Here is a 57,671-nt window from a genome sequence, read left to right as displayed (position 1 = left end):
ATCGAAAAGCTCAACAAGCTTCTGCGACCAGCTTCGATTGCTCCCAGTACGAAGTAAACCGAATCGAGATCGTTCCGGAGAACGATACGTTTTGAAAAGCAGGTTGTCTACAGTGCCCAAACTGCCTGCTAGACCGCTCTTCATGCGGTTTTCCGGCACATGGGCAATGCCCAGCTCAATGGCCGCGCGCACCGAACCGTTACGCAACGCCTTGCCTCCAAAATGTACATCGCCTTGTTTCCAGACGCGAAGTCCTGTTAACACCTCGGCAAGCTCTTTCTGCCCGTTTCCAGACACACCGGCAACACCAACAATTTCACCTTCACATACTTGAAAATGAAGCCCATCCAGCACCTTGCGTCCATGATCTGCATACACATCCAAACCACCCACCACAAGCATCGGCTTTCCTTGCGGTTTCTCTCTAACAAACGTGCGGCTTTCAAGGTTCTCCTTGCCGACCATTAACTGCGCCAGATCCCTCTCACTCGTTTCTGACTTCGCCATCGTTGCGATCATCTCGCCTTTACGCATGACCGAAATGCGATCCGCTGCAAACATAACCTCCTTGAGTTTATGCGTCGTCATAATGACGGTCTTCCCTTCATTTTTCATGCGATTCAGCGTCTCAAACAATTGATCTACCTCACCTGGTGTCAACACCGAGGTAGGTTCATCCAAAATAATGAAATCCGCTCCCCGATAGAGCGTCTTCACAATTTCAACACGCTGCTGTTCCCCGACCGACAGCTGCCATATGGGCTGGTCCACCGGAAACGGTAGACCAAAATGCTTGGAGATTGCCTCAATCTCCTCGGACTTTTTAGCGAGCCAACGTGGACCGCGCCAGAACGAAGACGACTCCCCAAGAACAATGTTCTCCGCCGCAGTTAACGTTTGAACAAGTCGAAAATTCTGAAAGACCATGCCAACCCCTAGATTCATCGCATCCTTAGGGGAACGAATCCGCACCTTCTCACCGTGGATAAGAATCTCTCCGCTTGTTGGGCGATATACACCCGAGAGCATGCACATCATTGTGCTTTTACCGGCTCCATTCTCACCTAACAACGCATGAATCTCTCCCGCCTTTGCCCGGAAATCAACATGATGATTAGCCACAACAGAACCAAACTGCTTGACGATCTGGTTCATCTCAACAGAATAACCCTCCGTTTTAAGCAATGAGCCCCCTCCTTCTCGTCCTTTACACACCCCTATATATTCAAAACAGCATCTCCCATTTTGGGATCTGCTGTTTCTGTAAACTATTCTTGGATATCTTATAAGTCCATGCTTTTTGGAAAGTGAATTGCTATGTATCTTACCTCACTATAAGGTTGAGTTAACCCGAACGTCAATTAACATGACATCAAATTTGGGTATCTAACGAAAAACAAACATTTATTTGTGCTCATCACCAAAATCAGTGTCTAATTAACTCACATAGAATTCAAAAAGGAGCACCTCCTTTAACGAAGTTGCCCCTTAAGCCATGCAATGCCAATGAATTACGAAAGGAATATACCACCATAAACGAAACCAGCCACAATCACAAACGCAGGGTGAATCTTCCTCTTTTGAATGAGATAGAAAGCAACTGCGGCAATGCCAATAAACTGCAAGTATCCTATCGTTTTTGTTGATTCCACCATACTGCTCCATGTGACCAACACCATCATGATCGCAATAACAGGTTGAACAAGCAGTGTCATTCCTTTGATTACCGGAGATTGCTTATACTTCTGCAGGATATTCAGCAAAATGATGAGTGCAATAATAGATGGAACAACCGTTACGGCCACGGCAATTAGAACACCGACCCAACCACCGACTTCAAAGCCGACATATGCAGCAATTTTCGTAGCAATTGGTCCAGGCAGCGCATTTCCAAGCGCTAACATGTTCGAGAATTGACTGCTGGTCATCCAAGCATGATTAGGGACAATCTCTTGATACATCAGCGGGATCGACGAGGGTCCTCCTCCGTATCCGAACACATTGGCTAAAAAGAAGCTAACAAGTAAATGCCACCACTCACTCATACACCTTCACCTTTGCCAAGCTGCTTCTTGTTCTTGCTCCACTTGTCCTTTAGCTTATGATGAAAAGCACCATATAGTAAAAACATAAAAATAACGATAGCCGGATGCACAGAGAAAGTCTGCAGCAGCAAGAATGAAATAACAAAAAATGTGAGACCTGCCGCCCAACCCAAGCCTTTTACCGCTTTCTCTCCGAACTCATACGCCATCACGCCTAACATCACCGCAACAATAGGCACAACTGCTGCAATCATGCCTTTAATCACTTGAGAAGTACTAAAGAAATTAATAAACGAATACAACCCCACCATGGCTACACAGGTAGGAACGATGTGCGCCAAAACACCAATCGCCGCTCCCCATCCCCCTTTGAGCCGATACCCAAGATACCCTGCTAGTTTCGTTGCTATCGGTCCGGGAAGTGTATTAGCTATCGCCAGCACTTCCATGAATTCCTCATCCTTCATCCATTGAAATCGCGTAACCGCCTCGTACCGTATCAACGGCACAATCGACGGCCCACCGCCATATCCCAATATCCCCGTCCGGAACATCGCCATACCTATCTGAACATAGGCATTTCCCACTATGTATCACTCCTGTCTCTGTATCACCATTTATAGGGATCTTTGGTCGTAGACCAAAGTCTCTCTACACAAAGTAAACTAAACCTTATTGTAATATAAGTTGAAAGGATTCATTCAATTCTTTTCTCATCTTTGTAAAAATCACAAAGATTCCTCGAATTCTTGGGACTTGACTTGAAATTGGATAAAAGCCATACTATTAGCTGGTTTAACGATGTAAAACATCGCTAAAGCATCAACGATCGTGTTTATCCTAAACATAGCGATATAAAACATCACTAAAATGGATGATTGCCGATTTTTTCTATGTTTAAGCTAGTTTAACGATGTAAAACATCACTATACCAACAATCCTTGTGATAATTCGAACCTTAACGATGTAAAACATCGCTAACTGACTTCGGTACATCAAAGTCTTTGTTAGCCCCTCGGACTCTTATGAGTTCGCTCGGACAAATAGAAAAAACCTTACGAGGATTTCTCCTTGTAAGGTTTTTCGTGTGCTTGGCAACGTTCTACTCTCCCAGAACCCTGCGGTTCAAGTACCATCGACGCTGGAGGGCTTAACGGTCGTGTTCGAGATGGGAACGCGTGGGTCCCCTCCGCCATCATCACCAAACAGTCAAAGCGTGGTTTGCGCCTTGAAAACTAGATACGAAACTTGCGTAAAGGTTTGAATTGCTTAGGTTTTCTGGGCCCCAATCAAGTATTCGGAATTCGCTACAAAGCTTATCTTCACTTGGTTGGGAATTGGTTAAGCCCTCGACCGATTAGTATTCGTCAGCTGCATGCATTGCTGCACTTCCACCTCGAACCTATCAACCTCGTCGTCTACAAGGGGTCTTACATACTGGGAAATCTCATCTTGAGGGGGGCTTCGCGCTTAGATGCTTTCAGCGCTTATCCCCTCCGTACATAGCTACCCAGCGATGCCTCTGGCGAGACAACTGGTACACCAGCGGTACGTCCATCCCGGTCCTCTCGTACTAAGGACAGCTCCTCTCAAATTTCCTACGCCCGCGACAGATAGGGACCGAACTGTCTCACGACGTTCTGAACCCAGCTCGCGTACCGCTTTAATGGGCGAACAGCCCAACCCTTGGGACCTACTTCAGCCCCAGGATGCGATGAGCCGACATCGAGGTGCCAAACCTCCCCGTCGATGTGGACTCTTGGGGGAGATAAGCCTGTTATCCCCAGGGTAGCTTTTATCCGTTGAGCGATGGCCCTTCCATTCGGTACCACCGGATCACTAAGTCCGACTTTCGTCCCTGCTCGACTTGTAGGTCTCGCAGTCAAGCTCCCTTATGCCTTTGCACTCTGCGAATGATTTCCAACCATTCTGAGGGAACCTTTAAACGCCTCCGTTACATTTTAGGAGGCGACCGCCCCAGTCAAACTGCCCACCTGACACTGTCCCCATACCGGTTCACGGTACCAGGTTAGAACTCCGATACGATCAGGGTGGTATCCCAACGGCGCCTCCACCCAAGCTGGCGCTCAGGCTTCAAAGGCTCCCACCTATCCTGTACAGATCGTACCAAAGTCCAATATCAAGCTGCAGTAAAGCTCCATGGGGTCTTTCCGTCTTGTCGCGGGTAACCTGCATCTTCACAGGTATTAAAATTTCACCGGATCTCTCGTTGAGACAGCGCCCAAGTCGTTACGCCATTCGTGCGGGTCAGAATTTACCTGACAAGGAATTTCGCTACCTTAGGACCGTTATAGTTACGGCCGCCGTTTACTGGGGCTTCAATTCATAGCTTCGGAACCGAGGTCCCTAACCACTCCTCTTAACCTTCCAGCACCGGGCAGGCGTCAGCCCGTATACTTCGCCTTGCGGCTTCGCACAGACCTGTGTTTTTGCTAAACAGTCGCTTGGGCCTTTTCACTGCGGCCCCCTCGGGCTATTCACCCTACCGAGGCACCCCTTCTCCCGAAGTTACGGGGTCATTTTGCCGAGTTCCTTAACGAGAGTTCTTCCGCGCGCCTTAGAATTCTCTTCTCACCCACCTGTGTCGGTTTGCGGTACGGGCACCTTCGCCTGGCTAGAAGCTTTTCTTGGCAGTGTGAACTCATGGCCTTCGGTACTTAAAGTTTCCCTCCCCATCACAGCCCAGCCTTAACGGTTAGCGGATTTGCCTACTAACCAGCCTCACTGCTTGGACGAGCATCCATCAGCTCGCGTCACTATCCTTCTGCGTCACTCCATCGCTCATAACGGCTACGGTGGTACAGGAATTTCCACCTGTTGTCCATCGACTACGCCTTTCGGCCTCGCCTTAGGTCCCGACTTACCCTGAGCGGACGAGCCTTCCTCAGGAACCCTTAGGTTTTCGGCGGATCAGATTCTCACTGATCTTTTCGTTACTTATACCGGCATTCTCACTTGTATGCGCTCCACCTGTCCTTACGGTCAGAATTCAACGTACATACAACGCTCCCCTACCCATGCACATAGTGCAAGCCATAGCTTCGGTGGCGTGTTTAGCCCCGTTACATTTTCGGCGCAGAGTCACTCGACCAGTGAGCTATTACGCACTCTTTCAATGGTGGCTGCTTCTAAGCCAACATCCTGGTTGTCTGTGCAACTCCACATCCTTTCCCACTTAACACACACTTGGGGACCTTAGCTGATGGTCTGGGCTGTTTCCCTTTTGACAATGGATCTTAGCACTCACTGTCTGACTCCCGGATTTAAGTTTGTGGCATTCAGAGTTTGACTGGACTTGGTAACCCTTGGCGGGCCCCGCACCCAATCAGTGCTTTACCTCCACAACTCAACATCCGAGGCTAGCCCTAAAGCTATTTCGGGGAGAACCAGCTATCTCCGAGTTCGATTGGAATTTCTCCGCTACCCCCACCTCATCCCCGCATTTTTCAACATGCGTGGGTTCGGGCCTCCAGTGAGTGTTACCTCACCTTCACCCTGGACAGGGGTAGATCACACGGTTTCGGGTCTACGTCCACGTACTAAAGCGCCCTATTCAGACTCGCTTTCGCTGCGGCTCCGCCTTTTCAGCTTAACCTCGCACGGGAACGTAACTCGCCGGTTCATTCTACAAAAGGCACGCCATCACACATATAGAGTGCTCTGACTTTTTGTAAGCACACGGTTTCAGGTTCTTTTTCACTCCGCTTCCGCGGTGCTTTTCACCTTTCCCTCACGGTACTGCTTCACTATCGGTCACTAGGGAGTATTTAGCCTTGGCAGATGGTCCTGCCGGATTCCGACGGGGTTTCACGTGACCCGCCGTACTCAGGATACCTCTAGGGGATTCGTTCGATTTTGGCTACAGGGCTTTTACCTTCTATGCCGGACCTTTCCAGATCACTTCGCCTACCGAACTAACCCCATATCGAGGTCCTACAACCCCAAGGAGCAAGCTCCTTGGTTTGGGCTATTCCGCTTTCGCTCGCCGCTACTGACGGAATCACTTTTGTTTTCTTTTCCTCCAGGTACTTAGATGTTTCAGTTCCCTGGGTATGCCTCCAATGCAGCTATGTATTCACTGCATGGTAACTGCGCATTACCACAGCTGGGTTCCCCCATTCGGACATCCCCGGATCAAAGCCTGCTTACGGCTCCCCGAGGCATTTCGTCGTTCGCCACGTCCTTCTTCGGCTCCTAGTGCCTAGGCATCCTCCGTGTGCTCTTTCTAGCTTAACCTAGAAAAACATTTAAAGAATTTTGCGTAATTGTTACATTACACAACCTAAGTTCTTACTTTACGTTTTGTTTCGTTATCTAGTTTTCAAGGAACAAGTAGTTGAAGGTAAAATTCATCCTTCAAAACTGAACACGAGTGAGTAAGCTGTTTTGTATCCGAAGATACTTGACTGGTCTTATCAAGACCGAGTCTCCATAGAAAGGAGGTGATCCAGCCGCACCTTCCGATACGGCTACCTTGTTACGACTTCACCCCAATCATCTACCCCACCTTCGGCGGCTGGCTCCCTTGCGGGTTACCCCACCGACTTCGGGTGTTGTAAACTCTCGTGGTGTGACGGGCGGTGTGTACAAGACCCGGGAACGTATTCACCGCGGCATGCTGATCCGCGATTACTAGCAATTCCGACTTCATGCAGGCGAGTTGCAGCCTGCAATCCGAACTGAGATCGGCTTATAAGGATTGGCTCCACCTCGCGGCTTCGCTTCCCGTTGTACCGACCATTGTAGTACGTGTGTAGCCCAGGTCATAAGGGGCATGATGATTTGACGTCATCCCCACCTTCCTCCGGTTTGTCACCGGCAGTCATCTTAGAGTGCCCACCCAAAGTGCTGGCAACTAAGATCAAGGGTTGCGCTCGTTGCGGGACTTAACCCAACATCTCACGACACGAGCTGACGACAACCATGCACCACCTGTCTCCAGTGCTCCGAAGAGGGCGCCTATCTCTAGGCGTTACACCGGGATGTCAAGACCTGGTAAGGTTCTTCGCGTTGCTTCGAATTAAACCACATACTCCACTGCTTGTGCGGGTCCCCGTCAATTCCTTTGAGTTTCACTCTTGCGAGCGTACTCCCCAGGCGGCATACTTACTGTGTTAACTTCGGCACCGAGGAATCGAATCCCCAACACCTAGTATGCATCGTTTACGGCGTGGACTACCAGGGTATCTAATCCTGTTTGCTCCCCACGCTTTCGCGCCTCAGCGTCAGTTATAGGCCAGAAAGTCGCCTTCGCCACTGGTGTTCCTCCACATCTCTACGCATTTCACCGCTACACGTGGAATTCCACTTTCCTCTCCTACACTCAAGTCAACCAGTTTTGGATGCGAACCGGGGTTGAGCCCCGGGCTTAAACACCCAACTTAATTGACCGCCTGCGCGCGCTTTACGCCCAATAATTCCGGACAACGCTTGCCCCCTACGTATTACCGCGGCTGCTGGCACGTAGTTAGCCGGGGCTTTCTTCTCCTATACCGTCACACAAAGAGCAGTTACTCTCCTTGCTGTTCGTCTAGGGCAACAGAGCTTTACGATCCGAAAACCTTCATCACTCACGCGGCGTTGCTCCGTCAGACTTGCGTCCATTGCGGAAGATTCCCTACTGCTGCCTCCCGTAGGAGTCTGGGCCGTGTCTCAGTCCCAGTGTGGCCGTTCACCCTCTCAGGTCGGCTACGCATCGTCGCCTTGGTGAGCCGTTACCTCACCAACTAGCTAATGCGCCGCAGGCCCATCTATAAGCCACAGATTGCTCCGTGTTTCATAATTCTCTCATGCGAGAAAACCAGTTATCCGGTCTTAGCTATCGTTTCCGATAGTTATCCCGATCTTATAGGCAGGTTACCTACGTGTTACTCACCCGTCCGCCGCTAGCTTATCCCGAAGGATAAACCCGCTCGACTTGCATGTATTAGGCACGCCGCCAGCGTTCGTCCTGAGCCAGGATCAAACTCTCCATAATAGTAAAACTATTTGAAAGCTTAATTGCTCATTTGCGTTGCTAGCGAGATTTTGCAATCTCTTTTTGAACGATTTCTCGTTCGTGCTTACTCACTCGTTGTTCAGTTTTCAAAGATCAATTTCTTTCGTTTTAATCCTTCGCCCCTCAAAGGCGACTTGATCAATATACCACATCAGCCTATTCGATTGCAAGAACTTTTTTTTTAATTTCTTTCGTTCTTTCGTTCGACCGCCGAAGCGACAAGGAGTAATATAACAAATCCACAAACTGATTGCAAGCTTTTTATGCATTGAAAAATATGGAAATCAAAAAAGCTCCAGTGCGTAATGCACCAGAGCTTGAGGCTATTTAACCTTGGCTTCCAATAAAGATGTAACGAGCTAGGATTAGAATCGCCAGTACCCACATTAACCAGTGAATCGGGTAACGCGTCTGACTTTTGCCACCTAGGTTAGAAACTGCTGCCAAAACTACATACGAAACGATACCGAAGGAGATACCATTTGCAATATTGTAAGTGAAAGGCATCAAAACAATGGTAAGGAAAGCGGGAATCGCCAGAACAAATTCTTGGAAGTCGATCTCACGAATGGATTGAACCATCAGAACACCAACCACGATCAACGCTGCCGCTGTCGCAGAACCAGGAACCAACATGGCAATCGGAGCTAAGAACAGGGCAAGCAAGAAACATACGCCTGTCGTTACCGCCGTTAAACCTGTACGTCCGCCTTCAGCTACACCTGCTGCGCTCTCTACAAAAGCAGTAACCGTACTTGTCCCAACTAACGCACCGCCACTAACACCAATCGCATCCACGAACATGGCCTTACCTACGCGCTTGTTGCCTTCTTCTTTATTCTTCATTATACCAGCGCGATTCGCTGTTCCAACCATCGTACCGAATGTATCAAAAAGCTCAACAAACGTAAAAGTAGCAATAACCGAAACGATCCCCGTTGTCATAATGCCTGCAAAATCAAAATCAGCGAAACGAAGCTTTGTTAAATCAGGAACCCATGTCGTGTCTGCACTAGTCAATGAACCGAGATTAACCATACCCATGAAGTACCCAATGATTGTCGTAGCCAAAATTCCGATCAAGATCGCACCACGAAGACGAAGCACCATAAAGATGGAAATCAACAAGACCCCAACGATTGTTAAAATAACGCCTTTATCTTCTAATGAACCCATGTGGAACACAGTTTCAAATGAAAGTACATCTGTAAATTGATGCGCCTTAATATCTTTGCCGCTTTCAACCGCAACGGTTAAGATCCCGCTGTTTTTGAAACCGATCATGGCGATAAACAAACCAATACCCACAGTAATCGCATGCTTCAGGCTATCTGGAATGGCCACAAGGAGCATTTGACGAACTCTGGTAACGGTAAGAATGATGAAAATAATCCCCGAAATGAATACAGCTGTTAAAGCCATAGAAAACGTAAATTTACCTTGCGAGGTTAAAATGATGGTCGCGAAGTAAGCATTCAAGCCCATTCCCGGAGCTAGCGCTACTGGAAAGTTAACGAATAACCCCATTGCAATCGTCATTACACCCGCAGCAATCGCAGTTGCCAAGAAAATCGAAGTCCAGTCACCGCCGGTTGCACCCGATTTAAAAGCACTGAGAATGTCTGGATTTACCGCCAGAATGTAAGCCATCGTCATGAACGTGGTGATTCCCGCCATGATTTCTGTTCTTACGGTCGTGCCGTTTTGTTTCAATTTAAAAAAGCGATCCATTTTCCTACTCCTCCTAAAACGAATGGTGGGGAACCAAGGATAAACACCCCTGTCGTCCTTCAAGGACGAGCGCGTTTATCAAGGTTGTGCAAAGCAAAAGTTTAAAACATATACTTTCTGGCAACAGCAAAAAACCCGGAATCATAATGCCTGATTCCGGGTACGAAAAAGGAGCTTTCCATATGAGAGCTGCCTTCGATGTGTAAAGGTGCACGTAAAAACTCATACGGATTCCGTTCCTTTTTTTTCGTAGCCAGATCATTTGCGGTGATCTCGTAGAAACTCTCAGGCCAATTCCCAAGATTATACGAAAAACTGTTATCCATAACACATTTTAGTTGGGAAATAACCAGATGTCAATAAAAAAGACGAACGATACAGGGGTATATTTTCCCATAACGTTCGTCTTTTGCTAGTGATTTATATTACTCCCACTCAATTGTAGCTGGCGGCTTAGAAGTGATGTCATAAACGATACGATTCACGTTCTCAACTTCATTAACGATACGAACCGATATCTTCTCAAGCACATCCCAAGGAATACGCGCCCAGTCCGCTGTCATCCCATCAATAGATGTAACAGCACGAATACCTACCGTATAAGAGTAAGTTCTTGCGTCCCCCATAACTCCCACGCTTTTCATGCCTGGAAGTGCTGTGAAGTACTGCCAGATCTCACGATCTAAGCCAGCTTTGGCGATTTCGTCGCGCAGAATGGCGTCGGATTCACGAACGATTTTCAGCTTATCCTCCGTAACTTCACCTAGAACACGAATAGCTAGTCCAGGACCTGGGAAAGGCTGTCTCCAAACGATTGCAGCTGGAAGGCCGCATTCCTCGCCTACTTTACGCACTTCGTCTTTGAACAGTGTTTTGAGCGGCTCGATGAGCTTAAACTTCATATCTTTCGGCAGTCCGCCTACGTTATGGTGCGATTTGATCGTTTGAGCAGTAGCCGTACCGCTTTCCACGATATCTGTGTATAAAGTACCTTGAGCTAGGAAAGTAAAGTCATCAAACTGACTGGATTCCTCTTCGAATACACGGATGAATTCGGTACCGATAATTTTACGTTTTTGCTCGGGGTCGTCTACGCCGGCCAATTTGCCTAGGAAACGTTCACGAGCATCAATTTTGACTACTTTCATATCGAATTTGCCGACAAAAGTGTCCATAACGCTCTCTGCTTCACCTTGACGCAGCAAACCATGATCAATAAACATACACGTCAGACTGAGCGCCGATGGCTTTGTGCAGCAGAATGGCAACAACGGATGAATCCACGCCGCCACTAAGTGCGCATAGCACTTTCTTGTCGCCAACTTCTTGACGAAGCTCTTTGACCATGTCTTCCACGAAACTTGACATCGTCCAGTCGCCGACGCAACCACATACGCCATAGATAAAGTTATGGATCATTTCATTCCCTTGAAGGGAATGACGAACTTCTGGGTGGAACTGTACAGCATGAATGTTGCGCTCACGGTTACTCATTGCAGCAATCGGAAGTGAATCCGTGCTTGCTTCTATAACGAAGCCTTCAGGCAGAACGGAAACGTGATCTCCATGACTCATCCACACGGTTTGTTTGGATTCTAACCCTTTCACTAGCGGGCTTTCATTCGTAAATGCAAGATCTGCCTTGCCATATTCACGCGTATGCGCACGTTCGACTTTACCGTTCAGTTGGTGAGCAATTAACTGCATGCCATAGCAAATACCCAAGATTGGAATACCCAGATCAAAAACTCCTGCGTCAACCGCCGGAGCTCCTTCACCGTAAACGCTCGACGGACCGCCGGAGAACACAATCCCTTTAGGGTTAAGTTCACGAATTTTATCAACAGTTGTATTGTGCGGCAGCAGCTCGCTGTAAACGCCCAAATCACGAATTCGTCTAGCAATCAGTTGATTATACTGGCCTCCAAAATCTAATACGACAATCATTTCACTCGGTTTACTCATTATCCGACCTCCTAGATTCATAGCGATTGAGGTTTAAGGGGCTCCCCTTGTCCACTTATCACTATTTATAGGTACTAATTTTAAACATTAGGTACCTAGGATGTAAAGGGGTTTAATGTGTCTTTTGAATGGCTTTCCAAATCGCGGTAATTTCCCGCTTCGTATAGGTCAGTGAATTGGCCGTATCATAGCGGACACTTTCGTAAATCAAGGCAAACTCGAGCAGTGCTTGTTTCTGCCTTTGATTATTGAAATTTAGCATTGCGACGTACTCTCGCACCGTCTGACTAGCGGATTTTGCGCCGTATTTTCGAAAAAGCTGTATCCATAAACGATCCATATAAGCTGTCAAGGGGTGTGATTTGCCCATCTTGCTTTTGTAAATTGGAAAATACAGCCGTGAATTGACTAGGAACCCTTTTCGCTTAAGCAAAACGAAAATACCTGCAAACAGGAGACAACATCCGATTAGAACAATGAAAGCATCCCTATAAGGCTTTGCAAAATTGACGATTTTATCCTTCGCTGCATGAAGCCACTCACTTGGATTGGTTGTAAACTTAGTAGGCGTAGGAACGTTCATAAGTGAAGCTGTCATCGCCGCTTGTTCCATGGCAGCTGTCGTCAAAGTTTCTCTCGGATGGTCGGGCGAAATACCAGAGAAACCTGGTGTAGGCTCAAACGGCACCCAGCCCATAGAAGGAAAATAAACCTCGACCCATGAATGCGCATCTTGATTGCGAACCATAACTTCCTTAAGCCCATCACCGTCGCTAGATGCTTGCAGTGTCCCTGGAGCGAAACCTTTGACCCAGCGGGCAGGCACCCCGACAGAACGAAGCATAACGACCATCGACGTTGAAAAATGATCACAGTACCCTGTTCGGTCTACGAACAGAAAATGACTGACAAAATCCTCATTGCGGCTTGGATTCGTTGGCTTTTCGAGACTATAGGTATAGGTATTGCTTAAATACTGCTCAATCGCAACCGCTTTGGCATAAGGCGTCAAACGACTCGCTGTCACTTGCTCAGCAATGGCGCGAACAGACCGCGGCAATGAAGATGGAAGCTGAAGATATTCCCCTGCAACATCAGAGGGATAGCTGCCTGTATCGGTATTGAGAATAGATGGATCTTCCTGCACGGGTTGGACGGTTATTTTGTAATATGACAACGGATCCATGATCACGGGCAAAGTCACTTTACCATTAGATTTAGATGTAAGGAGGCTGTTCGATGTTAGCGGTTTCCCCTTCTCGCTCAAAAGCATATCAACATCTAATAGCTTTCCACCCACAAACAATTGGTTATTTGGCGACTTCGTGTTCCATAGAATTTCCTGATTCACAGCCCGACCTGTGAATGGATTAGTAGAAACAAAAGGCTCCAGTGTTTGATTGGGTTCAGTCCATCCTTTGCCGTCGTAGAAGCTTTTGGATTCTCCGCGCCAGTAGGTTAATTCGGATGTTTTAGCCGTGAATACTGGGGTCGTGTCCACCTGGAGTGGACCTCCTAAGGAGGAGTCGTCTTGACCGTATCCAGACCGAGCAAAAGCCCCCTTCCCCCCGGTATCTTCGTTGTAAAGTTCAAATATGCGATCGTATAAATACGCCCAGCTAACAGGTTTCATGAGGGGAGTAGGCTCTGCCTGCCTTGCCGAGTACCACCCTACACTTGCTAGCGCACTTACAACGACCAAGCTGACTACAATCCATTGAAAAAAGCTGCCCGAACGCACCGAAGCGATGCCATAGGTTTGTTCAATTCTAGAGAGATTGAGCAGCGATAACAGAAGTAGTCCATATCCTATTGTGCGCATAATCCCTTGAACCGTATCCGCGCCAAGCACCAACTGTAAGAAGACAAGATAAATGAGCGTGGCCGCAACAAACCAAAGACTGTGCTGCCTCTGCAGCATGAGAGCCTGCACAACGGAAATCAGGAGCGACCAACCTAACAGAAAGAGCAGCGTTCGCATTTGACCACTGATTAGATCGAAATGAGCTTGAACGATATGAACTATATCCTGAGAAATGATCCTCACCAAATCGATGATCCATACTCCGGTTAGAAAGCCTTCACGGTCGAACATAAAGCCAATGAAGAGCAGGATCAGAATGCTTTTGGATGTCCATCCCCACGCATAAGGAACCTTGAAGCAATCTATGGCGATGCAGATCGCAAAAACGACAAGAATGGGACCGATTTGAATGGAGGCATCGGCCATCCAGGCTAGTGGACGGAGCCATTCTGAGAGCAGCAGGAAGAGCAGCAGTGAGATTAGACTGTCTCGAAAAAAGGTATTGGTGATTGGCGATGATGACTGTGCGTTAGAGATGGCGCTTGAATGGAAGATTGGACTTGATGGGATAGCGGCATTAGCGCCTGTAGAAGTGAAAGAGCGCGAGCTCGGCGAGTCTTCGCTTGTGTGTATAGAGCGAGACTTCAAGCGCGACGAGTCTGCGCTTGTGCGCAAAGGGCGTGAAAGAGCGCGGCCATGTTCAAGCGGTTGCATCCGCGACACCTCCTTGCTTTGGCCACTGGCTACGCGGATGCGGCACTTCCGTGAAGCTGCAGCCTACGGCCTGCAGCTGGGAAGCTCCCTCTCGCTCCGCGACCGAGAGGGAGGGCCGCGCGTGCACGTAGATCACGTGCACGGATCGGCGCCTGGTGCCGCTATCTGCGATCGCGCGCACCAGCGCCAAATCCAGCGTCGATGTGATGCACAGCATCGACGCATCCAGCGGCAAGGCCGCCGCCTCTTTCCTGACGAGGTCAGGAAAGGAAAGGGCGGGCTTGCCGCCCACGCTCGCGAGTACTTCGTACGCGAGCGTTAAATCAGGGCGAATCGTCGGCGTGATTCGCCTGCCAATGGAGCTGCTGCTGGCGAAGCCGCAGCTCTCGCGCCCGCCAGCGGCGGCTTCGAAGAAGCCCGCCGCGAGGGCGACGCCCTTCTCCAGCAGCGGCTGCGCCGCCTCAGCTGGACCCGCCGCAGGCGTCGTGTCGAGCAGCAGCATCCGCTTCGCGGAGGATGCTTGCTCGGGGTCTTTGGTCATCAGCCGGCTAAGCCTGGCTGTGGATTTCCAATGGATGCGGTGATAGGGGTCACCGCTGACATAATCGCGAACACCGCTAATCAGCGGTGTGTCGGCTTTGGGGCCACGGACGGTAGGCACATCACCATCCTCGGATTGAAATGTCATGCCTGATCCGGTCAAAGAATCAGGTCTCGGATAAACAACACACCGGTGAAGATCATCGCGATAGGCTTTTCGCACAGCAAAACCAAATAAATCACCGGTCACTGCTTCAAAGCCTGCGAACCGATAAACGCCTCGCATAAGACCCGTCATTTTATAATGGAGGATGAAGGCTGATCGAAACCATGGGAAAACCAGCTTGCTATAGGTCAGCTTCACCCCGCTACCTTCATGAACCCAATTGTCCTTAATAATCATCCAAGGCAGTGGCAAAAACGTACGATGCCCAATCTGCAAAGTGATGGCAATGTCTTCACCAGATACGAAAACCTCGCCTGACAACTGCCGGCTAACGGTGAGTCCATTTAATGCGAATACATAAAATAATCCAGCCTGAATCCAAATTAAAGTCAAACAAATTCCTAAATACCAAGCGGCAAATCCACCTTGCCAATACGCCAAAACAATCGACAGCACACATCCCACAACCAACAGCGACGTCTTACCCCAGCTTCTCATCATTGGCCTACTTCCCCGAGACATAGCGAAGAACAGGCGTTTGTAAGGTGGCTAATAAATCTGTCAAAATCGTCTCCGCAGACTTGCCCGTCATTCGTGCTTCGGAAGTCAGAATAAGCCGGTGTGTCCAAATCGGCAGCACCAAATCCTTGATGTCGTCTGGCACCACGAAGCTTCTGCCCTTCATATAAGCCAACGTTTGCGCAGCGCGCATCAAAGCATAGGATGCTCTTGGACTTGCTCCCAAGTACAAATCAACATGCTCCCTAGTTGCCAAAGCCAGACGCACAATGAAATCTTTTAACGTATTATCGACATGAATCATGGTTGCTTCTCTTTGCAATTGCACAAACTCATCCTGTACGATAACAGGCTTCAAGTGCTCCAGCGGCTGGCGATCCTGTAGGCGATCCAGCATCAGAATTTCTTGCTCAGGCGTCGGATATCCAAGTGACAACTTCATCATAAAACGATCCATCTGTGCTTCCGGCAGCGCATAAGTACCTTCATAGTCCACTGGGTTTTGCGTAGCTAATAAGACGAAGGGTTTAGGCAATTCATAACTCACCCCGTCTATCGTAACCCGCTTCTCTTCCATCGCCTCTAAAAAAGCAGATTGTGTCTTCGGTGAGGTACGGTTGACTTCGTCTGCCAACACGATGGGTGTCATTAAAGGTCCGGGACGAAACTCAAAATCATTCGATTTCACATTAAATACAGATACACCGGTTACATCCGACGGCAATAAATCAGGCGTGCACTGAATTCTCTTAAACTCACAACCAATCGTCCTAGCCAAGGCACGTACAAGCATCGTCTTCCCAACACCAGGAACGTCTTCTAGCAAAAGATGGCCGCCGCTCAGCATAGCAACGAACGCTTTCTCTATCGTCTCTCTCTTTCCAACAATTACTTTCTCTACGTTCATGATCATCCGTTCCACGAGAGGCTGCGGCTGATCGAATATTCGGGTTTTCGACTGCATAGACAAGAAGCCTCCTTTATAAGGGTATGCTTCTAGTTTTTCCAGCCCTCTACTATTTTAGACATTACCCTCCCATGGCAAATAGAGAGTTTTTCAGAAGACTATTATTCTCTTTAAATATATAAAAAGGCCGTAATGCCACAGACACCTCTCGCTTATTAGATTCTATGACCGTATCCGTAATTCGCCCGCCTAGTAAATCTATGGTTTTCCGTAAAGGAACGATGATCTTACCATCCTTGAAATTCATATCAGCTAATGAATAGGTAGCAACGCTATTACCTAGGGTATACAGCCTGATGCTTCTAGTGGATAAATCATATTCCAAATCATAAACACCAAAATGTGCATTCGCTGTCTTCTTATCAGCCTGCCATTCTACTTGCCCGCCCATTTTCTCGATAAGAAAGCGAAGCGGCAGTTCAATCCGATTAGCACGCAGCTGATACGCTGAAGGTTCAATTGCAAAACTGCTGCCTCCGACCACATGAACTTGCAGCGGCAGCGCCGCTTGCGCGGATAGAATTTGTGCCGTTTCTTCTCTGGCTACAATGGTTTGATTGGCAAGATGCTGTTCAGCATCCTTCTGATCTTGATCCGTCTGAATATGGGCTAAAGCATATTGCTGGGTTTCTTTCATCAGCTCTTGGAAATGGGTCAAACTCATGTTTCTCGACCACTTCGACTTCCCCACTGGGAATTGTTTGGGCTTAACCTGAGTCGTAAGGGGAGCGAACGCGTAACCTAATTTTTTGTAATAGCTAATGACTTGAGGCAATACTTCTACCGTTGACTCATGCCCACTGCCGTCATGAAACAGGATGTTGATCTCGTGTTCAAGCGGTGCTCCCTTAATCGTTTGCCAAATTTCATTCACAGGCACATGCACTCTTTTGGAATCACCACTGTCTACATTCCAGTCTGTAACGATATAACCCGCTTGATCCATCAAATAGTAGTAGTACGCATCGAAATTCGTATATGTACCTCCAGGGGCGCGCACCAATTGCGGTCTGGTATCAGCCAAACTGGCAAAGATGTCCTCACTACGCTGGATTTGGTCCCAAAAGGTTTGGAAATCGCTGTACAGCTCTTTATATACATGATTATAGGAATGATTGCCTAATGTATGTCCGTCTTGCACGATTCTTTTGACTAATGCAGGGTGTGCCTGCGCTTGCTCGCCAAGTGCAAAAAACGTAGCTTTCACGTTCTCTTTATCTAAAATATCCAGCACCTGACTTGTCAGCTTGCTAGGGCCGTCATCAAAGGTCAAGTAAACGGTTGGCTGTTCCGGTGTTTCATACGTCTTCTCGCTCTGCGGACGCTTGCCTGTTTTGAGCTTTTGAAAAAGATCTTGCCCTTCTTGTGCTTGTGCTAGTGCGGAGTTTCCATCGCTCTCCGTTGCCATTGCTGGAATTGTAAAGAAAAATAGAGAAACTAGTAAAAGGATTACCACCCAAAGTTGAACTCTTTTCTGTCTGTTGGTCGCACGTTGTACACGAAAACGCATCCGATGATCCCTCCGCTTGTTCTATCATTTTGCTAGCTGATAGATTATATGGGAGAACCCTCAAGAGTATGTCACCATAACAAAAACTACCCCTCTCGGAGTGAGAAGGGTAGTTTTCTAATAAAACAACCGAGCTGTTTTCGTTCGATTTATTGCTAAATTTCTTGTGGTACAGCCTCATTTTTCGTTTGTGTTGCCACGTTAAACAAGGGCCTGCTGCCAATAAGACCAATGAAACTAACGACTAATAAGATTCCGAGCAAAAGAATGGCCATCCTAGCGCCTTGAAAAGAAACAATTTGCGTACAGACTCCAATGAGCAGAACTCGCATCCCCATTCCTACGGTGTTGAAAAAGCTATTCACACGACCGATCAAATGATTTGGAACCATTTCCATCAAAATCGTATTACGCGCTACGCGACTCCCTGCGTTCCCCCATCCGTTCAATGTTTTGAAGAGGAGAAAAATAGAAACAATAGGGAATACATAAAAGAAAACAATCGACAGACTAAAAATGACAAACGAGAGAATCGTCGTATAGTAGGAGCCCAAACGCTGCATAAGCAGCGGGATCGTTAATCCGGCCACGACAGCTCCGATGGCGAAAATCATATCGGCTGTCCCGAGAACATTGGCCCCTCCATGGAGGACACTTGTGATATAGACGGGGTAAAGGTAATTACCGACCATCACACACAGAAACGGCATCAACGCGCAGAGGAAAAACATGACCAATAGCGGTCTCGTTTTCAAATAAGCGAAGCCTTCACTGATATTGGACCACATGGAAACGGCGCCGGTTGCCGTGACAGACCTGTTCTTGATATAAGGAATAAGCAAAAATAGACCAAAGCCCAAAAAGTAAGTCATCGCGTCCGCTAATAGAATCCAGGCAAAATCGATATGATCAATCAGTAGACTCGCCAAGCCGCCCGCGATCATCGATGTGGACTGATTTTGGACCTCGAGTATGGAATTGAGCGTCTTGTACTGTTCCTTCGAGAAGATCTCCTGTGTAAACGCGAACTGGGTTGGAAAGTGAACGTTATAGTACAGAGAACCGCTAAAATAAATGACGATCAGCTGCCACGTTTCGAAGTGGCCTGTACTAAGTCCCCATAGCGCAAATAGCAGTGTGACCGATCCGCCGATCACTTCACTGCCCAGCAGCATTTTCTTCCTAGAAATGCGGTCAATATATACGCCGATGTGCGGCGATAGGAAGAAAAGTATGATGGTTGATGCTAGTGTTGCATAACCAAAGATCTCACTCCCCCCTGCTCGATTCACTAACAGCCACGGCACGCCAATCATGGTTATTCCTGAGCCGATCGAGGATAAGATGTTGGCTATCATGAGAAACGTCATTCTTCGGTCTTTGAGCATGGTCCACATGTGAGAAAAATCCTTTCAAGAACAATAAATATATTTTTTTACATGATGATATACCTTATTTATTCTCCTATGTCGACAAATTCCCTCTCTCAGGATCAAAAGTTACCAAGTTCACGTTATTCCAAGTTGTATTTTGTGCAACAATACATCTACTTCCAGCCGAAGTAGCTAGCTATTGTTGTATTTCGTACAACAATTTGAGCTAAAAACGCCTAATTCTAAGCGATTCTCACCAAATTGTTGTACGCGGTACAACAATTTGCCTATTTGTCCAAAGAAACCGCCATATTGTTGCACAAAATACAACAATACGGCTGGTTAGGACTTTATGAGAAAACCTCTATCGAGGCCATTCAAAGATGAGCGACCGCGTTTAACGAGGAGAGACTTTGGTCTACGACCAAAGATCCCTATAAGCGGAGAGACTTTGGTCTACGACCAAAGATCCCTATAAGCGGAGAGACTTTGGTCTACGACCAAAGATCCCTATATTAGGTTTTATCGCCAATAAGAAAGCGGTTTTCGTGAACCGAAAACTTATACTTTCTTATGTGGTCAAAAAAAACATCGCATTGGCTCGAGCTTGCCCCCTCTATCTACCCTATAGGAAAGCTTCAATCTCCCCAAGGACCATGATTTTACCCGTTCTGGCATCAATATATACAACCATTTTGTTTCCTGCCGGATAGACCGCTTCTACGACCCATCCGTCATAGATGATCCTGTTCGTGTTGTAGTGGAGCACCAGCCCCTTCTTGAAGGTTACTTTCCATTCAGCTTCAGAATCGGGGTCCCTTTCTTTGGCTATTTGCAATGCGGTCTTCTCATCAACTAGCAAAGGGGTGTTGTTCAATGTCTCCCTTAAGCTTGCACGGATAGCAAGAGCAGCCGCCTCAGCATAGGTTAGGTAACCATGGACGCCGAAGCTTTGACCGCTTTGTCCCTCCAAAAGCCCATCTCCGTAGGCAACAGCGATTTTATCGGAGTCAAAAGCATCGCGATAATCGGCAAACGCTTGTTCAGCTTTCATTTTTTCCTCCGCCGTTGCACTTCTTGGATTTTTCCCCAGCTTAGTTATTCCGACTACCGCTCTGTCCCGTAGTATTCCTCCATCCTTGTCATAAGAAAGCGTATACATAAACGCTTTCTCCTTCAGATAGGCAGGCAACGGCAGCCCTGAAACGAGCATTTCGTGCCACAGACCAACAGGAATATTGCGTTCGGCGTTCATCGGATCTTGAAAAGCACGACGCAGCACCTTAAGCATCGGTTTTGGAAGCTTGTTGCTTTGGTAAGCAAACGCCAACTCTTCGCCCAGCCAATGGTTTGCCGGCAGATCCGGCTTGTCATACGCCACTTCACCCATGACCTGATACATCATAGAAATGGCTTCGGCATTCGTCAGCCTATCGTTCGGTCTAAACTTTTCTTTCACTGAATCGTCCAAAATTCCATGAATATACGCGATCTCAACCAGACCACGCTGGTTATCGTTGATATCCTGGAGATCCAGCAGCGCTTTTGCCGGCTTAACTTCTTCCGCAGACCAGCTCCCCGTGAAGTAGGAACCGATCAACAGCTTTACCATCCCTCCGACAGCATTTTCACGGGTAATCCCCGTCCCCTGCCCCAGCCCGTGAACATACATGCTGATCCAGGCATCACGGTTTTTTTCCGGCAAATCCACCGCCATTTTAAGAGCCGTCGCCCAATCATCGAGCAATATAGGTTTATCCAGCTTGCCAGAGTCCAGCACATTTTGCTGAAATGAATCCCACTCTTTCTGCGTGATCGTACCTTGTGTCGAAGCGTTGTCCCTATAAGGCACGATGTATTGCTTGTAATCCTTGAGCTCTTTCATCACCCAATGGGTTTCCTCCACAGCCCCGTACGCGGTACTTCCGTAAGCCATGAAAATAGACAATATCGAAACCATCAGCTTCTTTTTCATCGCTTTCCCCTCTTCACAAGTTTTCTCCCATGCAATGAATTAGACGAAGAATTTGTAAAAAAGTTCCATTGTTCTTTACTGCGTAATAGCAACTATCGTTTGTTCATTATGTATTAGTATTCAATGCCATAACAGCGTCCAGAACGGACTGAACGTGATTCTTAATCCTAACTTTACTCCATTCCTTGACGATATAACCCTCTTCATCTATCAGGAAAGTAGAACGAATTATTCCCATATACTCACGGCCATACAGCTTCTTGAGTGCCCATACACCAAACTTCTCAGCCACCTGATGATCAGGGTCGGAGAGCAATAGAAACGGCAGCTCATACTTCTCAATGAACTTATCGTGGGCTTTCAGCTCATCTGGGCTAATTCCGATCACTTTTACACCGAGCTTTGCAAACTTACCATTATAATCGCGAAAATCACACGATTGCTGGGTACAGGTTGGCGTGTTGTCTTGTGGGTAAAAGTAAATAACCAGCTTCTTCCCTTTGAAATCCTTTAAGGATACTTTCTTCCCGTTGGATGCAGGAAGTGTGAATGCTGGTGCCAAACGCTTAACGGTCTCTATCTCTTTCTTCATCTATGTTCTCTCCTCTATTTAACCACTCTTAGGTATATCCATTATGCGTCATCTGAGGTGAGAACATCAAACCTCCATTTCCAAAAACTCATGAATAGCACAAACCGCTATTTTCCATTACAATGAGGTTTAGAAATTCGACTCAAGTGGAGTGATTCCTATTGTTTAAGCTCTTGCTCATTGAAGATGACGCAACCCTGTTCACGGAGATCAAAGACAGGTTGGCCACATGGTCGTACGATGTCCATGGCATAAAGGATTTTAGCAGAGTGGTTGAAGAGTTTATTACACTAAAACCTGATTTAGTTATCATTGATATTCAACTGCCTAAATTTGACGGGTTTCATTGGTGCCGGATGATTCGGACCCATTCCAATATTCCGATTGTATTCCTGTCTTCACGCGATCACCCCACTGACATGGTCATGTCTATGCAGCTGGGAGCGGACGATTTTATTCAGAAACCTTTTCATTTTGATGTTCTCATCGCGAAAATTCAAGCCATTCTAAGGCGAGTTTATAACTACAACACAGAACCCATCAAGCTCAAAACATGGTGCGGCGCTACCATTGATTACGAGAAAAATATGGTTACAAATCAAGCAGGCTCGATTGAGTTGACGAAGAATGAAATCTATATTCTCAAGCTGTTGATTGAACATAAGAACACGATCGTGAGTCGGGAAGAAATGATTAACAGCTTATGGGATGACCAGCGTTTTGTAAGCGACAATACCTTAACCGTGAATGTCAATCGGCTGCGGAAACGACTAGACGAGATCGGCTTAGGACGCTTTATCGAAACGAAGGTCGGTCAGGGTTACATCGCAGCAGAGGAGTCCCCTTTCCATGATTAAGAAGTATGTTATGGAAAGGAAAAGCTGGATCCTGCTGTTTCTACTCGGGCAAGGACTGCTCCTGTTTATCGCTTATCTCGATTACGAGATTCCTTTCTCCCCTATTCTCTATATTGTTTTTTTATTGACGACCTTGTTTGCTATCTTTCTGATTATCCGCTACAACAAAGAAACGAAGTTCTATAAGAGGTTGGAAGAACGAGAAAACAATCTCGATCTCGCAAGTATCGCCGATGCTGAAAGCCCGTTCGAGCAAATTGTCGAGACTAGTATGACGAGCTTGACCGAGCGGTTGAGTCAAATCGCATCACGGCAACAGGTGGCTTTAGAACAAGAGAAAGATGAGCTGCTGTCCTGGATTCACGAAGTGAAGACACCGCTCACGGCCATGCGTCTCATGATTGACCGCTTGGATGATGAAGCCATGAAAGCTGCTTTGACCTATGAATGGCTGCGAATCCATCTGCTGCTTGACCGGCAGTTCCACCAAAAACGTTTGCCGTCTATGGAGAACGACCTGTATATCGAGTACGTAGATCTTGAAGCGCTTATTTATATGGAGATCAAGACGTTGAAGTCCTGGTGCATCCAAAAAGGAATTGGCTTTGATGTACAATTCGACGTCACGAAAGTGCTCAGCGATGCCAAATGGTTAGCCTTTATTCTACGGCAGCTCTTGACGAACGCAGTGAAATACAGCGACAGCGACTCTTCGGATATCATAGTAAAGAGCTTCCAGCTGCATGAGCGAATGGTGCTCGAGGTAAAAGATCACGGTCGCGGAATCGATCCTAAGGATCTACCGCGTATCTTTGATAAAGGCTTTACTTCTACGACTTGGCACCAAGACAGCGCCGCAACAGGTATGGGCTTATATTTGGCCAAAAAAGTGGCGCAGACCTTGCTCATCCATATAGCTGTACATTCAGAAGCAGGCGAAGGAACAACTTTTACGCTCACTTTTCCACAACCAAATGAAACTGTCCGGATTACGGGCATGTGACAACATTGTCACATGCCTTTCTTCTTTGTTCGTTCAATCGAAGGAAAAAGGATAGGAAGCTTTTTATAATAAAGCTATCGTAGAAGAGGAGTGAATCATATGAACATTTTGGAAGCTGTCAAAATCCATAAAAGCTATGGCAATAAGCTAAATAAGCAAGAGGTACTCAAGGGCCTGGACATCAGCATTGAAAAAGGGGAATTCGTTAGCATCATGGGCGCATCCGGCTCCGGGAAAACAACCCTGCTCAATGTCCTTTCTTCGATTGACACGCTCAGTCAAGGCTCCATTAAAATCGAAGGCCAAGAAATTACGGCCATGAAAGAGAAGCAATTAGCTGAATTCCGTAAGCATCATCTGGGGTTTATCTTTCAAGACTATAACCTGCTGGATACGTTGACCGTTAAGGAGAATATCCTTCTGCCTCTGTCCATTACCAAAGCCTCGAAGCAAGAAGCCGATCACAAGTTTCAAGCGGTAGCAACAGAGCTTGGCATTTTGGAAATTCAGGATAAGTATCCTGGCGAAATCTCAGGCGGACAAAAACAGCGGACTTCTGCTGCTAGAGCATTTGTCCATGAACCAAGTATTATTTTCGCCGACGAGCCCACCGGTGCCCTCGATTCCAGATCCGCTTCGGATTTACTTAACAAGCTAAATGAATTGAATCAACGACGGAAAGCGACCATCATCATGGTTACCCATGATTCAGTTGCCGCCAGCTACAGCAGCAGAGTCATTTTTATTAAGGACGGACAAATCTATACCCAATTATATAAAGGTCAAACCTCTAGGCAGGCCTTCTTTCAAGACATCATGAAGACTCAGGGTGTTCTGGGCGGGGTGCACAATGAGCATTAATCAGCTGATTGTTCAAAACCTGAAGTCCAACATCAAGCATTACTACCTGTATATGTTTGCCTTAATGTTCAGTGTCGCGCTTTATTTCGCATTCGTTACCCTGCAGTATGACCCTGCTTTGGACCAAACCAAAGGCTCCATTAAAGGCGCGGCATCCATTCGGGCAGCTTCCATCCTACTTGTTGCGATTGTCGCTATCTTTAATCTGTATGCTAACAATATTTTCGTGAAAAGGCGCAGTAAAGAAATCGGTTTATTGCAGTTAATCGGTATGACGAAAACCGCGATTTTCCGCATCCTAAGCGTCGAGAACTTTGTCCTATATTTCGGCTCATTAATCGTCGGGACATTTATCGGATTTTCCGTATCTAAGCTCATCTTAATGATTTTATTCCAAATTACAGGCATTAAAGCTGCCGCATCGCTTCACTTTTCAATGCAAGCACTATCCCAGACTCTCGTTGTATTTAGCGCCGTTTATTTGTTGATCATGCTGGTCAACTATATTTTTATTAAAAGACAGAGCATTTTATCGTTGTTTCGCGTCTCTACCTCAACTGAAGTGAAGGTGAAAAGATTGTCAACTTCAGAAGCCATCATGGGGATGGTGGGATTGCTCCTTATTTTGCTTGGCTACTACGTTTCCTCGAAGCTGTTTAGCGGAGATTTCATGACGATGGTTGCCATCTTTTCGGCCATGATCTTTATTCTGGCCTCCGTCATCATCGGAACCTATCTGTTCTATAAGGGGTCTGTCCGATTAATCCTTAACGTCATCCGAAGCAGGAAAAATGGCTATTTAAATGTCGGCGAGGTCTTATCGCTTTCGTCCATCATGTTTCGCATGAAATCGAATGCCTTGTTATTGACTGTCATTACAACCATATCTGCGCTTTCCATCGCCTTGTTGTCTTTAAGCTACATATCCTATTACTCTGCGGAAAAAACGGCCCTAAATAGCGTACCCGCACACTTTGCCATTACGAATGTGGAAGATGCCAACAAATTTAAAGCCGCGTTAGATGATAGTCAGATCAAGCACAAGGATACAGCGATCGAGGTCGTTCAGGTCAAGGCCAATCTAAAGGAAATCTTGGCTTCCAATATGGAAGGCCTTATCCTCGATCCGAGTAACATGACGATTCCTGTTATCAGTGACAAGGACGCGCTATTCGCCGATCTCACTGCCGAACAGACGCTATTTACGGGTACCAATGACATGCTGCAAAAATTTATGAGCCTCAAAGATACCGGCCAAATCCAACTTAGCGGGCAGCATGTTGTTATTCCGCAAACTTATGTAGGCTCTAGGAAGCAATACATCGTTTCTTGGTACTTTTCGAATGGCGGCCTGCCTGTTGCTATCGTTGACGACTCGGTTTTCAAGCGTTTAAAGCAAGATATCGACCCCGCGATTCAAAAAGAGTCATCTCTCTATCTGGGAATTGATATCGAAAATGAGGCAAAGCTTCTCGAAGCAAATCAGATTTATCATGAGTTGGGCTTTGATCAAAATCGTTCTTATGATTCCCGCCAAAACATGGCGAATGACCAGAAAAACAGAATGGGACTCATCATGTTCATCGTTGGCTTCTTAGGACTAACCTTCCTGATTACATCAGGCTGCATCCTTTATTTCAAACAAATGGATGAAAGCGAAGATGAAAAGCCGACGTATACGATTCTACGGAAGCTTGGTTTTACGCAGGACGATTTGTTAAAAGGCATTCAGTTGAAACAAATCTTTAATTTCGGTATCCCCTTAGTCGTTGGGCTGATCCACAGTTATTTTGCAGTTCAGTCGGGATGGTTTCTATTCGGAGCTGAGCTATGGACGCCAATGATCATTGTGATGGTGCTGTATACCGTTTTATACTCAATATTCGGAGTACTATCCGTTCTGCATTATAAAAAGGTGATCCGAAAAGCGCTTTGATTGCAAAAAAGCTGCTACGAGTCGCGAAGACTTCGTGAGCAGCTTATATTTCACCGTATTCCACTTAAGAGATTTGGATTACTTGCTCTCCCAAGTGCTACGATGTAGTCGTTTAGTTCGGTTGTGACTGAATTTTGTTTATATTTAATTCCATCAAACCTTAGACTGGTGCCATACTGAAACTTGCTTTCCCCAATAGTTAATTCCATCCCGTACAGAGACCCATAAAATGTTCTTTTATCATTGGCTCGGACAAGCTCAATTCTTTTCAATTTTGATGATATTTCCTCAAGAGACTTTGTATCTGTAATGGACAGCTTATTACCGTCACCGAATCTGACATCAATTTGTTTAATGCCGTTAAAATCAGTCTTCATTAAATTTGACAGTGCAACTGGCGTCTCATCCTCAGGCTCCACCACCTCAATATCAAGCCCTGAATACTGCGCAGGATAGCTTTGCAAGACGGCTCCTGTCGTCCATACGTGCAGCCAATCTCCTAGTTTTAGATCCTCAAACTTATTGGAGCCGTTGCTTTTATTCGTTACGACAACGGCATCTTCATCAAGCTTGACCCAAAACTTCTCTTTTTCCTTGCATTCCTTCTCTAAACAGGCCTCAGGATTGACAAGGAGCATCTTTTGCTCCCCCCTATTTATTTCGGATATAACCCCAACCAACTCCTCCTCTTTCGATATAACCAAAGTTGTAATATCCAGTGAGAACCGTGATCCTATGGCCTTATAGATGGCTTCTTTAATCTGGCCTTTCTCCTGTGAGCTCAATTCCTCACGATGATTACCTAGCTTAAGAAGCTGAAGATGAAATGCACCATTGGGGTATTCACTCTCAGACTTAGAAATACTCATCGGCTTAACAGAAAATTGTTTATACACATTTTCAAGATGATATATCCGATCCTGCAAGTTTTCAGGCAGCTGAGCTGTAGGATTAGTGGATGGCAGCGCATAGACACTTTCCACCTCAGTTGGGGGAACGGCGACGTCACCTTGATTCCCGATATTAGACAAACCACATGCAAATAATAGCAATAAGAGTATGGACTTCATTGGTCTACTGCACCTCAAATCTTTAGATTCTTTATAAGTTAGACGCAATGAATTTCCAATTGTTGCATAATAACCCTTTTTACTCAAGATCCATGAGCGTACACTTTCTGCACTTGATGTATTTAGTACAGTTAATTATCTCCGAAACGACCTATTGGAGCGATTTAGCTGCATTTTGTGCAGGTAATCTTACTTGAAAGGCTCAAAACCCTCATTTCAGGCACAATTTGATGTAGGAAATGCAGCAAGTGCGCTCAATAATGATGATTCCGCGAAATTTGATGTATTTTTTGCAGCTAATGTAATTCCCCTGGAACTGTTTGGCGCTAGATAAGGCTGGCATAGCCAACTTAGGAGCAAAAAAAGCCCTTTGGTGGGACAAAATCCATAAAGGCTCATCAGCTATTTTTGTTTGATCCATCCAACGAATTGGTGCACAAAAAACCTTCCTCCGCATAATCCCTAAGAGAGAGAGAGAGAAATCACGTGAAAGAAGGTTGAGCAGGAGCTATTTTATAAATGCCTCAACTTGTCAGGATTAACTACGAGATAGACAGCAGCAATCTGACCATCAACAACGTGGAAGGAAGTCACATTATAAGGTTGGCCATCATCATAAGCCACAATGCCCAATTCTCCATTCACGGTCGCCAATGAATAACTGAAGCCAGGCGGTACTTTGGCGAGAACCCCGGACAAGAACATAGCGATACGTTCTGCCCCCATAATAGGCCGAACAGCGGCTTTCACCTTACCTCCACCGTCAGAGTAAAGAACGGCATCCGCTTTGACAATGTTCAATAACTGACCGATATTGCCAGCTACTAGAGCCTGCACGAATTGTTCCACGACGGCTGAAGTTTGTTCCACTATAGGCTGTTTGTTCTGTGCCTTAGGATCAGCTTCGCGATCTGGAAAGCTGCTAATGGCGCTCTTGGCCCTGCGGAAAATTTGCCGGCAATTCGTGCTGCTTTTCCCAACAATCTCGGCAATTTCGTCGTACTCGTATTGGAGTACCTCTCTCAATAAGAATACCGCCCTCTCTACCCACGACAGCTGCTGCAGCAGCAACAGGTACGCGGTCGAAAGGGACTCTTTTTGCGAATAATAGAGATCAGGTTCTGTCTGGTTGTCACTACTCGTTATAAGTGGCTCCGGCAGCCACGGACCTACGTAGACTTCGCGCTTTTTGCTGGCGGAACGCAGCTTATCTATACACCGATTGGTCACGATTTTGCATAAATATGCTTTAGGATTGTGGACATGCGCCGGATTCGTCTCATTCACATATAGAAATGCCTCCTGCACGACATCCTCCGCATCCATGACACTCCCAAGCATCCGATAGGCTAGTGAGAACAAAAGCGGTTTGTACGATGTGTACACCTGCTCTGAAAATCCGGCTAACTCCATACTGTGCATCTCCCAACTCTAACTAGTGGATATGGCAATTTTACGCGAATTGGCTTTCTTTTAAAATAGCCTCTGCTGCTCGTTTGGCGCTTGCCGCTGATGCGTCTGCGAGCATTTCACCATGACTGACCCAGTCCCCGGCCACATAGAGACCACGAATCCCCTGAACAGCAGGACCTGTAAACCTATCTGACTTACCTATATGCATATAGTCGTGGACAACCGTAATATTAGGTAGGAACTGTCTTGCGACAACTTCTTGTTCCCAGCCTGGATGAAGTGCATTCATGGTAGCGGTCAGCACTTGCTCGTCTGCCTTAGGATCACTTTCCCCAGGTCCGTTATACTTCACCATATGCACAACCAATGTACCATTATCGCTTAGTTTGGCATGGACGGTATGATGGGAGAAAAAAATGGGTTGATCCAGCGCAATAGCAACATCACGTCCATGGACGGGCAGCTTCTTCAACCCTAAATCAAGGCATGCCGCTTTCGATGGACGGGCCTCATCCTTCCACTGTTTCAATACCGTGTGATCGGCATCACGAACGAGCTTGTAGGTCTCCGAAGCGGAAGCGGTGCTGATCACGTTTGAAATTTCTAAATATTCCTCATCGGCAAATTTAAGCTTTTGAACCTTGCCATCCTCATATACGATCTCTTTCACATCTTTGCCGCTAACGATATGCACACCCGCTTGAACCGCTTTCTCATGCAGCTGGTCTACGATCTTTTGCCAGCCGCCATGGAGGTATAGGACCCCTTTAAGTGAACGCTGAACTTGTGCAAGTACGGGACCCGCCAGCTGATAATCTGGATCGTGCGTGTATGTGGCGGTTCTGCACAGCGCATAGAAAATATGACGCACCATCGGATCAGGAATCTCACCTTCCGCCCAATCCCTCAAGGTTGCATGTCTTAATGTAGTTGTATCGATTTTGTTTAATTTCATCACCAGTCCTAAGAGGGACATTTTGCCAGACCATGATAGAAGCTTAGATGATAACATGCTGATCGGACTCGCTGGCATCGGAAGAATTTGATTATTCCAGATGGCGTTCACTTTGGATGAAGGCGTTCCTCCCTCTATGCGAACTCCAAGCTCTTGTAAAATCGAATATGCCTTCCCAGCGCGGTATAACGCATGCCCGCCTAAGTTAAAGAAAACACCATTTTTCTTATTCGTAATGGCTCTGCCGCCCAAGCGCCCCGATTTCTCCAAAATCACCACTTTATTTCCACCCTTAGCTAATTCGTTGGCCGCAATTAATCCAGCTAGACCTCCGCCAATAATCGCTGTGTCGTATTTGTTCATGTTCATCACCCTCCGTTTTTCGCTTTTCGTATATAAGGCGAAATAGGGCGGTGTTTTGTGACAGATACGGTTTCATAATTAAAATTTACTTGTGGATAACTCGATCTGTGGATATGTTGACACTGTGCATGGAAGTTATACACAACGGGACTTTTCAACCTGTGGAATTGTGGACAATTATGTGGATATCCTAGACCGTCGATTCATTCATGGCATTTATTCCTATTCCCCCCTTATAAAATGTCAAAAAAAGCACTGCGCCACCAAGGCCAGTGCTGCTTCTTTTCACATCAAACAGATCGACTACTCTCTAACCTTATGCCTCTGTCCATCTGCAGCGCTTCCTTCCACTAGTACCTTGCTAAAGCAATATCGTAGACTCCTAAACCCATCGTCCAATCGATACCGATATCTCGGATATGGTCATCGTGTAAATAAATCATACTCCAGTCTCCCATGCCAGGTACTCGGATTAGAGCCTATCTCTTTCTGCACCCATTCGTCGTTGTACACGGTGTTCAAATAACGCTCGCCTCGATCTGGTAAAATGGCGGCACAAACCGCTCCATCAGGGATGCTCCCGCTCATTTTGCGTATCGCGGAAACAACGCCTCCTGACGAGGCCCCCGCCAAAATCGCTTCACTCCGCACCAATGCGCGGCAGCCTTCCACGCAGTCCAAGTCTGACACGTACATGACAAGATCCGCTACATCATGCTTGTACAGACCCGGTACTATTCCGGCGCCGAGTCCTGGGAACCTTCTCGAACCTTTTTCCCCGCCAAAAATGACACTGCCTTCCGCATCCACAGCAACGATTTGTGTGGGCCATCCACGATTACGGATGTATTCCATACACCCTCGTATCGTCCCGCAAGAGCTTACACCGCAAAATAAATAGTCAATCGGTCCCAATTGGTCCCCGATTTCTGACATGGTCGTCTCCATGTGTGCCTTGGCATTGTCTGGACTCCCATACTGATTGGTCCAATACGCATTCGGTATTTGTCCAACCAATTCACTTACTCTTCGAATCCGCGCCGGCAAAAACTCACCGGTCTCCGCATCCGGTTCCGTAACAAGATCGATTTCTCCATGGAAACTGCGGATAATCTGCTTATGCTGCTCGGTTGTTCGGGGATCCACCACACAGATGAATCGCAGTCCCAGATAACAGCATAGCTGTGCAAGACTAATCGCCAAATTACCTGAACTCGATTCGATAATGACGCTGTCGTTGGTAACTTCACCGCGTCGTATCGCTTCTCGCAGCATAAAGAGTGCTGGCCTATCCTTCGCGCTGCCACCCGGATTCATCCACTCCATCTTTCCGTAAACCTCGAATGGCTGATTTTTGAACAAACGCCCAAGTCGTATGAGCGGCGTGCCGCCGATCGCTCCAACAATACCTCCTTCAAGCTGCATAGGCATTCCCTCCTTCACGTATAAAAGATTTTTTTATTCTTCACTGAGGTGCGGTCCCTCATAAACAACCGATAATCCAGGCACTACTAACTACATATCCTATGCGTTTTGTCCTGCCTTATTTCTTTATTCATAACTTAGTTGTCACAAAACTTGGTCTGGTATTTACAATACAAAAAAGCCCAGTTCCTGCTTTTTAGCAAGAACTGGACTTTTCCATTTACTTCTAAGATCCCGCGCCGCGGTACCGTTTCACACCAATATTCCAAATTGTAATACCAAAAATGCTGAAAGCAATACCAACAACCGGTGTTAGCAAAGCGAACCACTTCCAGTTGACTGGATCGATGAAATAAGCGGCCGGATAGAAGCCGACGAATGCAAAAGGCAAAATCCACGTCAAGATCGTTCGGAGCAGTTTATTGTAAATCGTAGCCGGATATCGTCCATAGTTCTGGATATTCCAAATAAGCGGCAGAATACCTGTCGGCGCATCAGAGTAAAAAGCCAGCGACGTCAGCGAGATGTATACACCTGCATAAATGAGAATCGATCCAATCACCAGTACAATAAAGACCAGCGGATCATGCCAATGGAACGGGATTCCGAGCTTAGCCCAGGAATAGATCATGACAATCAGACCTGCTAATGCGCTAAATAGTGAAGATGGACTCAGGTTTTCGAGCATCAATTGCCATAGATTGTAGGCAGGACGCGTCAGGATACGATCCATCTCCCCTTTGACAATATAACGTTCACTGAATCCCCATAAGTTAAAAAAAGTGATGAATATGCCATATGGAATCATAAAATAACCGTAAATGAACAAAATTTGTTCTTGATTCCAGCCGCCAAGCGATTGTGTTTGCAAAAATACGACGAGAATGAAGAATAGATTCAAACCATTGAACATCAAGTCGGAAAGAACGTCAATCCAGAAATCGGATCGGTAGGTGAGGCGTGTTTTCATGTAATTTTTCAAATATTCTACAACTAGGGAGACATAAAAACTCATGTGTTAACCCCCCTGTACGAATAGACGCGTTTTGGATTTAACCCACAGGACATAGATCGGGATAATTAAGACCAGGAACCACAGCACTTGGACGCCAAGGTTTTGGAATATCGCAGTGTCTGTAATTTTTCCTGTGAAAACAGCGCTCGGTAAGTAAGTAATCGCTTGAAATGGCAGCCACTCCAAGACCGATTTGGACCATCCTGGAAAAAAGGAGATCGGAATAATTAAACCGGAGAACAGGTCGACCGCAACGCGCTTCATGCGCATCAGACCTTCGTTATTTTCCAAGAAAAAAGCGAATAATCCTGTAATGATATTAAGCTGCGTGTTAATCAGAAAGCTGAGAAACAGCATCACGAAGTAGATAACCCACAGGCTTGGATCGGTTGGGAACTGAATGGGCAAGAGTAACCATATGAAGATCATTCCCGGTGTCGTGAAGAGAATCAGACGGAATACGCCTTCTCCCAATCCTTGCATCATTTTCACAAAAACGTAGTTATAAGGACGTATGAATTGGATCGCTACACTGCCGTCGCGAATTTCGCTGGCAATCTCACGATCTAAGTTATTGAAGTAAAAAGCGCGCCCCATCCAAGAAATGGCCACATAAGTCGTCATCTGACCTAGCGTCAGGCCGCCGATTATAGCTTGCTCACCATAAATTGCTTTATATACAAAATAATAAGAACCAATATTGAGTGCATAGATCAAAATGCCGCTGTAATAATTAACGCGGTAAGCGAGCATCATGAGAAATCGCATGCGGATTACTTCTAAATAAGCACTAAGCATGAGATGCGACTCCCTCTGGCTGCGGCGCATCTTGACGTTTCACATCGGCTGAGCCGGCTTTATAAATTTCACGGACGATATCATCCGTATTCGTTTCATTGATTTTGATATCTTGGATTTGCAAAACGCCGACTACGCGGCTAAGCACCTCAGAAACATTGGCGCGTTCGTGCGGAATGAACACCTTGGCGGACAGCTCATTTTCAAGCTGCCAAGCAACATCTAGGCCCCGCGTAAGCTCTTGAAGGCGAGCCAATGTGGTAGGATGCTCAAATTGCAGCACGACTTCTTTGCCTTTGCCCCATTTCACCTTCAGCTCTTCGAGTCCGCCATCATAAATAATACGGCCATCATCGAGCATGATAACACGAGAACACAATGCTTCAATATCCTGCAGGTCATGCGTTGTAAGCAAGATCGTCGTTTCGTAACGCTGATTAAGCGATTTGAGAAATTCGCGAATTTCTGTTTTCACTACGATATCTAGACCAATGGTCGGTTCATCGAGGAACAGAATCGCTGGATTATGAATGAGGGAAGCGGCTAACTCACAGCGCATCCGCTGACCCAGACTTAGCTTACGAACGGGACGTGATAATAAATCGGATAATTGCAGACGATCCACGAGCTCATCGAGACGCTTTTTGTAATCGGCTTCCGACACGCGATACACCTTTTTCAAGAGTTGAAAGGATTCGACAACACCAATATCCCACCAGAGTTGGCTGCGTTGACCGAAAACGACACCGATTCCGGCTACGAATTTCTCACGCTCTTTAAATGGTACGAAACCATTGACCTTGATATGTCCTGATGTAGGTACTAGAATACCCGTCAGCATTTTAATGGTAGTAGACTTGCCGGCTCCATTTTCACCGATATATCCACAAATTTCGCCCTTAGGAATTTGAAAGCTGATGTCTTTCACAGCTGTAATTTGCTTATATTCTCTTTGAAACAAATCTTGAAATGCGCCCTTTAAGCCCCCGCGGCTCTGCTGAACTTGAAATTCCTTGCGCAGATCTTGAACATCAATCGCTAACATGAACTTACCTCCTGTCTGTGTAGACTCGGCTACATATAATGGCAAAGATCGCCTTAACTTGCTATCGAAGTTTCATAACATCTATAATATGGATCATAAAGATGAATTGTACAACACACTCATGATACATGAATTCTGTAAGAAAAAAAAGTACAGATTACCTCTATTTACGAAAGGAGCGCTGAACCTTTGAGAATCATAAAACGAACTTTGCTCCTGATCGGCTTACTGCTTATGGTGGTAGCTGGTTATTATACATATTCTTTCTATAATTTCGCGAACAATATCTCCCATAAATCGGACAAACCACAAGGCAGTGGCGGTACCATGATTGCCCAGAGCATTAAAGATAAAGGGGATAAATTTATCCCGCCAAAATGGGAAGGCAAACAACGAGTCAACATCTTACTTCTAGGTGGAGATTCCCGTGGGATGACGAAGAATGAGCTGCCCCGCTCAGACAGTATAATGCTCGCCTCGATTGATCCCGAGACCAAAAAGGCTCACCTTTTCTCTATCCTTCGAGATACATATGTGAAGATCCCAGGTGAAGGCGAAGATCGTATCAACACAGCCATTACATATGGCGGTCCGAATTTAGCGATGAAAACGGTCAGCGATTTGCTAGGCATCCCTATTCAGTACTATGTTTATACCGACTTTAAGGGATTCATTGCACTTATCGATGCTGTTGGCGGGATTGATATTGACGTCGAGAAAGATATGAAATATTCGGACTCGGAGGATGATCATGTCTATGATATTAATTTAAAAAAAGGGCCTCAGCATCTCGATGGCAAAACGGCTTTGCAGTATGTACGCTTTCGACATGATGCTTTGTCCGACTTCTCGCGTACGGAACGTCAGAGGAAGTTCCTAACAGCGGTCGCACAAAAAATGCAGACAACCTCTTCCTTAATTAAGCTGCCAAGAATTCTAAATTCCATCGATCCTTATATCGATACGAACCTCAGTGTGTCGGATATGCTGAAGCTCGGTACTCTTGGTTATGAAGCGAAAGCTGACGGAATCATTAGCTCCCAATTACCGCCAACCGATCTGTTGATCGAGAAAAACGTCCGCGGTGCAGCTGTCATTACGGTGAACAAAGAGAAGCTGCAGCTTTATGTGAAGGACCTTTTTGCAGGGAAGGCAGAGGCTGACTCTGGTCCTACGAAGCCATCGCCTTCGCCTACACCGAAGTCTTCGGTGAAGACGACGAAGTAGTAAGAGATTAGGGACGCTAAGGTTGATGATGCTCCGGAATGGCGGGAACCGCTGGATTATGGATGAGAAACATCCTTATGGTGACTGGACGAAATCTAAGCTAGTTGGTTAGAATGTACGAAGATAATAATTAATCTAGATTTTATGCCTCTACTTGACTAGAGGGCTTAGCGCCCTTCGAGTAGGGGCTTTTTGTAAGATGATAAACGACTACATAGTGTAAAGGAATGATACTTCTTATGGAACGCAAACTATCCGAGCAGTTATATCAAGAAGCACTACAACATATCGTCGGCGGGGTCAACAGCCCTTCCCGCTCATTCAAAGCAGTAGGCGGCGGCGCACCCGTCTTCATGAAACGTGCGTCAGGCGCGCACTTCTGGGATGTAGACGGGAATCGCTTCATTGACTACCTCGCCGCCTATGGCCCTATCATTACCGGCCACGCGCATCCGCACGTGACCGAGGCAATTTGCCGCGCCGCACAGAACGGCACGCTGTACGGCACCCCGACCGAACTCGAGATCGAGTTCGCCAAAATGCTGAAGTCGGCGATTCCTTCGCTCGACAAAGTGCGCTTCGTCAACTCCGGCACAGAGGCCGTGATGACGACGATTCGCGTGGCGCGCGCCTATACGAAGCGCACGAAGATCATTAAGTTTGCCGGGTGCTACCACGGCCACTCGGATCTTGTACTGGTGGCGGCCGGCTCCGGGCCGTCCACGCTTGGCACGCCGGACAGCGCGGGCGTGCCTGCGAGCATTGCGCAAGAGGTCATCACCGTGCCGTTCAACGACATTCCGGCACTCGAAGCCGCGCTTGCGCGTTGGGGTGAAGAAATTGCCGCGGTGATGGTGGAGCCCATCGTCGGCAACTTCGGCATGGTCATGCCCCATGCCGGCTACCTCGAGCAGCTCTGCGCAGCTGCTCGCAGACACGGTGCCCTCGTCATCTATGACGAGGTCATCACGGCGTTCCGCTTCCATTACGGAGCGGCACAGACCTACCCCGGCCTCCCGCTCGTGGAGGGCGGCACTTCCGAGGCGGCGGCGCGCTTCGCCGCCGTGGAGCCGGACCTTACGGCCCTCGGCAAAGTGATCGGCGGCGGACTGCCGATCGGTGCCTACGGGGGCCGCAAGGCCGTGATGGAGCAGGTCGCTCCGCTCGGACCTGCTTATCAAGCCGGCACGATGGCGGGGAACCCCGCCTCCATCTCGGCCGGCATCGCCTGCTTGGAGGTGCTCCAGCAGGCCGGTGTCTACGCCAAGCTCGAGCAGCTTGGCGCAACGCTGGCCGGCGGCATCGCAGAATCCGCCGCAAGGCACGGCATCGCCTTGACGCTCAATCGCATCGGCGGCGCTTTCTCTACCCACTTCTGTGACCATCCCGTCACGAACTATGACGAAGCACAAGATACAGACGGCGAACGCTTCGCTGATTTCTTCCGACTTATGCTGGAGCAAGGCATTAACCTCGCTCCATCCAAATACGAGGCGTGGTTCATGACCATCGCCCACACCGAAGACGACATCGCGCAGACGCTCGATGCCGTTGACCAAGCGTTCAAAACCATGAAAATGCGCTAATATGCTTCTCTTGTGTATCTGTTTCGGATTATGGGTTTGAAATTAGAGCTTAGGTGTTTGATGTTAGGTGTTATGGGAATGTTATTACGGGTTTGGTAGAAGGGTTAGATGTTACTAGTTAAGTGCTATGAGTGATTACAGGTTAGATGTTACTAGTTAGGTGCTATGAGTGATTACGGGTTAGATGTTACTAATTAGGTGCTATGAGTGATTACGGGTTAGATGCTACAGGTTTGGTGTTTGGTGTTTGGTCTTTGGTGTTTGGTCTTTGGTCTTTGCTGTTGGGTCTTTGCTGTTGGTCTTTGCTGTTGGTCTTTGCTATTTGGTGGTTTGGTGTCATGGCAAGGTATTACGGGTTACACAAACTAGGACGAACTACTGAACAACATGACCCCCCCCAATCTCCATTGGACAAAATCCAATGAAATCGACCTAAACACCCTAAAATCACAGATTTCATTGGAAAAAATCCATTGAAATCTGTGATTTTACACTTTTTAAGGCACTTCCATTGGATTTTCTCCAATAGAACCATTTGATCACCTGATAGATGCTCCTGCTCCTGCTCCTGCTCCTGCTCCTGCTCCTGCTCCTGCTCTTGCCTTGCTCTTGCTCTCGCCCTTACACTCGCTTTTGCTCCCACCCTTGCTCTTGCTCTCGCCCTTGCACTCGTTCTTGCTCTCGCCCTCGCTCTTGCCCTTACCCCTGCTCTACATCTCAACATCTTCACAATCACAACAACTTCCCTAACCTCAAACAGCCCCAACTTCTACCATTACATGTCCCAGAAACGAACTATGATCCTATATGGATTGTAGTTCGTTCGTATTTTAAGAGTACCCCAAGCCATGAGAAATATGGTTTTATTCACCAGTATGCAAAAAAGGTAACGCTTACATTTGTGTTTTCGATCTGCAACTATTGTCGGATGAACTTTTTCATGCTATTCTAAGATTACTTTTACCCTTTTCGCGAAATGTCTTGTTTTCACAGTATTTTCCTAGAAAGTTAGGGCATGATTGACAAATTCTTTGCCGATTTTTGTGTGTAATGCCTTACTTTAAAACAGGTCGATTAGAGCCTCATTTCGAGGGGATTATTTCCTTGAAATTGGTATGCTATTCAATAATATTGCATTTTTATTCACATTCTTGCATATTTCGGTTTTGACCCCTTTGTGGGTAATTCCTTGAAAATGCTAGGGTTGCGGGCTCATCAATGCAAGAATGCAAGAAGCGTAGTGCAAGAGGAGTTTAAATATGTATGGGAGGTGACGGTCAGGCGACTGACCAGAGCAATGAATGAATTGATGCGTAATGAAGGCCGTTTTCAAGATCTCCTAGGAACCGAACACGACAGCTGCGGTATTATTTGTATTATTGAAAAGAATGGTCACCCTTCCCGTGATAACATCCAAAAAACGATTGAAGCCCTTGTAAAAATGGAGCATCGTTCGGGTTTTATCAACGGTGAAGGCGATGGTTGCGGTATTTTAACGGATATTCCACGTGCCCTTTGGGAAAAGAAATTAACAGATGCGGGTCTGGACGGCAAGCTTGCTTACGACAACCGTTTTTCTGTTGGACATATCTTTGTTCCGCGCAAGCTTGACCTGACCGTTACCGAAATCCAGAATGGCATTCGTGAGCTCTTTGCTTCCCATGATGTATCCATCATTCTCGAGCAAGAGAATCAAGTCGATAGCAGCGTTTTAGGCCCTAACGGCTTGAACGATGAGCCTACTTTCTGGCAAATTGCAGCGATTGCGAACAAAACGGAAGGCCAAGTAGCCGATCACCTTTTTGAACTGCATATCGCGATTGAAGATCGTTACAATGTTCACGTTGCTACACTAAGCAATGTTACATCTGCTTACAAAGTATTAGGAGCTGCAAGCATCCTTCCTAAATATTTTAACGATACTCGTGATTCATTGTTCGCTTCCCAAGTTACCATTGGTCACAACCGTTATTCGACAAACACATTGTCCAGCTTCTTCCGCGTTCAACCGTTCTCCCTACTCGGGCACAATGGTGAAATTAACACGGTTAAGAAACTTCGCATTGAAGCAGACATGGTTGGCGTACCGCTGGTTAGCGGAGGTTCTGACTCCCAAGATATGAACAGAACGATTGAAACGTTCATTCACCGTTTTGGTTTGTCCCTTTTCGAAGCGATGGAAATGGTATTCCCTCCTATTATTAATGAAATGAAACAGTTCCGTCCGGAGCTTCAAGATTTATATGTGTACTACCGTCAAGTATGGGGCCATTTTGCACAAGGTCCTGCAGGTATCGTTTCTCGTTATGGCAATGAATGTATTTTTAGTGTGGATGCGCTTGGTCTTCGTCCGGTATGGATGGTGGAGAGCGAAACTTCCTTGTACTTCTCCTCGGAGCAGGGTGTTATTACGGTTGGTGACATGGTCGCTGATCCGAAACCAATTGCACCAGGCGAAAAAGTAGGCGTTGTTCTCACACCAGGTGAACACGTTCAAGTTATTCCTTACCACGAAGTGCAAACTTTAGTGTACGAGCGCGCAAGCAAACGTCTGAATATTGGCGGACTTCGGAAATATCTGAATCCTGCAAAAACGGATACTCAAGCTGAGCTTAATGAGAACATTGTAGCGACAGACCAATTGTACAGTGCATTTGGTTGGGATCGTGACGGTATTCAACACATCGAAACGATGTCTGAAACAGGTGCAGAACCAATCCGCTCCCTGGGTCACGATTCACCTCACGCTGCTCTTGCTTGGGAACGCCAGAACGTGCCTGATTTTATTAAAGAAAGCGTAGCGGTTGTTACGAATCCTGCGATTGACCGTGACCGTGAGATGGAGCATTTCTCCACACGTATCATTGCCGGTACTCGTACTCCTGTTTATGCTCAAGTAGATAACAACCTGCGTCTTGAGCTTCTGGCACCACTTGTTCTTGAAGGTACGAATGGCGTAGATAGCGAAGAGCACTTGTCTCAACCTTCTTATGAGCAATTGCTAGCCCTGTTCCGTGCACAAGGAGATCATGCTGTAGCTGTGCTTTCCAGTACTTTCGCTCGTGGAACTTCTTTGAGTGATGGCTTGGACGCTCTGGCTGCTGCTGCTATCTCTGCTGCTCGTGGTGGCGCTGCACTGATCGTTCTTGACGATGCAGAAGCTCATCAGAATGACCGTTTGTGGCTTGAGCCGCATCTGGCCGTTTCCAAAATCGATATCGCACTTCGTGCGGAAAAACTCGGTTTCGGCGACAACCTGCGCCGCCATGTTACTTTGATCTTGCGTTCCGCTGCCATTCGCAGCTTGCATGATATCGCTGTAGCTTGCGGTCTTGGCGCAGACGTTATCTCACCATACCTGTTGTTCTCAACGGCTTCTGATAAAGAAGGCCATGCAGCAGCAGCTCGTAAAGTATATGCAGCATTGACGAAAGGTCTGGAGAAAGTTATTTCCACGATCGGTACTCATGAGCTTCGCGGTTACACACGTTTCTTCTCCTCCATCGGCTTCCATCCGGAAGTTGCTGAAGTATTAGATATCGTGAACTACCTCGGCAGCGAAAAAGCGGGAACTGGCTTTGCCCAGCTCGAAGCTGATGCTGAATTACGTTATACAGACTTCACAAATCCAAAAGCAAAAGCAGCGAAAAACTTCCGTTTCTTCCAACGTATGTGGAAAGCATTAGGCGACGCCGCTTCAGGCGCTGCTCCTTATAGCGACTACCGCGACAAACTGCGTGAAGAAGAAAAGAAGAACCCGATTTCCATTCGTCACATTGCTGGATTCAATATTGACAAAGCACTGAGCGAAGGCCGTAAGGCACTCGATCCGTCGCAAGTTGATATCTCCATTGGCGGTCATTCCTTGCCGATGCTGATTTCTTCGATGTCATTCGGTTCACAAAATGAAACAGCTTTCCGTGCCTACGCTGAAGCCGGCGAACGCCTGAACATGGTCACCATGAACGGCGAGGGCGGAGAGATTAAAGATATGCTCGGCCGTTATAAAAAAACGCGTGGTGCGCAAGTCGCATCCGGACGTTTCGGTGTTAACGTAGAACTCGCTAACGCGGTCGCTTTCCTTGAGATCAAAATTGGTCAAGGGGCTAAACCGGGTGAAGGCGGTCATTTGCCAGGATCCAAAGTAACAGCGAAAATCGCTGCTGCTCGTAACGCAACCATTGGTTCTGACCTGATATCTCCTTCTAACAACCATGACATCTACTCGATCGAGGATTTGGCGCAAATCATTTCCGAGCTTAAAGAAGGCAGCGGTCGTAAAGCGAAAATTATCGTGAAAATCCCAGTTGTACCGGGTATCGGTACGATTGCGGTTGGTGTAGCGAAAGCAGGCGCTGACGTAATTACGCTTTCCGGTTTTGACGGCGGTACAGGCGCGGCTCGTATTCACTCCTTGACTCACGTTGGTCTTCCTACGGAGATCGGTACGAAGCTTGCTCACGTTGCTTTGATTGAAGCTGGTCTTCGTCACCGCGTTGAGCTGTGGTCCGATGGCGGTCTGAAATCAGGTAGCGACGTTGTTAAAATGGTTATGCTCGGTGCAAACCGTGCAGGTTTCGGTAGTATCGCAATGCAATCGATCGGTTGTACAACTTGCCGCGGCTGTCATTTAGATACTTGTCACGTTGGTATTGCAACACAAATCGATTCCATGGAAGAAGCGGAAGAAAAAGGACTTCGCCGTTTCGTACCTCGTCAATTCGACGTAGCTGTAGACAGTTTGGTTCGTTTGTTTGGTGGTATCGGTGAAGAAGTACGCGAAGTTGTTGCATCCCTTGGTTTCAAAAGCTTGCAAGAACTCGTTGGCCGTTCCGATCTATTGGAACAAATTAGCCACGTAGATCGTATTGATTTGTCCGACATCCTTCGTCCAGCTCCACTTCAGTTCATCTCTGATGCTGAAAGAGCGATGGAAGAAGCGGCTGTATCATCCGATATCCGTATCGCTGCAGGTGCAGAAGGTCTAGAATTCTTCCCAGAATCTTTGGCTCTTGATGCTCCAATCGTTCGCAACTGGTCCAAAGTGGATGCTGAGTCCCGTATTCTCGGTGCTCGTTACTCCAGCCATCGTGTGAGAGATCGCTTCGACGGCAGCTACGATGAATTACCAACAGTCGCGCTGAACTTGATCGACGGTTCCGTACCAGGAAACGGTCTGGCTGCCTTCAATGCGCGCGGCGTAGACATTACTGTTCACGGCGGGGCTGAGGATGGTCTTGGTAAAATGGCCTTCGGCGGTAAAGTGGCGATTGTTAAATCACTTGGCAAAAACAACACCTTCATCAACGGCAGCGTTGGTAAATCGTTCGGTTACGGCGCACAAAAAGGCTTGTTCTTGATCCAAGGCAGCGCAGATACTCGCGCATGTATCCGTTTCTCCGGTGCTGACGTCGTATTCGGCGGCGAGATCACAACGCCATTGCGTGATGAGCTTGGCGGACTTGCGGCTCGTGCGAACCTCAAAGGCTTCGCGTTCGAGTACATGACAAACGGCCGTGCCGTGGTTATGGGCGATCCAGGTCCATGGATTTGCGCAGGTATGACTGGCGGCGTGATCTACCAACGTCTTGTGCCAGAAATGGGTCTAGATCAAGCAGCCATCGAACGTCGTATCGCTAAAGGCGCGAAAGTTAAACTTGAGACCATTGGCGTACAAAGCAAAAAAGATCTTACTGAATTGCTCACAGCTTACCACGCTGAGCTTGCTAAATCCGGTCAAACCGATGCAGCAGCAAAAATCGAAGGTTTGCTAAGCAATCTTGAAGCTAACTTCATCCGTATCTCCCCGGTCAACATGCAAGCTGACCAATCCGTTGCTACGGAATAGATCATTCAAAAGCTCCACAGGGCCTTAACAGGTCATGTGGAGCTTTTTTTCATGGGAACAATTTGCACCCAGTGCATAAAATGTGCTCAACCATCGCATTTTATTAAGTAGCGTCACCCATCCGCATACCATAGGAGGTTTTTAGCTATGAGCCACTCGAAACGCCGCGATGAAGCAGCATGGAAAAGCCGCAAACAAGCTCACAATCCACATGGTAAGGTGAAGTCTCTGGAGGAATTCGCCAGTGAATATGAAGCGGAACATAAGAAGTAAGTAACTCCCCTCTCCCGTCGAAAGAGGGACCAACACAAAGAACCCGGTAATCTCGTTTCTAATGAAACGCGGTTATCGGGCTCTTTGCTTTGATATTAACTTACTAGGATTGCGTAACTTGGCATTTTAATGCAACAAGCGGATGAGTACGGTTTTAATCTCGAACGGTGTAAAGGAAAGCTGGTAGTGTCCGTCAGCGCCTTTCAACGGCTCCAATGGGTTTTCCATCAAATCGGCAAGCACTGCCTCTCGGTGAGGAAGATGAACCAAAAGCTTGATATCGCCATTCGCTCCAGAAGTTTCATAAAGGCGAACAACGAGAGCGTCTTCGTCTTCCGCTTTTTTCACCGCTTCAATCATGACCTTGGCACCTTCAATCTCAAAACCGGAATACTTCTTCGGCAGTCCGCCTTCTTCTGCACTCGCCAAGACCGCGGATATCGGAGCATTTAATTCATAGCCTTGCTTGTAGACTTCCGCCTCTATGAAATCCCCTTCATGCGGCAAAATGGCGTATACGAACTGATGGCGCGCCCTGTCGCAAGTCGGATCCGGGTACGATGGACTGCGAAGTAAATTAATATCCATAACGTTGCCTTTAACACTATAGCCATACTTGCAATCGTTCAAGAGAGCGACACCGAAGTCCAATTGGGAAAGATCGATCCATTGATGAGCGCAAATTTCGTCTTTAGCGTAATCCCACAACGTATTTCGGTGAGTCTGTCTTTTGAGATGACCGAATTGAATTTCGCAATTCACTTGATCGGCATACACGTTGACCGGGAAAGCAGCACGCAGCATTTTACTATCTTCCTGCCAGTCGACATCCGTTTCAAAATCGATTTGTTTGCTGCCCGCCGTTAGAATAACTTTTTGTGTGAGTACGGACTTGCCGTAGTGATACTCCTGCTCTACCACTGCTTTTGGTCCGCTGACGTAAGCCTTCGATTGCATGAGCTTCATTTGCGCAGGCTTCGTTCCTGCATAATCCTCAGGGAAGTCCCAAGCATCGCCGTCATCATGATAAATGGATAACACATTCCCCGCTTCACCGGCAGCGATTACTTCTCTGCCTAACTCTTTGTCGAATATCGATAAAATGCTTCCGTCCGATCCAAACGCTATCTTGATCAACTCATTCTCAAGTGTATCGCTCACAGCCGTCACTTCAAATGAGGAGCCTTCCGATATCGCTGCCAAATCTATAACCTGATAGCCCATTGCAGGAGTCGTGACCTGTATCCATTGATCATTGAGCTGCATCCATTCGCTGCGCTCCCACGGAAGGGAATTGAAGATAACCATCGGACGTTCAGCGCCCTGCGTCGATATGGAGGATGCAAAGCCGCGGTACATTTGCTCGGTTAGCTCCGTTACTCTAGCTAGTAATATTTCGTAACGCTCAAGAGATTCGTCGAATACACGCTTTATCGAAGAACCAGGCAAAATATCGTGGAATTGGTACAACAGTACTTCCTTCCAGATCGTTCCAAGAACCTCGGACGGATACTCGTTTCCGTAAGCGAAATGGAGTGAAGCAGCGAATTCAAGCTCCCTCAACGCCTTTTCAATCTTCCGGTTATATCGTTTATTGCGAGCTTGGCTGGTGAACGTCCCTTGGTGCTTCTCAAGGTAGAGTTCACCTTTCCAGGTCTTATATTTCTCTTTGTTCGCAGCCAGCTTCTCAAAAAAGTTCAGGGCAGGCTCCTGTTTCACCGGGATAAGTCCTTGGAGATTTCGCTCACGCTGAAGGCGCTCCAGGTGCTCTTCTCCTGGTCCGCCGCCGCCATCTCCAATTCCAAACACGACGAGGCAATGGTCGGATACATTTTTGTCCAAATAATCCCTTTCAGCCTTCAGAATCGACCTTGGCAGCGCAGGGCCATTGTAAGTATCTTCTGGCGGCAAATGCGTTAACACGCGGCTTCCGTCCAGCCCTTCCCAGAAAAAAGTATGATGCGGATGATCATTATGGACGTTCCACGACAGCTTCTGTGTCATCACATACTCGACCCCGGACTTCTGTAAAAGCTGAGGCAGGCTAGCTGAATAACCAAAAATATCTGGAACCCACAGCATCTTCATATCTTGTCCGAATTCCTGCTGGAAAAAACGTTTCCCAAGGAGGATTTGCCTTACAAGCGCTTCTCCTCCCGCAATATTGGAATCCGGCTCCACCCACATGGCGCCTTGTACTTCCCAGCGCCCTTCTGCAATGCGCTGCTTGACCTCAGCATATAATTTGGGATGCTGCTGCTTGATCCACTCGTACAATTGAGGCTGACTAGCTCCGAAAACGTAATCGGGATACTGCTCCATCATACGCAGAGCGGTGGCAAAAGTCCGAGCCCCTTTGCGATAAGTCTCACGAATAGGCCACAGCCACGCCAAATCGATATGCGCGTGTCCAATTGCGGTGGCCGTCAGTGTTGGATCCCCGCCCTGCTTGCTTAAGGACGGAGCCAGAATACGTCTAGCTTGCACTACGTTCTCTTCTGACATATCCCTGAGCAATAGATGAACGTCATAAAGGGCTTGAAGGATACGCGCTCTTCTTGCAGATTGATCCTCTAGATGCTTGGCCAGATCGAGCAGCACCTCATAATCGTAAAATAGCTGTCTTGTTTCCTCACTGCAGATGGCTATTTGAGCCTCCTTCAACTTTCCGCTCCTGTAACGCCCAAACAAATCGTTGTTGCCAGCATCAGCCCAGAGATCGATAATCTCTTCCCCCGATGCGCTAGAAGCGATCTGCACCACGCGTTTACCAGGTAAGCCAAGCGTCAAGTCAAACTCCGAGTTCACGTTTGTGAGCCCTTGCGTCGGTGTTCCTTCCTCATCAACAAGGCACAGCTCTCCGTTAACATCGATCAGCAGCACGACCTTGCTTCCTGCAGCCGATCGCGGCACTTGACCCTCGAAATGAAACCAAGCACAGTCCCACAAATCCCCCCACTTCTCTCCCGGGCGAACTTCGAGGCGTTGCCCCGACCTTCTTTGCTCGAATGATACAGGCTCCTTCGTTACATATGCGATGGCTGACAGTTGAGAAACCGGCATGTAGATATGATTTTCGATTCGATTAAGCGTCTGCTTAAGGGTTTCCACCTTTATTGGCGTGTATGGCATGTAGAGCTGCACCGTCCTTTGATCAAATATGTATGAAGCTATCATAAACATATAACAATAATAAATATATCATATATATCAATTAGTTTAATGTTTTGAGCAGAAAAATACAAGCAAAAAAAACTCACCTCTGCTGCAAAGCCAGAGTTAAGTCTCTTTCGTTCTCTTATACTTGCTGATGTACTGGCCTCGATGTCTGTTTGACAACCAATTAAGCCCCTTCTTTCTAGCTAAATAATTTGTTATATCGTGTATATTGTTTATGAATAGAACTTTATTCATATTTGTTCAACAAAATGCCCCCAAGTTCAAAGTCTTAGGGGCTCCAGATTCACTGCTTATGATCGGCTGTCAGATACTCCACTCAACGTTAAATCAATGTATTCGTACACCTCTTGCGGCTGATCTGTGATAAAGCCGCTTGGCTCACCTAGCGAGAATATACTTAACTCGTGCATAGCCCGGGTGCAAGCGGTGTAGAACAGCTTGCGCTCGTTTTCATATCCGTACTGATGACGGGAACCGTCATAGAGGAGTACGGCATCAAACTCTACCCCCTTCGCGAGATACGAAGGGATGACCAGCACGCCCGACTCGAAGGTCGGGCTATGTTTGGTGATGAGCCCCAGAGGCACTTGCAGCTGGGGCTCTAGGGCTTGGTGCGCGAGCTTGCTCTCGCTCGCGGTTTTGGCGATGATCGCGATAGAGGCATAGCCTTCGCCGAGCAGCCGATCGATCTCGGCTGCCAGCAGGCTATGCAGCGATCCGCGATCGCTGACCTTGATCACCCGCGGCTTTGCGCCGCTGCGGGTGAAGGGCTCTATGGCATCGCCGCCAGGCACGATGCCGCGAGTGAACTCCACGAGCTCGCGCGTGGAGCGGTAGCTGCGATGCAAACGGATAACCTCCGTTTGCTCCGGCCCATACAGAGCGGCGATTGGATCGATTTCGCTGTACGCGGAAGCGTGCGAATAGATCGCCTGGTTCAGATCTCCGAGCGCTGTCATCCGGCAGCGCGGGAAGAGCCGTTTCAGGTAGGCCAGCTGAAACGGAGAATAATCCTGCGCCTCGTCGATGATGACGTGGCGTACGGAGCCGTTCGTCTGGTAGCCGCAGACCGCTTCCATCATGTATAAGAACGGCGTCGCGTCCTCGTACGGCAGCCTGGCCTGCGCCAGCTCCTTCAGCGTCCGCTCACAGATAGCCGACCAATAGGGCGGCTTATTCTTTATCAGACTCCCTTGATTCTCTCTCTGATTCCCCTGACTCTCTATTGGTCTCCCATTATTCTCTATCGGATTCCCCTGATCTACTTTCAAATCATGCATGGTTTCCTCTTCACGAGTCTCTTCTCGAAACAATTGCCCATACAATTCACTCAGATCTACAAACTCAAGCCGCTTCACAGCGCTCCTTACCAGCTTCAAATGTTCCTTAATAACAACGCGTGCAAGCAGCACTCTCTCCTGATCAAAATCATCGAACGTGGCTCCATGCCCCCGCTCCATTTTACGCAGCTTTAGATAAGCAAGTTGGTAATCTTCGCTGCTGAGAAGCTCAATCTCCTCCTCAACCCAAGCTTCTTCCAACTGAAGCTCTGCAAAGAGCTCTAACTGTTCCAGCATCCAGCCTTGCATTAATTCCAATCGGTTCGGCAGCCGAATCGCCGGATCATAGCTGTAAAACCGCTCCACCAATCGAGCTGCGCTCAAAACTTCTTTTTCACGAAACTTAATAGGGTTAAATAGCATACCTGCATGCATTAACCGCTCCTGATAAGCATGTATGACTGCTAGGAACTCCAGCGATGACTTGTAATGAATGCCGCTTAACCGAGCGTTGTAATCAATTTCCTCATCCCTCTGTGGGATATGTTCCTGGGCATTCTCCCCATTTTCAGATGAACATTCCCGCGCTAACACATACTCCAATTGCGTAAATGAGTCCTCCACCTCAAACTCTTCACCCAATCGATGCTCCAAATAGGCCTGATAGGTCGTTTGCTGCATATTTTCTTCGCCTAATTCCGGCAATACCGTAGACACATAATGATTAAAAAGCGGATTCGGTGAAAATAACACCATCTGGTCTGAACTCAACTGATCTCTATGCTTATATAGTAAGTAGGCGACTCTTTGCAGCGCAGCCGAAGTTTTCCCACTGCCAGCTACCCCTTGCACGATGAGCATTTGGGCTTTGTCGTTTCGAATAATGCGATTTTGTTCTTTTTGAATCGTCGCCACGATCGTCTTCATTTGCGCATCAGAGCTTCGACTGAGCACTTGCTTCAGCAATTCGTCTCCGATCGTCACTCCCGTATCAAACATCAGCTGAATATGGCTGTCGCGAATAACAAATTGGCGCTTCAACAGCATTTGTCCCTCTACCATGCCGTTCGGTGTCGTAAAGGCTACTTCCCCAGGCGCATAATCGTAATAAAGGCTGGATATAGGCGCTCGCCAATCATAAACCAGATAGTGATCCTCCTGCTCATCCAAAAAGCCAGCAATGCCCAGATAAATGGCTTCTCCTTGCCTCTCATTTCGTTCCTTGAAATCTATGCGCCCAAAATAAGGGGAATTCACAAGTCTTTTTAACTTGCCTAAAGCTACTGCTGCCTGTCGATGCGTGCGTTCTCGCTCAGATAGCACCTCTGCTTGCTGCCGCATACTTGCAATCGATTCTGCCGCGTCTTCGGCCGTACTCATATCCATCGTGACTTCATCCCAATAATGCTTGCGAATCTCAACAACATCCGATTGAACCTTGCCAACCTCATCCTCTAACCCTGTCATTCTTATGCGTATCTTTGCTGTTACTTCTTGAACCCTTTGTTCCTCATCTGCCCAATCCTGCTTAGTTAAATTCATTACAACACCTCTTTTCAGACCATATAAAATGCAAATTTGACACGAAGGTTGTCTTGATGCTATAATTATTTTAGGATAATAATGTTATTTAATACATTTTTTCCTAATCACTCTTTATCATATCAATTCACCTGCCTAAAATCAACAAATAAACCCAAGAGCTTGTGCGCTTGGGTTTTTCCGCATTTTTTATAGCATGCTGTAACCGAAATTAATAGCCATGAAGTTCACGAATCCGTTCCACAGCCCTTACATGGTGCCTAGCATGTCCTGCCATCATTTTGAGCAATCTAGCAACCGACTCTTCGCGATTATTTGTGGTAATAACTGTCCGTTCAAGGGCACTCGGCAGATATTCACATAATCCAAGGATATGCTGCCTTAAACTACGAAACAGCTGCACTTCGTATGTAATTGGCCTAGTCGCATAATGAAGACTAACACTCCAATCATCCTGCGAAAAACTGTTTCCTTGGTAGGCACGCCCGGCTCCGCTAGGGCAAATTTCACTTTATGGATCGTAACTAGTTCCAAATCAATCAGGTGCAGCACTTGTTCACGAATCGACCATTTCCCCGGTGCTTCCGCTAAATTGAGCTGCTCGTCAGATAGGCCATCTACGGCACATTCCAACTCAACTATTCCATCCGCGTACATCTTCATAATTTCATCATCCGAAGCAAAAAGTTCCTCCCAGAAAACGAAGGTATACCCATCTACGGCTGGAACAAAAACCTTACGAATATGCCCCGGCTCTTCTTCTTTTCTTAGCTCATTCCATCCGTTTTCCTTCAAGCTTTTTTCCACTTCGTTAACGGAGCTAACCCCTATGTAAATGAGATCCCCAATTTTAGGGCTGGAAGGCTTGGGCTGTAACCAACGAGTTAGGTAAGCCTCTTGTAATTCATGCTCCTGCTTAGTTAGCTGGCCTCTCTGTATCAATACAACTTCATCGTTCAACCAAATGCGAAACAAAGCTGCATGGCCCTCAGGAGCTGCCTCTACCAATTCCCAACCTAGCTGTTTGGTATAAAAACCCACCGACTTCTGAAGATTATCGACCTCCAGCAGCAGCTTCGCTTTGCCATGATTCATCGTCTCTTTCCTTTCATTAATCCAAACTAACTTCGAGGGCAGCAAGTCATTGTCCTAGATAGGATGTACCAATTGTTCATGTTTCAAAAAAAATACGCTCCGTCATCATTTCGACGGAGCGTGCGAATTTCCTACTTTTTGGCTGCTTGATAGGCCTCGATATATTGAGCAGCCTTCTTGGCGATAAGGCTGAAATTGCCCGTTTTGACGGCTTCGCTAGTCAAATCGGAACCGATGCCGACGGCAACGGCGCCGGCCTGGATCCACTCGCCGAGGTTGCTCAGCGAGACGCCGCCGGTCGGCATAATGTTCGCCTGCGGCAGCGGACCTTTAATGGCCTTAATCATCGCGGGCGAGTAGAGATTGCCCGGGAAGAGCTTGACGATATCGACGCCGAGCTCAAGCGCCGTCTGAATCTCTTGAATCGTCATGCACCCTGGCATGACGGGAACTCTGTAACGGTTGCAGAGCTCAACCGTTTTCGGGTTAAGCGAGGGGCCGACGACGAACTCGGCCCCGCTGAGGATCGCGGCACGCGCCGTCTCGGGGTCAAGGGCTGTGCCCACCCCAATGATCGCGTACTTGGCCGCGTCCTGCGCTGTGCTCGAGTAGCGCTTCGCGAGCTCCTCGATAGCGCGCAGCGCGAAAGGCACGGTCATTGTGACCTCGATGACCTTAATACCGCCAGCAATGGCTTGATCGGCCATTGCCACGACTTCTTCTGGCGTATCGCCACGTAGAACGGCAACGACACCTTCACTTGATATTTGTTGGATAAGTTTTATTTTTTTCATTAGAATCTACACCCTTCTATTTCAAGCTTTTAACGTTCTATATGCTTAACATCGTTAAGTACGGCATCCACTTGTTCCCAAGTCGGAGCGCCTTCCCAGTCTCCTTCGGTCTGAACGATCAAGGAGCCAACGAGGTTACCGATGCGCACGGCCTCCGCATATTCATACCCTTTTAACATGCCCACCAAAAAGCCCGCACAAAAACCATCGCCCGCTCCAACGGTATCCACCACACGCTCTGCTTTGAAATAAGGAACTGCTGTAACGCTATCTGAGGTTACGACGTATGTCTCATTCTCTCCACCTTTGACGATGGATATCGCTGATAATTCACGCAGCTTGCTCACGATAACATCCCAGTCCTCTGTCTGGTAGAGCAGCTTCAGTTCATCTAAACCAGGCAAGAAAATATCAGAAAGCTTAGCTAGTTCTAATAACACGGGACGCGCATCTTCTATACTCCAAAGCTTTAATCGCAGATTAGGATCAAAGCTGACCTTGACGCCATGCTTACGAGCCATGCGAACAGCTTCGAAAGCCGCCTCCTTACAAGACTCGCTCAAGGCAGGAGTGATGCCTGTGATATGCAGGATTTTGGCCCCAGCGATATAAGCCTCATCCAAATGATTCACACTCATCTGACTAGCTGCTGAATTTTTACGATAGTAGTAAACAGACGTTTTGCCCATAAGTACTTCACGCATCATCAGCCCCGTAGGAGCTTCTGTTGTTAGCTCAGCACGTGAAACATCGACGCCTTCACCACGGATTTTTTTGAAAATCATGCGTCCTAAAGGATCTTTGCCTAATCGTCCGAACCAGCCAACCTTGCCGCCAAGCCGTGATATCCCAATAGCTACATTACTTTCGGCACCACCAAACAAGCTGTGAAGCTCAGATGAATATTCCAATCCCTTGCCACCGGAGGGCATGAGCAGTGCCATCGTTTCCCCAAATGTGATGATATCCGGGCCAGATCCTGAATGCGATTGTATATTTGCCGTCATAGAAGCTCTCCATCCATTTCCCGATCACGCCTATGCGTGTCCAGTTAATTGAAACGTTTAAACAAACGATATATTTCATATTATAGTGCATGTAGAGTGTTTATACCAGACTTGACTTACTGTGGCAAGAGCCCGAGATCCTCGATCAAGCTATGGATAATTTCAGCAATCTCTCTACCGTTCTCTCCCATCCCGAAAGCTGTCCAGATAAGCGAATTTTTAAAGATAATATGTTTGTAATGGTTATTTCATAGAAAGTTACGCCGAAGACGTATATGTTTAAACTATCGCTTGCTTATTTTTGTCGTTGTACTTTGGAGACTGTCGATTCATTCATTATCACTAGTCCTTGGGCATCCGCCACATGTTGGGTATCTGCAAATTGAAATTCCCCGAGTTCACGATAGTCCAAGTTGTATTTTGTGCAACAATACACCTTCCTTACGCCAGAGTAGCCTGCTATTGTTGTATTTCGTACAACAATTCGAGCTTAAAACGCCTATTTCTGAGCGATTCCCAGCAAATTGTTGTACGCCGTACAACAAAAAGCCAATTTGTCCAAAGAAACCGCCGGATTGTTGCACAAAATACAACAGTTCGGCGGGCAAGGGATAATTTCTAGTCGGAATCGCAGCATTCGGAGTACTCGGGCCAATCAGGCAACCACAAGTGGTCCGTCTCATTGAAATATATAGAAAAAAGAGAGCCATATGGTTCAATTAGGCCGATTGCTCTTTCTTCCGTTTGTATCCCGTTGTTGCTTGAACAGCTGTTTTCCAGCCTTCATATAACCCATCGCGCTCAGCTGATTCCATCGATGGTTCGAACGTACGCTCGATCACCTTGTTCTGGATAATATCTTGCTTTCCTGCCCAGTAACCAACTGCTAGACCAGCCAAATAAGCTGCGCCTAGCGCTGTCGTTTCCAGCACGCGAGGACGATCTACGTCTGTGCCTAGAAGGTTTGCCTGGAACTGCATCAGGAAGTTGTTCGCCACTGCGCCTCCGTCAACCGCCAACTTTTGTAATTGGATGCCCGAATCTGCTTCCATGGCTTCCAGCACATCTTTCGTTTGATAGGCCAAGGATTCTACGGCTGCACGTATAAAATGATCCTCTGTCGTTCCACGCGTCAACCCAAAGATCGCCCCCCGAGCTTCCATATCCCAGTAAGGTGCGCCTAGTCCCACAAAAGCAGGCACAAGATACACCCCATCAGCGCTAGCCACAGAGGCTGCATGCTTGTCAGAATCAGAAGCCTTCTCAATAAGCTTAAGACCGTCACGCAACCATTGGATCGCAGCGCCCGCAACGAAAATACTGCCTTCCAGCGCGTACTCCACTTTACCATCCAAGCCCCATGCAATCGTGGTCAACAGTCCGTTTTGAGAAGCAACAGCTTTGGAGCCCGTGTTCATAAGCATGAAACAGCCTGTCCCGTAAGTATTTTTGGCCATGCCTTCTTCGAAGCACGCCTGTCCGAACAATGCCGCTTGCTGGTCACCAGCGATTCCGGCAATAGGAATTTGCACTTCGAACAAACTTTTGGACGTCTCACCGTACACTTCACTGGAAGGACGCACGCCCGGCAGCATGGATGCAGGGACATTCAGCATGTTAAGCAGCTCTTGATCCCATTGCAATTCGTGGATGTTGTACATCATCGTTCTCGAAGCGTTGGAATAGTCCGTTACATGTACCTTACCATCGGTCAATTTCCAAATGAGCCAAGTATCGATGGTGCCGAACAACAAGTGGCCGTTACCGGCTTTTTCTCTAGCGTCTTGTACGTTGTCCAGTATCCATTTTACTTTCGTACCGGAGAAATACGCATCAATCAGCAGTCCTGTTTTCTGGCGTACTTTCGACTCAAAGCCCTGTTCCTTCAGTTCATTACAAATGTCCATGGTTTGCCGACTTTGCCAAACGATCGCATTGTACACAGGTTTGCCCGTAAGTTTATCCCAAACAACCGCTGTTTCGCGTTGGTTCGTGATCCCGATAGCTGCTATCTGGTGCGGATGCACATGATTTTGGATCAAAACTTCTTTGAGCACCTCAAGCTGCGTCTCCCAAATCTCCTCGGCATTATGCTCAATCCAACCTGACTTTGGGTAAAATTGTGTAAACTCTTTTTGAGCAACGCCCATAATGGCACCTGATTTATCAAATAAAATAGCACGAGAGCTCGTCGTTCCTTGATCTAATGAAAGCACAAATTTCTTTTCCATGGTCATCAACCTCCAAAAGTATGAAAAAGAAAACAGCAAGCTATTCCAAATGCACGCATGGTTACGTACAATTTTGAAATAAACTTGCTGTTCTCCTAGGCTCCGCAGCTAAATTAAATTATAGTTTTATAATACTTTAAGCAGTTGGTTTGTCAATATCAGGTATGCTTCACAAGCTTACAATCCTGTCGCTTCCGCTCCAGCCAACTCCTGCTGAAGTTCGTTATGAATTTGACCATTGGTAGCAAGCACGTTTCGCACGGAAAGCTTGTAGGGATTCCCAGCCGTATCGCTCACTTTACCGCCGGATTCTTGAATCAACAACGAGCCTGCAGCAACATCCCATGCGCTGAGACCAATCTCCCAGAAACCGCTTAATCGTCCAGCTGCAACGTAAGCCATATGCAGCGCTGCCGACCCTCCGGAGCGAAGATTCCTTACTTTTGGCGCCAAAGCCAGTGTCCCTCTAAGATTGATCGGGAGTGCGCCGTCACGGTCTGCAGGAAAGCCGGTTGCAACCAAGCTTTCGGATAGCTTGCTATCGAGCGAAACCGTCGTCTTATTGCCGTGCATATAGGCACCTTTCCCTTTTTCAGCGACGAACAGCTCGTCACGCGAAGGGTCATAAACGACACCTACAATAATTTCACCCTTATGTGCCAGCGCAATTGAAACGGAGTAGAACGGAAAACCGTGAACAAAGTTCGTCGTCCCATCGATCGGGTCCACGATCCAGAGATACTCCTCATCACTCATCGCTTGAAGCGCTCTGGCCGATGCCTCTGGTCCAGGCTCCACGCCTTCCTCACCAAGGATGGAATGATCTGGGAAATGAGTCATGATCAAATTACGAATTAGCTTCTCTGAACCTTTATCCACCTCAGTGACCAAATCCTGAGAGGAGTACTTCGTATCCACACGGTTAATGTCTCCCAGCTTGCTCTTAATCCATTGCCCAGCCTTGGCTGCCGTATTAATGGCCACTGCTGTAAAGCTCTTACTGCCCACCACGAAAGGCTCCACCTTACTATTTACCATTTATATCAGCTCTTTCTTTTCATTAATTTAATTGGTAACTCCAGTATAGTAAATTATACGCTTTTAATTCTAGTGCGTTTCATCCCAAAATATTCGTATAATTTTACATTTCAACTAGAATCCGCCTGTTTTTTCCGTAAAAAAAACCGTATCACCCATAAGGCAATACGGAATCTCTTCGTATGAGGGATTAAATACCCACAATATGATACCCACCATCTACATAAATAACTTCACCTGTGATCCCACGGGAAAGGTTACTCATCAAGAACATCGCTGTGTCGCCTACTTCGGCTGTATCCGTTGTTTTGCGCAGCGGCGCTTTCTCTTCCACTTGGCGCAGGATGGAGTTGAAATCTTTGATGCCTTTGGCAGCCAAGGTGCGAATCGGGCCAGCGGAGATACCGTTCACGCGAATGCCGAATTGGCCAAGGTCATTCGCCAGGTAGCGCACGCTAGCTTCCAGCGCTGCTTTGGCAACGCCCATGACGTTGTAATTCTTCATCGCGCGCTCAGCGCCGAGGTAGGTCATCGTCATGATGCTTCCGCCCTCTGTCATCAGCGGGTAAATCCGTTTCGATACCGCTACAAGCGAGTAAGCGCTGATGTCATGCGCTAATGCGAAACCATCACGCGAAGTGTCAACGAACAGCCCGTCCAGCTCTTCGGTTTTAGCAAATGCAATACTATGTACGAGACCGTGAAGCACACCGAACTTCTCTTTGAGTGTAGATGCAAGCGTTTCGATCTCAGCATCTACAGTTACGTTGCAAGGCATCAAGGTAGAGCCTGGAATCGTATCTGCGAGCTTGCGAACACGTTCCTCAACACGCTCATTTTCAAACGTAAAAACAAGATTGGCTCCTTGTGCCGCTAAGGATTGAGCTATAGCCCAAGCGATGCTGCGGTCGTTGGCAACACCCATTACAAGTATATTTTTTCCGGTTAACAATTGACTCATGGTATTCTGAAGCCCCTCTCACAATGGATTGTGCGTCGTTCATTCCCACTCTCCAAAGTACTTCATTTTGTCCAACAATTCAAGAAGTAAATCTGAACGGTTATAGCTGGACTGAGGCTTGATCGAGAACTGAAACTCCCTCTTGCACTTTGAGGTCTTCCATGAGGCGAAATAACGCTTCATCCTTCATCTTCGCTTCAATCATGATATCGAGATTTGGCGTAATTGGAGCAATCGTACGTAGGAATGTGATAAGAGGACCTACCTCCACATAGTCAGCATGACTTCTTGGATCACTTTCACTTTTTGGACTTGAAACATGGATTTTCGGCGGGAGTAAATTGGCAGCCTGTTCCGACAGCTCGCTCGCCTGTCTCGACCACGTTTGTTGGATCCGCGGCCAGAGATCAGCCGCATCCTCCCCATTGTTATTGACCGCATGATGATGAATATCCAGCACCATAGGCGCTCCCACCTTTTCTGTAATATCCAGTGTCTCTTGCGCAGTAAAGGTTTTATCATCGTTCTCAAGTGTGATCCGCCTCTGGATTTCAGGGCGCAACGTGGAAAAATTCCGAATAAATCGTACAGCCGCTTTCTCTTTATCGCCGTAGGAACCACCTACATGAATATTGCACATGGCTTCCATCCCCAGCCCCATCGCATTAAACATTGCCGTATGGCGCTCTAGATCCTCCACTGATTTCTGCAGCACATCTTCCTTGGGCGTACTCAGGACAGTGAAATGATCCGGATGAAAGCTTACGCGCATGCCAGCCTGCTTAGCGTAACTGCCAAGCTCTTGAAATTCAGCAGAAAGTATGGAAATGGGGTCCCAGTCACCTAACATTTCATGTCCAATGAGCGGGATCAGCCTGGAGGAAAAACGAAAAACCATGATGTCATGCGCACGATTGTGCCTGAGCAATCTAAGCGTATTATGCAGAT

At 47.2% G+C, this 57,671-nt stretch carries 35 protein-coding genes, 3 rRNA genes, 1 pseudogene and 1 riboswitch (2 of these 40 running past the window's edge); of the genes and pseudogenes, 8 read left to right on the top strand and 31 right to left on the bottom strand.

Going from position 1 to position 57,671, the window contains the following annotated elements; translation table 11 throughout:
• From ACBP55_RS03285 to bcp, 15 genes and pseudogenes are all read right to left on the bottom strand, one after another.
• Positions 1 to 1,155, bottom strand: the 5' portion of a protein-coding gene (locus ACBP55_RS03285) for an ABC transporter ATP-binding protein (RefSeq protein WP_464653216.1). Its footprint begins 351 nt before the window's first position; only the first 1,155 of its 1,506 coding nucleotides appear in the window; the start codon lies at positions 1,153 to 1,155; its stop codon lies off the left edge, out of view.
• Positions 1,156 to 1,511: 356 nt separating this feature from the next.
• Positions 1,512 to 2,045, bottom strand: coding sequence for a chromate transporter (locus ACBP55_RS03280; RefSeq protein ID WP_464649744.1), 534 nt, complete (start codon positions 2,043 to 2,045; stop codon positions 1,512 to 1,514).
• Complete coding sequence (locus ACBP55_RS03275; RefSeq protein WP_047685772.1) at positions 2,042 to 2,632, bottom strand: chromate transporter; 591 nt, start codon at positions 2,630 to 2,632, stop codon at positions 2,042 to 2,044. Before ACBP55_RS03275 ends, ACBP55_RS03280 begins: the two co-directional genes overlap by 4 nt.
• 502 nt (positions 2,633 to 3,134) lie before the next feature.
• A 5S ribosomal RNA gene (rrf, locus tag ACBP55_RS03270) occupies positions 3,135 to 3,251 on the bottom strand.
• Between the two features lie 131 nt (positions 3,252 to 3,382).
• A 23S ribosomal RNA gene (locus tag ACBP55_RS03265) occupies positions 3,383 to 6,302 on the bottom strand.
• Positions 6,303 to 6,501: 199 nt separating this feature from the next.
• Positions 6,502 to 8,043: ribosomal RNA gene (locus ACBP55_RS03260) — 16S ribosomal RNA — on the bottom strand.
• The 16S, 23S and 5S rRNA genes sit together here, the layout of an rRNA operon.
• 348 nt (positions 8,044 to 8,391) lie before the next feature.
• Positions 8,392 to 9,795: an NCS2 family permease gene (locus tag ACBP55_RS03255; RefSeq protein WP_464649742.1), complete on the bottom strand. Its 1,404-nt coding sequence runs from the start codon at positions 9,793 to 9,795 to the stop codon at positions 8,392 to 8,394.
• 230 nt (positions 9,796 to 10,025) lie between these two features.
• Positions 10,026 to 10,126, bottom strand: a riboswitch (purine riboswitch).
• Positions 10,127 to 10,220: 94 nt separating this feature from the next.
• Positions 10,221 to 11,760, bottom strand: a pseudogene (guaA, locus tag ACBP55_RS03250) (glutamine-hydrolyzing GMP synthase).
• 112 nt (positions 11,761 to 11,872) lie between these two features.
• A complete protein-coding gene (locus ACBP55_RS03245; protein WP_464649740.1) occupies positions 11,873 to 14,278 on the bottom strand; it encodes a transglutaminase-like domain-containing protein in 2,406 nt (801 codons plus the stop codon).
• Positions 14,265 to 15,485, bottom strand: a complete 1,221-nt coding sequence (locus ACBP55_RS03240; RefSeq protein ID WP_464649738.1) for a DUF58 domain-containing protein — start codon at positions 15,483 to 15,485, stop codon at positions 14,265 to 14,267. The genes ACBP55_RS03245 and ACBP55_RS03240 overlap by 14 nt, the downstream gene beginning before the upstream one ends.
• A 4-nt stretch (positions 15,486 to 15,489) precedes the next feature.
• Positions 15,490 to 16,467, bottom strand: coding sequence for an AAA family ATPase (locus ACBP55_RS03235; RefSeq protein ID WP_029194458.1), 978 nt, complete (start codon positions 16,465 to 16,467; stop codon positions 15,490 to 15,492).
• 64 nt (positions 16,468 to 16,531) lie between these two features.
• A complete protein-coding gene (locus ACBP55_RS03230) occupies positions 16,532 to 17,980 on the bottom strand; it encodes a polysaccharide deacetylase (RefSeq protein WP_464649736.1) in 1,449 nt (482 codons plus the stop codon).
• 155 nt (positions 17,981 to 18,135) lie between these two features.
• On the bottom strand, positions 18,136 to 19,377 hold the full coding sequence (locus tag ACBP55_RS03225; protein WP_464649734.1) for an MFS transporter: 1,242 nt from the start codon (positions 19,375 to 19,377) through the stop codon (positions 18,136 to 18,138).
• Positions 19,378 to 19,978: 601 nt separating this feature from the next.
• Positions 19,979 to 21,328, bottom strand: a complete 1,350-nt coding sequence (locus tag ACBP55_RS03220) for a PepSY domain-containing protein (protein ID WP_464649732.1) — start codon at positions 21,326 to 21,328, stop codon at positions 19,979 to 19,981.
• Between the two features lie 106 nt (positions 21,329 to 21,434).
• Positions 21,435 to 21,920, bottom strand: coding sequence for a thioredoxin-dependent thiol peroxidase (gene bcp, locus ACBP55_RS03215; protein WP_173193934.1), 486 nt, complete (start codon positions 21,918 to 21,920; stop codon positions 21,435 to 21,437).
• A gap of 161 nt (positions 21,921 to 22,081) precedes the next feature.
• On the opposite strand from bcp, the gene ACBP55_RS03210 reads away from it, so the two are divergent.
• The 4 genes from ACBP55_RS03210 to ACBP55_RS03195 all read left to right on the top strand — a co-directional run bounded on the left by ACBP55_RS03210 (position 22,082) and on the right by ACBP55_RS03195 (position 26,577).
• Positions 22,082 to 22,777 carry a response regulator gene (locus tag ACBP55_RS03210; protein WP_464649730.1) on the top strand — a complete coding sequence of 232 codons (696 nt, stop codon included), beginning with the start codon at positions 22,082 to 22,084 and terminating at the stop codon, positions 22,775 to 22,777.
• Positions 22,770 to 23,780, top strand: coding sequence for a sensor histidine kinase (locus tag ACBP55_RS03205; RefSeq protein WP_464649728.1), 1,011 nt, complete (start codon positions 22,770 to 22,772; stop codon positions 23,778 to 23,780). The genes ACBP55_RS03210 and ACBP55_RS03205 overlap by 8 nt, the downstream gene beginning before the upstream one ends.
• 99 nt (positions 23,781 to 23,879) lie before the next feature.
• On the top strand, positions 23,880 to 24,641 hold the full coding sequence (locus ACBP55_RS03200; protein WP_464649726.1) for an ABC transporter ATP-binding protein: 762 nt from the start codon (positions 23,880 to 23,882) through the stop codon (positions 24,639 to 24,641).
• The gene (locus ACBP55_RS03195; protein WP_464649724.1) at positions 24,631 to 26,577 is read left to right on the top strand and encodes an FtsX-like permease family protein; all 1,947 of its coding nucleotides are present in this window, start codon (positions 24,631 to 24,633) and stop codon (positions 26,575 to 26,577) included. Before ACBP55_RS03200 ends, ACBP55_RS03195 begins: the two co-directional genes overlap by 11 nt.
• Positions 26,578 to 26,627: 50 nt before the next feature.
• Here ACBP55_RS03195 and ACBP55_RS03190 read toward each other — a convergent pair whose 3' ends face one another.
• The 7 genes from ACBP55_RS03190 to ACBP55_RS03160 all read right to left on the bottom strand — a co-directional run bounded on the left by ACBP55_RS03190 (position 26,628) and on the right by ACBP55_RS03160 (position 34,661).
• Positions 26,628 to 27,647 (bottom strand): DUF3221 domain-containing protein, encoded by a 1,020-nt coding sequence (locus ACBP55_RS03190; RefSeq protein WP_464649723.1) that lies wholly within the window; start codon positions 27,645 to 27,647, stop codon positions 26,628 to 26,630.
• A 513-nt stretch (positions 27,648 to 28,160) separates the two neighbouring features.
• A complete protein-coding gene (locus ACBP55_RS03185) occupies positions 28,161 to 29,060 on the bottom strand; it encodes an RNA polymerase sigma-70 factor (RefSeq protein WP_464649721.1) in 900 nt (299 codons plus the stop codon).
• 40 nt (positions 29,061 to 29,100) lie between these two features.
• Positions 29,101 to 30,378, bottom strand: coding sequence for a phytoene desaturase family protein (locus ACBP55_RS03180; protein WP_464649719.1), 1,278 nt, complete (start codon positions 30,376 to 30,378; stop codon positions 29,101 to 29,103).
• A 423-nt stretch (positions 30,379 to 30,801) separates the two neighbouring features.
• Positions 30,802 to 31,803: a 2,3-diaminopropionate biosynthesis protein SbnA gene (gene sbnA / locus ACBP55_RS03175; protein WP_464649717.1), complete on the bottom strand. Its 1,002-nt coding sequence runs from the start codon at positions 31,801 to 31,803 to the stop codon at positions 30,802 to 30,804.
• Between the two features lie 226 nt (positions 31,804 to 32,029).
• The gene (locus ACBP55_RS03170; RefSeq protein WP_464649715.1) at positions 32,030 to 32,818 is read right to left on the bottom strand and encodes an ABC transporter permease; all 789 of its coding nucleotides are present in this window, start codon (positions 32,816 to 32,818) and stop codon (positions 32,030 to 32,032) included.
• Positions 32,819 to 32,821: 3 nt separating this feature from the next.
• A complete protein-coding gene (locus ACBP55_RS03165; RefSeq protein WP_464649713.1) occupies positions 32,822 to 33,616 on the bottom strand; it encodes an ABC transporter permease in 795 nt (264 codons plus the stop codon).
• Entirely contained in the window at positions 33,609 to 34,661 is a 1,053-nt protein-coding gene (locus tag ACBP55_RS03160) for an ABC transporter ATP-binding protein (protein ID WP_464649711.1), read from the bottom strand. The genes ACBP55_RS03165 and ACBP55_RS03160 overlap by 8 nt, the downstream gene beginning before the upstream one ends.
• 198 nt (positions 34,662 to 34,859) lie before the next feature.
• Here ACBP55_RS03160 and ACBP55_RS03155 point away from each other — a divergent pair, with 198 nt between their 5' ends.
• The 4 genes from ACBP55_RS03155 (at position 34,860) to ACBP55_RS03140 (ending at position 43,595) form a co-directional block, all read left to right on the top strand.
• On the top strand, positions 34,860 to 35,888 hold the full coding sequence (locus tag ACBP55_RS03155; protein WP_464653215.1) for an LCP family protein: 1,029 nt from the start codon (positions 34,860 to 34,862) through the stop codon (positions 35,886 to 35,888).
• A 239-nt stretch (positions 35,889 to 36,127) separates the two neighbouring features.
• The gene (locus ACBP55_RS03150; RefSeq protein ID WP_464649709.1) at positions 36,128 to 37,474 is read left to right on the top strand and encodes a glutamate-1-semialdehyde 2,1-aminomutase; all 1,347 of its coding nucleotides are present in this window, start codon (positions 36,128 to 36,130) and stop codon (positions 37,472 to 37,474) included.
• Between the two features lie 1,297 nt (positions 37,475 to 38,771).
• Positions 38,772 to 43,322: a glutamate synthase-related protein gene (locus ACBP55_RS03145; RefSeq protein ID WP_464649707.1), complete on the top strand. Its 4,551-nt coding sequence runs from the start codon at positions 38,772 to 38,774 to the stop codon at positions 43,320 to 43,322.
• Positions 43,323 to 43,469: 147 nt separating this feature from the next.
• The gene (locus tag ACBP55_RS03140; protein ID WP_244280079.1) at positions 43,470 to 43,595 is read left to right on the top strand and encodes a DUF6254 family protein; all 126 of its coding nucleotides are present in this window, start codon (positions 43,470 to 43,472) and stop codon (positions 43,593 to 43,595) included.
• Positions 43,596 to 43,721: 126 nt separating this feature from the next.
• On the opposite strand, the gene ACBP55_RS03135 is transcribed toward ACBP55_RS03140, so the two are convergent.
• From ACBP55_RS03135 to uvsE, 9 genes are all read right to left on the bottom strand, one after another.
• Positions 43,722 to 46,727, bottom strand: coding sequence for an alpha-mannosidase (locus tag ACBP55_RS03135; protein ID WP_464649705.1), 3,006 nt, complete (start codon positions 46,725 to 46,727; stop codon positions 43,722 to 43,724).
• A gap of 338 nt (positions 46,728 to 47,065) precedes the next feature.
• Positions 47,066 to 49,597, bottom strand: coding sequence for an RNA polymerase recycling motor HelD (gene helD, locus ACBP55_RS03130; protein WP_464649703.1), 2,532 nt, complete (start codon positions 49,595 to 49,597; stop codon positions 47,066 to 47,068).
• 381 nt (positions 49,598 to 49,978) lie between these two features.
• Positions 49,979 to 50,692: a VOC family protein gene (locus ACBP55_RS03125; protein WP_464649701.1), complete on the bottom strand. Its 714-nt coding sequence runs from the start codon at positions 50,690 to 50,692 to the stop codon at positions 49,979 to 49,981.
• A 131-nt stretch (positions 50,693 to 50,823) separates the two neighbouring features.
• Positions 50,824 to 51,486 (bottom strand): bifunctional 2-keto-4-hydroxyglutarate aldolase/2-keto-3-deoxy-6-phosphogluconate aldolase, encoded by a 663-nt coding sequence (locus ACBP55_RS03120; protein WP_029194479.1) that lies wholly within the window; start codon positions 51,484 to 51,486, stop codon positions 50,824 to 50,826.
• Positions 51,487 to 51,515: 29 nt separating this feature from the next.
• Complete coding sequence (locus ACBP55_RS03115) at positions 51,516 to 52,493, bottom strand: sugar kinase (protein WP_464649698.1); 978 nt, start codon at positions 52,491 to 52,493, stop codon at positions 51,516 to 51,518.
• Positions 52,494 to 53,212: 719 nt separating this feature from the next.
• Positions 53,213 to 54,724: a glycerol kinase GlpK gene (gene glpK / locus ACBP55_RS03110; RefSeq protein ID WP_464649696.1), complete on the bottom strand. Its 1,512-nt coding sequence runs from the start codon at positions 54,722 to 54,724 to the stop codon at positions 53,213 to 53,215.
• Between the two features lie 177 nt (positions 54,725 to 54,901).
• Positions 54,902 to 55,762 (bottom strand): inositol monophosphatase family protein, encoded by an 861-nt coding sequence (locus ACBP55_RS03105; RefSeq protein WP_464649694.1) that lies wholly within the window; start codon positions 55,760 to 55,762, stop codon positions 54,902 to 54,904.
• Positions 55,763 to 55,952: 190 nt separating this feature from the next.
• Complete coding sequence (fabI, locus tag ACBP55_RS03100) at positions 55,953 to 56,723, bottom strand: enoyl-ACP reductase FabI (RefSeq protein WP_029194483.1); 771 nt, start codon at positions 56,721 to 56,723, stop codon at positions 55,953 to 55,955.
• Between the two features lie 100 nt (positions 56,724 to 56,823).
• Positions 56,824 to 57,671: the 3' portion of a UV DNA damage repair endonuclease UvsE gene (gene uvsE / locus ACBP55_RS03095; RefSeq protein WP_464649692.1), read on the bottom strand. It continues 142 nt past the right edge of the window; 848 of the gene's 990 nt are visible here — the last part of the coding sequence; the start codon falls outside the window, past its right edge; the stop codon is at positions 56,824 to 56,826.

The sequence above is a fragment of the Paenibacillus sp. WG02 genome, from assembly GCF_055396115.1.
This window is presented reverse-complemented; position numbering and strand designations above follow the sequence as displayed.

Excerpts from the sequence above, each read along its gene's own strand:
- ACBP55_RS03280 (WP_464649744.1), bottom strand. The coding sequence starts at position 2,045 with ATGAGTGAGTGGTGGCATTTACTTGTTAGCTTCTTTTTAGCCAATGTG.
- ACBP55_RS03255 (WP_464649742.1), bottom strand. The coding sequence starts at position 9,795 with ATGGATCGCTTTTTTAAATTGAAACAAAACGGCACGACCGTAAGAACA.
- ACBP55_RS03245 (WP_464649740.1), bottom strand. The coding sequence starts at position 14,278 with ATGCAACCGCTTGAACATGGCCGCGCTCTTTCACGCCCTTTGCGCACA.
- ACBP55_RS03240 (WP_464649738.1), bottom strand. The coding sequence starts at position 15,485 with ATGATGAGAAGCTGGGGTAAGACGTCGCTGTTGGTTGTGGGATGTGTG.
- ACBP55_RS03235 (WP_029194458.1), bottom strand. The coding sequence starts at position 16,467 with ATGCAGTCGAAAACCCGAATATTCGATCAGCCGCAGCCTCTCGTGGAA.
- ACBP55_RS03230 (WP_464649736.1), bottom strand. The coding sequence starts at position 17,980 with ATGCGTTTTCGTGTACAACGTGCGACCAACAGACAGAAAAGAGTTCAA.
- ACBP55_RS03225 (WP_464649734.1), bottom strand. The coding sequence starts at position 19,377 with ATGTGGACCATGCTCAAAGACCGAAGAATGACGTTTCTCATGATAGCC.
- ACBP55_RS03220 (WP_464649732.1), bottom strand. The coding sequence starts at position 21,328 with ATGAAAAAGAAGCTGATGGTTTCGATATTGTCTATTTTCATGGCTTAC.
- bcp (WP_173193934.1), bottom strand. The coding sequence starts at position 21,920 with ATGAAGAAAGAGATAGAGACCGTTAAGCGTTTGGCACCAGCATTCACA.
- ACBP55_RS03205 (WP_464649728.1), top strand. The coding sequence starts at position 22,770 with ATGATTAAGAAGTATGTTATGGAAAGGAAAAGCTGGATCCTGCTGTTT.
- ACBP55_RS03200 (WP_464649726.1), top strand. The coding sequence starts at position 23,880 with ATGAACATTTTGGAAGCTGTCAAAATCCATAAAAGCTATGGCAATAAG.
- ACBP55_RS03195 (WP_464649724.1), top strand. The coding sequence starts at position 24,631 with ATGAGCATTAATCAGCTGATTGTTCAAAACCTGAAGTCCAACATCAAG.
- ACBP55_RS03190 (WP_464649723.1), bottom strand. The coding sequence starts at position 27,647 with ATGAAGTCCATACTCTTATTGCTATTATTTGCATGTGGTTTGTCTAAT.
- ACBP55_RS03185 (WP_464649721.1), bottom strand. The coding sequence starts at position 29,060 with ATGGAGTTAGCCGGATTTTCAGAGCAGGTGTACACATCGTACAAACCG.
- ACBP55_RS03180 (WP_464649719.1), bottom strand. The coding sequence starts at position 30,378 with ATGAACAAATACGACACAGCGATTATTGGCGGAGGTCTAGCTGGATTA.
- sbnA (WP_464649717.1), bottom strand. The coding sequence starts at position 31,803 with ATGCAGCTTGAAGGAGGTATTGTTGGAGCGATCGGCGGCACGCCGCTC.
- ACBP55_RS03170 (WP_464649715.1), bottom strand. The coding sequence starts at position 32,818 with ATGAGTTTTTATGTCTCCCTAGTTGTAGAATATTTGAAAAATTACATG.
- ACBP55_RS03165 (WP_464649713.1), bottom strand. The coding sequence starts at position 33,616 with ATGCTTAGTGCTTATTTAGAAGTAATCCGCATGCGATTTCTCATGATG.
- ACBP55_RS03160 (WP_464649711.1), bottom strand. The coding sequence starts at position 34,661 with ATGTTAGCGATTGATGTTCAAGATCTGCGCAAGGAATTTCAAGTTCAG.
- ACBP55_RS03150 (WP_464649709.1), top strand. The coding sequence starts at position 36,128 with ATGGAACGCAAACTATCCGAGCAGTTATATCAAGAAGCACTACAACAT.
- ACBP55_RS03145 (WP_464649707.1), top strand. The coding sequence starts at position 38,772 with ATGAATGAATTGATGCGTAATGAAGGCCGTTTTCAAGATCTCCTAGGA.
- ACBP55_RS03140 (WP_244280079.1), top strand. The coding sequence starts at position 43,470 with ATGAGCCACTCGAAACGCCGCGATGAAGCAGCATGGAAAAGCCGCAAA.
- ACBP55_RS03135 (WP_464649705.1), bottom strand. The coding sequence starts at position 46,727 with ATGCCATACACGCCAATAAAGGTGGAAACCCTTAAGCAGACGCTTAAT.
- helD (WP_464649703.1), bottom strand. The coding sequence starts at position 49,597 with ATGAATTTAACTAAGCAGGATTGGGCAGATGAGGAACAAAGGGTTCAA.
- ACBP55_RS03125 (WP_464649701.1), bottom strand. The coding sequence starts at position 50,692 with ATGAATCATGGCAAAGCGAAGCTGCTGCTGGAGGTCGATAATCTTCAG.
- ACBP55_RS03120 (WP_029194479.1), bottom strand. The coding sequence starts at position 51,486 with ATGAAAAAAATAAAACTTATCCAACAAATATCAAGTGAAGGTGTCGTT.
- ACBP55_RS03115 (WP_464649698.1), bottom strand. The coding sequence starts at position 52,493 with ATGACGGCAAATATACAATCGCATTCAGGATCTGGCCCGGATATCATC.
- glpK (WP_464649696.1), bottom strand. The coding sequence starts at position 54,724 with ATGGAAAAGAAATTTGTGCTTTCATTAGATCAAGGAACGACGAGCTCT.
- ACBP55_RS03105 (WP_464649694.1), bottom strand. The coding sequence starts at position 55,762 with ATGGTAAATAGTAAGGTGGAGCCTTTCGTGGTGGGCAGTAAGAGCTTT.
- fabI (WP_029194483.1), bottom strand. The coding sequence starts at position 56,723 with ATGAGTCAATTGTTAACCGGAAAAAATATACTTGTAATGGGTGTTGCC.